Genomic DNA, 55,963 nt, shown 5'->3' with positions numbered 1-55,963 from the left:
TTTTTTAGACAAGGAATCGGTGAGAACGCCTTTTTGGTAGTCCGACAGAATAATGCCATCGAGGCCCGTCGCAAGCTGCTGATGCAGCCAGTTGAGAAGGATTTCTTCTTCCTTTTCGGCTAAAGGCGTCACTTCTTCAAAATCGAGGCGGACCATCTGCTGCCGGGAGCCAAGGATGCGCATCTTAGTCGTCGTCGCATGGTCTTTTCGCACGACCAGACCAGAGCCGTCGATATGAGACTCGGTCAATAAATCGTGGAGCAAATCGGCGTTTTCATCGTCGCCAATGAGACCGCCTAATAAGACATGGCAGTCCAAATTGGCCAGGTTGGAGGCGACATTGGCTGCCCCGCCTAAGACCGACGTCATGTGATCGACTTTATTGACCGGCACCGGTGCTTCCGGTGAAATGCGTTCGACCTTGCCAAAGATGTAGCGGTCGACCATGATATCTCCGATGACGGCAATTTTCAGGTTCGGCAAGACATGATAAAAAAAGTGGTCGATGTAATTTTCTGTCATAGCGTTCCTCGATTCAATCTCTTATTTTTTCTCTTTCGTACCCATGAGATACTGTAATTCAGCCATAAAACTTTCTAAGTCGGCAAACTCGCGGTATACGGAAGCAAAGCGGATATAGGCAACGGCATCGACAGAGCGCAGTTCGCGCAGAACCATTTCCCCTATTTTTTCACTGGATACTTCTTGAGCCAGTGTATTGCGGATATTGCGTTCAACCTTGGTGACAATTTCTTCCAGCTGTCGGCGCGTGACTTCCCGCTTGTTGCAGGCCCGAAGCAGGCCGTTGATCAATTTATTGCGGTCGAACAGTTCATGGCGTCCGTCTTTCTTGACGACGATGAGGGGCACTTCTTCGACCATCTCATACGTCGTAAACCGACGGCCGCAGTCCTGGCATTCGCGCCGGCGGCGGATGGCCTTGCCATCATCGGTTGCCCGTGAATCGGTTACTTTTGTATCTGCACATTGACAAAATGGGCATCTCATCCTTCTTCCCTACCTTCTTTCCGACGATATTTTTAAAAAAAGCGGGTCCGCCGGGATCCGCTTTTTTTCATGCTGATTATCTCATCCACGCAGGAATTTCTACGCCGCCGGCACTATCTTTTTTATCGCCGGATTTTGTCGTTCCGCCCGTTCCCTGTCCGAAAGAAGGAATCGAAGACGGTTCTTTACCGAAACCCGTAGCGACGACCGTAATGCGGATCGAATCTTCCATGTCCGGATCGATGACCGAACCGAAGATGATGTTGGCTTCCGGATCAACGGCTTCAGCCACTTTTTCAGCAGCTTCGTTGATTTCGTACAAGCTGACGTCCGGACCGCCGGTGACGTTGAGCAGGATGCTCTGAGCGCCGTCGATGCTCATTTCTAAGAGGGCGCTGTGGATAGCACCGTCGACAGCTTCGACAGCACGGTTTTCACCGGAGCCGATGCCGATACCCATAATGGCTTCGCCCTGGTCGGACATGATCGTCTTGACGTCGGCAAAGTCGAGGTTGATCAGACCGGTCGTCGTGATCAAGTCGGAAATGCCCTGGACGCCCTGGCGGAGTACGTCATCAGCGACGAGGAAAGCGTCTTTAAGGGGCGTCTTCTTGTCGATGATCTGGAGCAGTTTATCATTAGGAATGGTAATGATGGTATCGACTTTTTCTTTCAAGTAGTCGGCACCTTTTTCGGCAACTTCTCTGCGGCGCTTACCTTCGAATAAGAACGGTTTGGTAACGACAGCGACCGTGAGGGCGCCCATTTCCTTAGCACATTCAGCTACGATAGGTGCTGCACCGGTACCGGTACCGCCGCCCATGCCGGCCGTAACGAATACCATATCGGCACCTTGGAGAGCCTTGATGATTTCTTCTTTGCTTTCAAGGGCAGCCTGTTCACCAACCTGAGGATTGGCACCGGCGCCGAGGCCGCGTGTCAATTTTTCACCGATTTGAATTTTGACATCGGCTTGGGATACTTCCAGTACCTGGTCTTCCGTGTTGACCGAGATGAACTGGACACCCTGTAAACCGCTTTCTATCATACGGTTGACAGCGTTGTTACCGCCGCCGCCGACACCAATTACTTTTATATTCGCAAACTCTGCCATATCGCATTTTCCTCCTTCGGACTCTATACGCACACCTTGTGCAGTAGGATTCTTTATTATTTTACACTATCTTAGAAAAATTATCTAGCTGTTTTTAAAAATCAAGGCCACAAGCGCCTTTATTTTGCCTTAATGGCCGGCGCCCTCAGATCGGTATCGATATACTGGACGTTGATTCCGTTGCTTTTGGCTTCCGTAAGCAACGTTTCCGTCATCTTGGCCCGTTCGGCCGGGTCATCGCCCTTACCAAGGCGGATAGGAATGGAATCGGTCGTATAGGCGACGATGCTTTCGGGATTCCCGACGTTTACTTCGGCAATCGTTTTAAGCAGATCCGGCGGCAGGCTCTGGAGATATGCCATGGCTGCCTGAAGGGTCGGATCGCCCAGGAGCAGGTTGTCTACCTTCTTCCCGGTCATGATCGGCAGGGAAACACCTTTAATCTGCGGTTCTAAGTCGATGACCCTTCCTGTCTTATCGACGTAGGCAAAGCCGTAGAGCGTCGTAATGATGGCTGCCGGCTTGCGTTCGGTCAACTCGATGTGAATCGTCGCCGGAAATTCCCGGGTTACGGTGGCATCGGCAATGCGCAGGTCTTTTTTCAGCCGTTCTTCGATGCCGTCTGTCGACAACTGGACGACGTTGACGTAGGAATAGGCTCCGGCAGCGCGGTACACATCGTCAAAGGACATATTTTCATTGCCGTCAACGATGATCGTGCCAAAGGGAACCGGTGCCAACCGCAGGAACAGCCACAAGGCAAAGACACCGATGACGCCCAGGATGATGGTGCATCTGCGCCGGCGGGCACGCGCTTTTTTCTGCTGCTTTCTTTTTTTCTTCAGTCGGGCAGCCTGCCGCAGCTGCTGACGGCGACGTTCCTCTTCTTCAGCTTGTCTCATATCCTCATCGCTGCGCAAGGGATCCCTGTCAAGATGAGGAGGCACAAAGACATCATGAGGATCGTTCGGCACTACCGTTCGCGGCCGCCTTCCCGGATATGGATGCTGTTTCATTAGAATTTACCTACCGATGCTTCGAGCAAAATCTTTTCGCACAAATCTTCAAAAGAAAGGCCCATAGCCCGAGCTGCGTCAGGAACCAGGCTGGTCGCCGTCATCCCCGGTACAGTATTGATTTCAAGGACGAAGGGATGACCTTCTTTATCGGTCATCATATCGACGCGGGATACGCCGCTACAATGGCACAGGCGGAATACGTTTAAAGCCAGATCCTGCATTTCCTTAGTCAAAGCTGGTGAAATCGGAGCCGGGCAGATGTGCTTGGCAATCCCCGGTTCGTATTTCGAATAAAAGTCGTATTTCCCCGTGCTGGATACGATCTGAATGACCGGAAAGGCCAGTCCGTCCATGACGGCAACGGTAAATTCATCGCCGTCGATGAAAGCTTCGGCTACGATAGAGGTGCTGTACTTAAAAGCTTCTTCAAGGGCTGCTTCCAGTTCTTCCCGAGCCGTTACGATGACCGTCCCGATGCTCGAACCCTGGCCGGACGACTTGATGACGACGGGCAGGGAAAACTGCTTTTCAATATCGGCGATGATAGCCTTGCGATCTTGATTGGCAAAGTAATAGGAAAAGGGAGCGGTAGCAATGCCGGCGCCCTTGAAGGCGGCCTTGCTCATGACCTTATTCATGCCGACGGCACTGGCCATGACGCCCGGGCCGGTATAGGGAATGCCCATCATTTCGCACAGGCCCTGGAGGACGCCGTCTTCGCCGTAACGGCCGTGAAGGGCGTTGAATACGACGTCGATCTTCTTTTCTTTCAAGGTGGCTGCTAAGGTATGCGGCACGAGTTCAATCGTTTCGATGGCATAGCCTTTTTTCTTCAGTGCTTCGGCAATGGCAGCTCCCGTGCGGCGCGATACTTCCGCTTCTGTCGAAGGGCCGCCGACGACGACGGCAATATGTTTACCTTTCATGTCTTCCATGCGTTATTTCTCCATTTCTTTCGCTTCGGCAATATACTGTTCGCCGACTTTATAAATATCTCCGGCACCCATGGTGATGACTAAATCGAGGGGCTTCGAGGTTTCTTTCAAATAAGCAACCAAATCCTCTTTATGAGGAATGTAGGTGACGTCTTGTCCCGTCGTCTCCTTGACCTTTTTGGCAATGAGTTCGCCCGATACGCCGGGAATGGGATCTTCACCGGCACTGTATACATCGGTCACGATCAGTTTATCGGCCTTGGCAAAGGCACTGCCGTACTGTTCGAGAAGGAGCTGGGTCCGCGTATAGCGGTGCGGCTGGAAGAGACAGACGACGCGGTGTGTTCCCATGTCGCGGGCCGCCGTCAGGGTAGCGTTGATTTCCGTCGGATGGTGGGCATAGTCATCGACGACCCAAACGTCGCCGACAAAGCCCTTGGTCTGGAACCGGCGCTTAGCCCCATGGAAATGGCTCATGGCAGCGGCTACCTCTTCAAAAGGCAGGTCGCAGGCATCGGCAACGGCCGTCGTCGCCAAAGCGTTCAAGACGTTATGCCGGCCCGGTACATTTAAGACCATATCGCCCATCTTTTGGCCGCCCTTATAGACGCCAAAGTGGAGTTTTCCTTTCAGGTAGTGAAGATCTCTTGCCTGGTAATCCGCCGGCTGTTCGAGGCCGTAGGAAACGTAGCGCCGTCCGATGGCAGGCGCCATGGCGCGGATCTTGTCATTTTCAAAACACAAGACGGCCAAGCCTTCTTCGGGATCGAGTTTCTGGATAAATTCCTTAAAGGCGGCGATGACATTATCAAGAGAGTTGTAATGATCCATGTGGTCGGCGTCAATATTAGTGACGACGGCGATATACGGATGCTGTTTGAGAAAGGTGCCGTCGCTTTCATCGGCTTCGGCAATGACGTACTGCCCCTTCCCTAAAATCGAGTTGCTGTGCAGGTAGTCGACTTCCCCGCCAATGACGATGGTCGGGTCCTGCCGGCATTCTTCAAAGACCTGGCCCAGCATGGACGACGTCGTCGTCTTGCCGTGAGCACCGGCCACCGAGATGCCTTTGCCCCAGCTCATGATGTGAACCAGCGCATCGGAACGGTGGATGACCGGAATCTGCCGGCGCCGTGCTTCAACGAGTTCGACGTTGTTGTCGCGAATGGCCGACGAAATGACGACGACCTGGGCATCCTGCAAATTGTCAGGGCTTTGGCCAATGCAGATACGGGCTCCGCGCTTGGCAAACTGCTCCGTTACAGGCGAGGCTTTGAGGTCTGAGCCGGATACGCGATATCCTTTTTCAATAAAAACATTGGCAATTGCCCGCATTCCGGCTCCGGCAATTCCAATAAAATGAACGTTTGTCACATCGTTCAGATTAACCATAGGTTTATTCCACACCCTTCTTCTCTCCTGTTACGGACGACGGTTTCGGGCAATCGACAAGGCCAGTTCAGCAATATCCTGAGCGGCCTGAGGCTTGCCCATCGAACGGCTGGCTTTGCCCATGGCAGCCAGGGCCGACGGATCGTCTTTTAAGTGAATGATTTCTTCCAATAGTTCCCGCCCGGTCAGCATCTTATCGAGGATCATCTTGGCGGCTCCGCACATGACCAGGGCCTGTGCATTGTAGCGCTGATGATCTTCGGCTGCATAGGGATAGGGAATGAGAATCGACGGTACGCCGCGGACGGTCAGCTCAGCAAGGCCGACGGCACCGGCCCGGTATACGGCCAGGTCGCAGGCAGCCAGGGCTTCCGGCATGTGGTGAAGATACGGGATGATGCGGCTCCCCTTACCGTAGCGGCCGCGGCATTCGATGCCTGACAGCTGCTTTACGACGCGGTCGTATTCGTGATCGCCGGTAACGTGGAGGATCTGTATTGTATCGTCGTTGCGAAAATGTTTATGAACCTCGATCATCGCCGTGTTGATGCTGCGGGCACCGCGGCTGCCGCCGGCGACGAGGAGGGTGAATTTATGGGGATCCAATCCCAGTTTTTTCCGGCCCTCTTCGCGGGTAACCGTCAAAATATCCTTGCGGACGGGATTGCCTGTATAAACGAGAATGCTTTTTCTGCGAAAACGCTCGGCAGCTTCTTCATAACCGAGAGCAACGCGATTGACAAAGCGGCTCAAAATCGTATTGGTAACGCCGGGGATGACGTTTTGTTCCTGGATCAGTGACGGTACACCGCTGAGACTTGCGGCCAACAGGACCGGGCCGCAGACGAAACCACCTGTACCGATGACGACGTCCGGTTTAAATTTATGGATAATGCCTTCTGCCTTAATCAGACTGGCTGCTGTCTTCCCGAGTGTGACCAGGTTGCGGACGGAAATCTTCCGTTCGAGGCCCCGCACGTCGAGGGTAACGAAGGGCAACCCTTCTTTTGGAATCAAGGTATTTTCCAGGCCGATTTTGGAGCCGACGTAGAGAAATTCGGTGGGCTCAATGTCGGCAATCGCCCGGGCAATGGTAATAGCCGGGTAGATGTGGCCGCCTGTGCCGCCTCCGGAAATAATAACTCGACGCATGTTCCTGCCTCCTGTCGTCTGTTTTACTATAAGTATCAGATCGCGTTGACAATGCCTTTAAAGACACGGCCACGCTGTTCAAAATTATCATACATATCAAAGCTCGAGCAAGCCGGTGAAAGAAGGACGGATTGCGGAGCTTTTGCAATACTGCGAGCTAACATAATCGCACCTTCCATACTATAACCGGTACGACGGATATCTGCAATACCCGCTTTTTTAGCGGCAGCTTCAAAGCGGTCGGCGGCATCGCCGATGAGAATCAGGGTATCGACGCGTTTAGCCGCTAAGGCCATGAAGTCATCGAGAGCCGTCTTTTTATCGTAACCACCGGCGATGAGGATGAGGTGGCCTTGGGGAAAGGCATCCAAAGCCTTCATCGAGGCGTCGACATTGGTACCCTTGGAGTCATTATAATAAGTCACATCGTGGATGGTCCGGACTTTTTCAAGTCGGTGTTCCACACCTTTGAAGGATCGCAGGACCTGTCTAATGACGTCCAGGGAAGCCCCGGCAGCATAGGTCAAGAGAATGGCCGCTAAGCAATTCTGTATATTATGCTTGCCAAAGAGATGGAGCTCCGATTCAGCACAGACGACGGTATCCTGCCCATCATGGCGCAGAATAAGGTCGCCGTCCCGATAAAAGGCTCCTTCAGGGACTTCGCCGTTTGTCGAGAAGTAGCGGACGGTGCCGGTCATGGCATCGGCCATGGCCCGGACGCGGTCATCATCGTAATTGAGGATGGCATAATCGCCCTTGTCTTGATTGAGGAAAATTCGTTCTTTCGCTGCACTATAGGCTTCCATCGTATGATGACGGTCCAAATGATCCGGCGTGATATTGAGGATAACCGCCGCTTTGGCCTTCATCGTACGCGTAAATTCGAGCTGGAAACTGGAAAGTTCGGCTACGACAACGGCGTCTTTCGGAAGATCTTCTGCCTGTTCCGAAAGGCCGTAGCCGATGTTGCCGCCGACGACGGTCTGACGACCCGTAGCTTTCATGATTTCCCCCACCAGGGTCGTCGTCGTCGTCTTGCCGTTAGTACCGGTAATGCCGATGATGTCGGCATCGGTAACGCGGCAGGCGACTTCGACTTCGCTCCAAATGGGAAGCCCTTTGGCAGCAGCTGCTTTCATAATGGGAATTTCCGGAGAAATGACCGGCGACGGAACGACGACGTCCATGCCGTCGAGGAGGCTCGTTTCCTGACTTCCAAAGACGAATTTCACGCCATGAGACGCCAATTCCGGCCAGGGCTGTTCGTTCACATCGATGGCCTTCATGTCATTGAGGACGACGGTCCCCCCGTGATCTGCCAAGGCCAGTGAAGCGGCACGGCCGCTAATGCCCGCGCCGATGACTAAAAATTTTTTTCCAGAAAAATCCATGATGCTCATTACCTACACCTGCTTTATGTAAAATATGGTCTTAACAATGGGAAAAGGCGATCGTTACTTGCCTGCCATGACGACGATAATCGCCAAGATAGCCATCAACGCCGAAAAACTCCAAAAGACAGTAACGACTTTTACTTCGCTCCAACCGGACAGTTCAAAATGGTGATGAATCGGGCTCATCTTAAAGACCCGGACGCCCCGCGTCTTAAAGGAAATGACCTGGATGATAACCGACAAGGCTTCGAGAACGTAGAGGCCGCCGGCCAAGATGAGTAAGAGTTCGGTCTTGGTCAGAATAGCCATGGCTGCTAAGGCGCCGCCGAGAGCCAGGGACCCCGTATCGCCCATGAACATTTTAGCCGGATGCTGGTTATAGAACAAGAAGCCCAGGCAGGCACCGGTCAGGGCCGTGCTGAAAATGGCAAAATGCGTATAGCCCAGGGCAACGGCGATGACGACGTAGGCAACGGCCGTAATCGAGCACGAACCGGCTGCCAAGCCATCGAGTCCGTCGGTCAGGTTGACGGCATTGCTGGCACCGACGATCATGACGAAGACGAAGAGGTAGTAGAACCAGCCTAAGTCAACGGTAATCGACGTGAAAGGAATCCACAAGGTCGTGGGAAAATGAAGGAAGGCTTGGAGGATGTAGCAGAAAACGGCAGCCATGACGAACTGGCCGGCGAGTTTCTGTTTTGCCGTAAGGCCCAGGTTGCGGTGTTTGACGGCCTTGATGGAGTCATCTAAAAAGCCGATGACGCCGTGACCGAGGGTCAGGAATAAGGCCAGGGCCTTTCTGATTTCCATCGGATCAAAGAGCAGGCAGGCCACGGTCAGCGCCGTCAGGATGAGGATGCCCCCCATCGTCGGTGTGCCGGCTTTATACTTATGGCTTTCCGGCCCTTCCTCCCGTTCAGACTGGCGGGCGTGGAACTGTTTCAGTTTTTTGATGACGAAAGGTCCCAGGACAAGGCCGATGACCAGGCTGACGATGAAGCTGAAAATCAGCATTTTAAACATTCACATTACTTCCTTTCAAAATAGGGCAGTATTTTTTCCATAGCAAAGCTGCGCGAACCTTTTAACAGGACGGTATCGCCATGGCGGATCAAAGTTTTCAGTTGTCGTGCCGCTTCTTCATGGGTCGTCGTCGTATAGACGGCTTCCATGCCGGCTTCCCGGGCTGCCAGAGCAATATCGTCGGCCAGATCACCCATGGTAATGAGGGCGTCGAGCTTCATATCGGCCACTAAGCGGCCGATGGCCCGGTGCTCGTCTTTGGCCCAGTCGCCGAGTTCACCCATACCGCCGAGAACGGCAATCTTACGGCCCTTGGTCAAGAGGTCCAAGGTGCGGATGGCTTCAGCCATCGAAGCTGGATTGGCATTATAGGTGTCATTGATGAAAGTATAAGGCCCGAGGTGCAGGAGTTCCTGGCGCATGGCCATGCCTCGGTAAGCGGAAAGGCCTGCTTGCAGTTCCGAGTCGCTGAGACCAGTCACATAGCCGGCGGCAATCGCCGCTAAAGCGTTATAGACGTTGTGGCGGCCGATGACTGGAACGGAAACGTCAAAGGTGCGGTCAAAGCAGTGGCAAGTAAAGCGAACGCCTTTTTCATCACAGACGATGTTCTCGGCCCGGATATGAGCCGATTCTCCCGTTCCGTAGAGGATGGACCGGCCTTGGCAGAGATCCTGCATCGGGGCCACGAAAGGATCGTCCCCGTTTAAGATAGCCGTTCCATTGGCATCGAGGCCCTGGACCAATTCGGACTTGGCCTTGGCAATATTTTCCTGAGAACCTAAGAGCTCGATATGGCTCTTGCCGACATTGGTAACGACGCCGATGGTCGGCTCGCCGATATCGACCAATTCGGCAATCTGTCCGAGGCCGCGCATGCCCATTTCGACGACGCAGGCTTCGTGGTCTGCGGTCAGCTGGAACAAGGTCTTGGGCAGGCCGATTTCATTATTATAATTCTTTTCTGTCTGCAGTACCTTATATTTTTTACTCAAGACGGCGGCAATCATATTGCGCGTCGACGTCTTCCCTACCGAGCCGGTTACGGCGATGACGGGAATGGAAAAACGGCGGCGGTGAAAGCGAGCCAAATCCTGATAAGCTTTGAGCGTATCGGGAACGACGAAAATCGGTACGGCAGCTCCCTTATATTCCGGCCGCAGTTCCGAAACGACGGCGCCGGCTGCGCCCGACGAGAGGGCCTTTAAGACGAAATCATGGCCGTCAAAAGAGGTCCCCTTGAAGGCGACGAAAAGGGAGCCCTTTTCAACCGCCCGGGTATCGGTGCAAACGTCATGAAAAAGCACGCTCCCTACGGAAGAGAGCAGACGGGCTCCCGTCGCTTTCTGTACTTCTTCACTGGTAAAATCAGCCATTATTTATCTCCTCGATGCAGATCGCGAACGGCATTGCGCGCTTCTTCGCGATCGTCAAAGTGAATCGTGCCGTCATTTAAGATCTGATACGTTTCATGACCTTTGCCGGCAATGACGATGATATCGTTTTCTTGTGCCAGTTCGACGGCGCGATAAATGGCTTCACGGCGATTGACGATGACTTCATGGTGCTGTCCGGCCTTGAGTCCCTGTTTTACGCCTTCTTCGACTTCGGCGACGATGGCGTCAGGATTTTCCGACCGCGGATTATCCGAGGTGACGATAGGAATATCGGCAAGTTCTGCGCCGATGCGGCCCATGATGGGGCGTTTGGTCCGGTCGCGGTCACCACCGCAGCCAAAGACGGCAATGACGTGATTGGGGTTCATGGCCCGCGCCGTTTCCAAAGCCTTTTCGAGGCTGTCCGGCGTATGGGAATAGTCGACGACGATCGCAAAGGGCTGACCGGCTTCGACGAGTTCAAAACGGCCGGCTACGGAGTGGAAGGTCTGAATGGCCTTGTCGATGGTCGCTTCGTCGATGCCTTCGGCATGAGCAGCACCGATAGCAGCCAGGGTATTGTAAACGTTGAACAGGCCGGTAATATTCATATTGAGATGGACATTGACAAAGGGGCCGACGACGTCGAAGGACGAGCGTTTCAATTCGACATTTAAATTCGAGCCTTTGAGGTCGGCATCTTTTTCAACACCATAGGTCAAGACCTGGCAGTGGCAGGCCTGGAGAATCTGTTTGGACCACGGATCATCGACGTTTACGATGGCCGTTTTATTTTCCTTGACATGGTCGGCAGCGGTCAGGCTCTGGAAGAGCTTGGCTTTGGCAGCGACGTAATTTTCCATGGTCTTATGGAAATCGAGATGGTCCTGCGTGAGGTTGGTAAAGACCGCCGTATCATATTCGATGCCGGCGACGCGGTCTAAGGCCAAGGCGTGGCTGGACACTTCCATGACGACATGGGTCATGCCCTTTTCATACATCAGGGCCAAAAAGCGCTGGAGTTCGACGACGTCCGGCGTCGTATTGTGAATGGGCAGTTCTTCATCGTCGATGAGGGCGTGAATCGTGCCGATGACGCCGACGTGATGGCCGGCAGAACGGAGGATATGGGCGATGATGTGAGTCGTCGTCGTCTTGCCGTTGGTGCCGGTGACGCCGATCATGCGCATCTTTTTGCCGGGATAGTCATAAAAGAACGGGACCATGTCTTCTAAGGCATGGTGAATGTCGGGGACCTGGATCTGGACCGTGCTCGACGGCAGGTCGAGATGTTTCGTCGTCAAAACGGCGACGGCACCCTTTTCGACCGCCTGAGCTGCAAAAGCAGCCCCGTCGACGTGAGCGCCGGAAATGCAGACGAATAAGTAGCCCGCTTCGATTTCCCGGGAGTCCGACGAAATGCCGGTAACCACCGTATCCGCGCTACCGCTGAGATTATAAATACCTTTAAGTTGCTTACAAAGTTCACCTATTGTTTTTGTCATTATTATAGAACCTCCTTGACGGTTCATTTCATTGTACTGTTCTACATTGTACAGCTTTATTGGATAAATAACAATGAGGTCGTCGCACAAAAGTGCGTCGACCTCTCATTAAAGCAATTATCGACGGTTCCCCTTTGCGGCCTGATCGCTTTGATTCCCGTAGAGAATACGTGATGGTGCCACCATTCCCAATTGTTTCGTCGCCGTCGTATAAATCCGTTCCGGCGTTTCCAATTTGGAAATTTGGACTCGCAACTGTTCATTTTCCCGCTGTAACTGCTGTGCTTGAAGTTTTAATTCCATGAGTTCGCCGCTTTTCTGATACGTCCAAGACGTAATGAGAATAGTGGCGATGGCAATCGCTGCGATCATTCCAATGGGAATCAGAATATATACGGCTCCCTGCTGAATAACCTGTACTGCAGCCGACTGCCACAGGGGAACGCTTCTTTCTTCATGTAAATTTCCGACTTTCCTTGCCAGCATACGCAACACATCCATTTCAATAATCATTAGCTAGGCTCCTTCATTTACGGATACCGACGCGAAGTTTTGCACTGCGGGCCCGCGGATTCAAATCCAGTTCCTCCGGCGACGGTAAAATGGGTTGTCGCTTTACTTTTAGGATGGCCTGATGATGGCAGGTGCAAACCGGCATATCCGGCGGACAGATACAATCAGTCGCCAAAAGACGCAGCGTCTGTTTTGCAATACGATCCTCCAATGAATGGAAGGTAATGACACACAAACGTCCTCCTCGCTTTAAACGCTGAGCGGCATGTTCCAGGGAATCCTTTAAGATTCCCAATTCGTCATTGACTTCGATTCGGATGGCCTGAAACGTTCGCTTTGCCGGGTGCGGCCCGTCTTTGCGAGCGCCGGCCGGGATAGCCTTTTTAATGACCTGAACCAGCTCTTCCGTCCGTTCCAAGGGCTTTTCCTGACGCTCTTTCACGATGAATTCGGCAATGCGCTTAGCCCACCGCTCTTCCCCGTAATCCTTGATGATACGGTACAAGTCGGCCTCACTGTAGCCATTGACGATATCGTAAGCGCTGCGGCCTTGGCTGCGATCCATGCGCATGTCGAGCGGCCCGTCCTGCATATAAGAAAATCCCCGGTCCGGTGTATCCAGTTGGTAACTCGATACGCCGAGATCAAACATGATGCCGTCGACGGTATCGATTCCCAATTCGTCGAGGACTTCCGATATATACCTGAAATTTCGCTGCACGAAAATATGTCGGCACGAGGTATCAGCCAGGCGTTCCGTTGCCGCTGCAATGGCATCGCGGTCCTGGTCAAGACCAATGATCGTCGCCTGTCCTGTCAGCTGATCAGCCAAAGCTCTGGAATGACCGCCGCCGCCGAGGGTACAGTCGACGTAAACGCCGCTGGTATCAGTTATTAAATTGGCTATGGTTTCCTTACGAAGAACACTGACGTGGTGAAAATCCATAATTCCTCCTAAAAGTCCAGGTTCAGGAAATCGTCGAGGCTTTCGGCGATTTCTTCCATGGCCGGAACAGTCTTGGCAACATAGGCTTCATATGCGTCTTTACTCCAAATTTCGACCTTGTCTCCTGTCCCCAGAACGGTCACATCCTTAACCAGCTTCGCATAGGCCCGCAAAGTAGCCGGAATAAGGATACGGCCTTGCTTATCGAATTCGACTTCAGCAGCACTGCCAAAGACGAATCGCTGGAAAGCACGGACGTTTTCCTTGGATGCCTTCAACTGTTTTAAACTTCCGGCAAACCTCATCCATGCTTCCATCGTGTAAACGGAAAGGCAGCCTTCCAAACCTCGGGTAACGATGAAGGTTGGCCCGAGTTCATCCCGAAATTTGACAGGCAAAATGACGCGACCTTTAGCGTCGATTGTATGTTCGTATTCTCCCATAAACATTAGGCGCGTCACTCCTTTCACTCTCCACCACATTCTACCACATTTACACACCTTGTGACAATAATGTTGACAAGAAATGGTAAAAAAAATAAGCTGTCGCTCTGGCGACAGCCTACTTTTTTTAATATATCGTTTAGTAAACCGATTTACTTCATCGTTCCGGCAATCACAATCGGTTCTGTTCGCAGTTTTTTGAAGTCACAGATGTTGACCAAATCGGCCCGGCTGTAGCGGCGCCGTTCAGGGACCAAGCCGCCGGCGTAAGCCAGGTGGGACAATATCGTCTCGGCATCGACGCCGTCCTGCCTGAGGGCGCGGACGGTAATGCCTTGCTGCCGTTTTGACAGGCGGTTCCCATCGCCGTCGATGAGCATCGGCACGTGGGTATAGCAAGGGGCCTCATAGCCGAGGATCTTCATGAGCCAGATCTGCTGCGCCGTTGACGACAGCAAATCTTCGCCGCGCAGGACGTGGGTAATAGCCATGCTCCCGTCATCGACGGAAACGGCCAGTTGATAGGCATACATATCATCGGCCCGGCGAACGACGAAGTCACCGCAGGAGCTCGGCAGATCGTCCTGCTGCCGGCCGTAAACGGAGTCGGTAAAGGAAACCGTCTCCTTCGATACGTGGATGCGCCACGATGGTTTCTTGGTCATACGGCGGCGCTCATCTTCACTGAGGCCATAACAATGGCCGTCGTAGACGGTATGCTCGCCGGCATGGGGCGCACCGATGGCCTGAAGCCGCGTCCGACTGCAGTAACAGGGATAGAGCAGTCCCTTTTCCCGCAGCACCGCCAAGGCCTCATCATAACGATCGTAGCGTTCTTGCTGGATATAGGGCCCGTAAGGGCCTCCCACATCGGGACCTTCGTCCCAGGTAAGGCCCAGCCAGGAAAGGTCTTCCATAAGGGCCTTGGTGTAAACGGCCTTCGAACGCTGTTCATCGATATCTTCAATCCGAAGGACCAAGGTGCCTCCGGCCTGGCGCACTTGGAGCCAGGCCAAGAAGGCCGACCAGACGTTGCCGAGATGAATATAGCCCGTCGGGCTCGGAGCAAATCGGCCTCGCATGGAAGCCACGCCTTAGTCGGGAAGGGAAACGAGGTTCGTAAACAGGTCTTTTTCCTGGCGAATCGTCGCTTCACTACCCATGACGCAGAGATTGTTGTCTTCCATGACCGATCCGATGAGAGGGGCCAACGCCTTGATATCGGCGACCGTCGTCGCCAGGAGCTGATCGCGGCGAGCCTGGGCGACTTCATCCGTCGTTCCCGTAAAGTAGCGGGTCATAGCTTTTTCACCGCGCAGGGACGGCGTTAAGGGCACGTCGATGCGGCTCAGGGTACCGATGACGTATTTCGTCATTTCCCGATCCGATACGTCAAAGGTCTTTAAGTATTCCGCCAAGCCGTCATAGGCTTCGACGCTGGAGCGCAGGTTCGGGTCGCGGTAGGAGCAAAATACCATGTCGCCGTTGTCATAGAAGCGGGTAAAGGCGCCGTAGGCCCCGCCTTGGACGCGGACCTTGGTCCACAAGTAACCGTACTGGAGGATCGTGTCGAGGACCATCAGGGCACCGGTATAGTCGTAGCCGTGACCGCGGAAATTGCCGCCTTTAGCGACATACTGGACGGTACCGCTGGTCATGATGCCTTCGTTCTTGGCGCTGAGGCCAAAGTCGCAGAGACCGGTCCGTTTTTCTCCCTGCGGCAGGGCTTTTGTCCAGCTGGAAGCACTGGCTTTGGCCCCTTCCCAATCGCTGTCACTGGCCGTCATTTCTAAGGTCAGGGCCGAACGACTGAAGATTTTTTCCATGAGGGTTGCCAGTTTTTCGCCGATGTCATCGGCATCGGTCTTGATGCGTTTGGCAATGTCGGTGATGAATTCATAGTACGAGAATTCTCCGGCATCGCAGAAAGCTTCTACAGGCGAGACGTACGATAAGACGCGGTGCATGACGATCGTATGACCCCGGCGGAAGGTGTCCATATCCCAGCCAGCCTTGATTTCGTCGACGAGTTCGATCAGTCGTTCCTTATTGGTAAAGACCGTTTCCAAGGAGATTTCCCGCAAAAGGTCGATCAATTTGTCGAAATTGAGGGCTAATCCCTTGGCCTTGATCCGGAAGACCGGCATGTAATCGGTATTGTCCACGCGGTTGGAATAGGCCGAAACACTGTAGCCGATGCCGCCGGTGTAGAGGTCGATGAGGGACGCCAATTCGCCATACGTATGGGACTTGGTGTCAATATCGCCGAGGATATCGCTCAAGAGATAGGCATAGGAAATTTCTTCCCGCGTCAGGCCGTGAAGGTCGAAGTAGGCATTGATGTAGGTAATGCCATTCGTTTCGTCCGGCACGTGGCACAAGGTCACATCGCCGAGCTGTTCTTTATGCATGACTACCGTATCGATTTTCTTTTCGAGGTCGTCCCGGGATAAGGTCGGAATCGATTCCAAGGCTTCCGGCGTGTCCGGTGTAGCCTGGCGCTGTTTCAGGGCTGCCGATTCGGCGACGATGGCATCGATTTCTTCCTTCGTAAGCGACGCTTTATAAGCTGCCAACTTATCGGCTAAGGCTTTATCGCGTTTTTCCGTAAGGCCCGGTTCCGGTACCAAGGATACCAGGGCGTAGTAGGAATTGTCGAGGATATAGCGCTGAATCAAGTCTTCAAAATAACCGCTGTCGATGCCCTTACGCAGGACGTCGAGGGATTTTTCATAAGACAAGGCTTCTAAGGGATCGAGGTCATAGAGCCAAGTATCCATGCAGCGAATGGCATAGATGAGGCCCTTAGGACGACCGGCAAAGTCGGCTTCACGCAGGGTAAATTCCGTCCGGTTCAAAGCGCCGGTAAGCAGCGTCTTGTCGAGGCCGTCTTTGACCATGCGGCGCAACACATCGGTGACGATGGGCATGATCTTGTCCTGCTTATCCGGATCGGAGCCGTTGACGGAGATGCCCCACAAAGGCTGCAGGATGCCGTCCTGGAAGTCACCGGAAATATCTTTGCCAAGACCGGCATCGACGAGAGCCTTCTTAAGGGGCGCTGCCGGCGACTGGAGAAGGACGTAGGTCAGGACTTTAAAGGCCAAGGCGACCGTCGGATCGAGGGCCTGATCGATGACGTAGGTCAGGCTGTGGAGGGTCTTGTGTTCCGTTTTTTCCCCAGAGGCGATGCCGTAAGGATAGGTCTTTACGGTGCTGCCTGGGAAAGCCTGGCGGCCGATGGCCGAATCGACGGACTGGAGCTGGAACTTACTAAGGTATTCGCCATCGATGAAGGCCAAGGTCTGGTCGATGTCCATATCGCCGTAGAGGAAGATATAGCTGTTGGCCGGATGATAGTACGTGCCGTGGAATTTGACGAAGTCTTCCTGGGTCAGATTTGGAATGTCGTCGGGATCCCCGCCAGATTCGACGCCATAGGTCGTATCGGGGAAGAGATTTTCCATGACGTGCCGTTCAAGCTGGGAATCGGGCGACGAAAAGACGCCTTTCATTTCATTATAGACGACGCCGCGGTAAATGAGGTCGCTGTCGGCCGAATCGAGATGGTAATGCCAGCCTTCCTGCATCAAGACCTGTTTATCCTTTAACATATTCGGGAAGAAGACGGCGTCCATGTAAACGTCCATCAAATTCTTGAAGTCGGCGGCATTACGGCTGGCCACGGGATACATCGTCTTATCGGGGAAGGTCATGGCGTTGAGGAAGGTATTGAGCGAACCTTTGACCAATTCGACGAAGGGTTCTTTTAACGGGAATTTCCGGGAACCGCAAAGGGTCGAATGCTCGCAGATATGAGGCACACCGGTGCTGTCCGACGGCGTCGTCCGGAAGGAGATGGAAAAGACCTTATTGTCGTCGTCATTTTCAATATAAAGCAGACGGGCACCGGACTGGTCGTGATGCAGTTCATAAGCCTGGCTGTGGAGTTCCGGAACGTACTGCGAACGCTCAACAGTAAAGCCGTGAATCTTTTGTTTTTCTTGTAACTTCATAAAAACACTCCTTATCATGATATGTCGTATAATATAGCTTACATAAAATCAGTATATATTTATAGGTCACTGTGCCTTACGGCCATCGCAGTGAATGAGTCAGTCAGAAAGCAGCATCCGGCCGAGGTCTTCAACGGTCTCGGCGATATAATCGGGACGATACTCTTTTCGTTCCGCTCCATTGCCGTAGCCGTAGCCAGCGTAAATGACGGGAAGGCCCAGTTCGTGAGCGCCGATGATATCGAATTTACGGTCGCCGACCATGACTGCTTCCCCTTTTTGAATGGATCCGATGCCTTTTAAGATACGAGCCATGACGTCAGCCTTAGAATCGGTGCCACCAATGGCAGGACCGGCAATGGCTTCTAAATACGGTGCTAGACCGAATTTTTCACAAATCGCTTCGGCATGGACCTGAGGCTTCGAAGTGGCCACAAAAGAGCGAATGCCCTTTTCTTTTAAATTCTTTAATAAAGGAACGATGCCTTCAAAAGCACGGTTTTCAAACTTTCCAATCGTACTGTACCGTTCCTGGAAAAAGGAATAGGCTTGACGGGCTTTTTCCGGGGAAAAGCCATAATAGCCTTCAAAGGTATCTAAGAGCGGCGGTCCGACGATGACGTGCGGATCGAGGCGGCCTTCTGAAGAAATGCCCATCTTTTCTAAGGCATAGGCCACGGAATTAATAATACCCTCTTTAGAATCAGTTAAAGTTCCATCGAGGTCAAATAAGACGTATTTATACATTGGCTATACTCCTGAAATCTATACTTGTTGTGTACGCTATCTATTTTAGCGTGCTTTCCTGATATTTGCAAACCGGCACCTTTCGTAACCGATCGCAAGGCCCCACCGTTGCGGTAAGCAACCTTTCAGAACGTTAAGTCTGTCCATTCCGCCTTACAAGCCCCTAAGATGGTTGACCTGTACCGCGCCCTTTGCAGTATGGATTTATAAGACCCAGAAAAATCTCTTTATCTTCAAAATAATATATACGAATCCGAATCCCCCTTCGTTTGTCAAGGATTTTGCAGCATGAGCGAGTGACGTTACCTGATGTTTCCTCGTAAAAAAATAGGAGAAGTACTTTCTATTTGCGTACTATAATAAGGGAATCACATGGTTTTCTTCTATTTGTAAGCATGGCAAAAGGCGCCATATATCTCACTTTTTTTCATAAACCATTTTGTATTACGTTCTTTTTAGTACAATATTGACCATTTTCGTACACTTATGCTATAATGCATTTAGCAATAACAAAGAACAATTTTTACTTAAATTTTAAAATCATACAAAAAGGGAGTGTTAATTCATGGAAAATGCTATTCGCTCATCTTACGACCTCTATATTAACGGCAAATGGGTTCCCGCCAGCGACGGCTCAACCTTCAAAGCCTTCAATCCTTCTAACGGTGAACAGTTATCGGTCTGCGCCGAAGCGACGAAAGAAGACGTCGACGCTGCCGTCCGTGCCGCCGAAGCTGCTTTCCCGGCTTGGAAAAAGGTATCCCCCATCGACCGTCAGAACATCCTCTTAAAAATCGCTGATGTTATCGACCAGAACGCCGATAAACTAGCCCTCATCGAATCCCTCGACAACGGCAAGCCGATTCGTGAAACGAGAAACATCGACATCCCGTACAGTGCCGACCACTTCCGTTACTTTGCCGCCGTCCTTCGCGACGAAGAAGGCCGCGTCTCGAGCCTCGATGAAAACATGATGAGTATCGTCATCCATGAACCGATCGGTGTCGTCGGCCAGGTCATCCCCTGGAACTTCCCCTTCCTCATGGGTGCTTGGAAACTGGCTCCGGCCTTGGCTGCCGGCTGCACGATCGTCCTCAAACCGTCGAGCTCGACGTCCCTCAGCCTCCTCGAATTGATGCACCTCTTAGAAGGCGTCCTGCCTGCCGGTGTCGTCAATATCATTACCGGTAAGGGCTCCCGTTCCGGTCAGTATCTCCTCGACCATCCGGATATCCAGAAATTGGCCTTCACGGGTTCGACGGAAATCGGCCGCGACGTCTACAAAGCAGCTCAGGAAAAACTCATTCCGGCTACCCTTGAACTCGGCGGCAAATCGGCTAACATCTTCTTTGAAGACTGCAAATGGGACATGGCTATGGAAGGCGCCGAATTCGGCATCCTCTTCAACCAGGGCCAGGTCTGCAGCGCCGGTTCCCGTATCTTCGTACAGCGCAGCATTTACGACAAATTCGTAAACGAATTGGCTGAACGCTTCAACCGCGTCAAAGTCGGCCTGCCTTGGCTGAAAGAAACGCAGATGGGTGCTCAGGTCGACGAACGGCAGCTCGAAAAGATTTTGAGCTACATCGAACTCGGCAAAAAAGAAGGTGCCCGCCTGGTATGCGGCGGTGAAAAGATCACCACCGACGGCCTCGAAAAAGGTAACTTCATCCGTCCGACCATCTTCGCCGACGTCAAGAATGACATGCGCATCGCCCAGGAAGAAATCTTCGGGCCGGTCGTCGTCATCATCCCCTTCGATACGGAAGAAGAAGTCATCGATATGGCGAACGACAGCATTTACGGTCTCGGCGGCGCCGTATGGACCCGCGACATCAACCGTGCTCTGCGCGTAGCCAAAGGCGTGCAGACGGGTCGTATGTGGGTCAACACCTACAATGCCCTGCCGGCCGGCGCTCCTTTCGGCGGCTATAAACTCTCCGGTATCGGCCGTGAAACGGATAAGTCGACCATGTACCACTACATGCAGACCAAGAACATCCTTATCAACTTCTCGGAAAAACCGAATGGCTATTACGAATAATCACTTCGCCCGCCTATTTCCTGCTATAAATTGACAAAAACCTCCTTTCTTCCTATAATAATACCGTTATTGTGAAGAAAGGAGGTTTTTCCATGAAAAAGATGCTGTCCAAAAAGGAAAAGGCCCGTCGCCAAAGCATCCGCCTGTCGCCGGCTATCAAAGAAGCGATCCGCGGACTCGATCCGGCCCGCATCCTGACCCTCGACTTAGAGACGACGGGACTTACGGCAGATGCCGAAATCATTCAGCTTTCCATCATGAATGGTTTTGGCCAGGTTCTCTTGAACCGCTATTTCAAACCCATCCACACGGAACGATGGGACGAAGCGATGGAAGTCAATCATATCACGCCGGAACAAGTCGCCCATGAAGATCCCTTCATCCTCTGGGCCGATGAAGTCAGCCGTCTTTTCATGGACGCAGACCTCATCGTCGGCTACGGTACCTTCAACGATATCGAACGCCTCTATGAATCGGGCGTCGTCCTGCCCGACCGCGATATCTACCTGGACCTGGCCGAGGCTTTTTCTCTCATCCACTATAAGGAAACGAAGACCATCACCTATGCCAAACTGCGAAACTGCGCCGCCTATTATGGCTATGACAACCACCGCAGTTGGCATGACAGCCTGACCGATACGGACGCTACGTTATTCTGTTTCCACCACATGTTAGAAGATGACCGGGCCATCTTTAAAAAACGCCGTTACCCGCAGCTCTGCGGATAACGGCGTTTTGTCGTTTTTGGTTATACTCCTCGCAATTGAGGATCCCAGATGATTTTATGGAGCTGGACCTGAAGGTGCCAGTCCATCAGTTCATGTTCTTTCATAAAGTCGACGATCTGCGCCGGCTCAATCTGTCCAAAGATCGCCCCGACGTAGACAGCGCACTTCGGCTGATAGCGCCGGTAGACGGCTAAGGCCTGCTTGAGGTCGGCTTCGTCGCCGACGACGAACTTCAGGACATCCTGAGGCCGGAGTTTTTCAAAATTACTCTCCAGCATCCGGCCGGCCATATCCGACGACAGGCTCTTGTAGTCGACGGTGAACCAGACGTGATCGTACTTAAAATAGGGTTCGATGTCGACGCTGCCGTTGGTTTCAATATTGACGCTATGGCCTTTTAGGGCCGCCAGCAGGGCATGCACGTCCTGACAGAGGGGTTCGCCGCCGGTCAGGGTAACGTGGGGGTACGACACCTGTTTTACGATGTCGTCGACGTCCATGTCCTTCCCTTCCGTAAAGGCATAGGTCGTGTCACAGTAAGAACAACGCAGGTTACAGCCGCACAGGCGGATGAAGGAAGCCAGCTGGCCGGCCGTCTTCCCTTCGCCGTCGATGCTGTCGAAGATCTCATTGACACAGAGACTATACTTCATAAATAGCCACGTTCCCTTCGCTTTCCTGGACCTCGGCCCGGACGCAGTTCGGCACGGTGTCACAAATCCACTTGGCAATGTTTTCTGCCGTCGGATTGAAATCAAAGACGTCGTTTAAATTCTGATGATCCATCTTGGAATGGACCAGTTCTTTAATCTTTTTGAAGTCGACGACCATGCCGTTGTGATCGAGCGCTTCAGCCTGACAGGTCACGTGAATGATCCAGTTGTGGCCATGGAGATTTTGACATTTGCTGGCGTAGTCGAGGACTAAGTGGTGAGATGCGGATACTTCCAGCCGCTTGGTTACAGTGTACAAACAATTTCCTCCCTTACCGTGCATCACACCGGCTTATAAGCCGAGTTTGTAGATGCGGTTGGCATTATTAAAGAATACGTCATCCCAGTAAGCTTCGGGGATGAAACCTTTTACAAATGAAATGTAGTCGGCAATATTAGCCAAGGGCCAGTCCGTCCCGAACATGACCCGGTCATAGGCGCCGAGATACTTGAGCCAATCCCGGAGCATGGAAATGTAGCCCCGTTTATTGCGAAGGAAGGCAACCATATCGGGCACCTTGCCTTCAAGGAGTCCGGACAGATCGACGGCAACGTTGTGATTCTTTTCTAAGACGGCAATGGCATCCTGCAGAAAGGGATTGCCGATGTGGCACATGACCAACTGGACGTTAGGATGGCGCACAGCCGCTTCGTCGAGGGTCAGGGGATGGCTGTATTTCAAAAGGGCATTGGCCGTCGCCGTCAGCCCGGTGTGGATGGCGACGGGTTTATCATACTTTTCGGCCAATTCATAAATCGGATCGTACCACTCGTCGTAGACGTAGATATGGCTGTACCCCGGATAGAGCTTGATGCCGCAGCACTGACTTTTCTTTAAGTTTTCTTCGACATTGGCAGCGATACTGTCCATGTCGTCGTTGCCGGTCAGGCTGTCGATACCGATGCAGTAGCTCATATACTCCGGATAGTTATGTTTTTTGGCATCCAAGGTCTTATTGCTCATGACGACGCCGTGGACGACGTTGTTTTCGATAAAGGCCTGGTGCAGTGATTCTTCCGTATTGGTATAGCCGGCTGCCAGGGCTACCTGGTCGAAGCCGGGAAAGTCACAAAAGTGAAAGTGGCTGTCAATAACTTGTAATTCTTTTACTTTCATAAAAACCTCACTCCAAGATAGCCGTTTCTAAGGCAATCTGAATCATATCATCAAAGGACGTCTGCCGTTCTTCCGGCGTGCAGGCTTCTCCGGTCAATAAGTGGTCGCTGACCGTAAACAGTCCCAAGGCCTTGGCTCCGAATTTAGCCGCTGCCGTATAGAGGCCGGCCGTTTCCATTTCGACGGCCATGATGCCGTACTGGGTCAGTTTTTCGTTGTCGATTTCTTCATCGTAAAAGCGGTCGACAGAGACGACGTTGCCGACCCTTGCCGGGACGCCGAGGGCCGCTGCCTGACCATAAGCCTGGCACAAGAGGGTAAAGTCCGCTAAGGGCGCATAGTTGATCGAGCCGCCGAAAATATTGCGGATAATCGACGAATCGGTCGTCGCCCCCTGGGCCATGATGACGTCGCGGAGTTTGATATCCTGGCGCATGGCACCGCAGGTACCGACGCGAATCAGCTTTTTGACGCCGTAGTCGCGCATCAATTCCGTCGCGTAAATAGAAATGGAAGGAATCCCCATACCCGTCCCTTGAACGGACAGGCGGACGCCTTTATAGGTTCCGGTATAGCCGAGGATATTGCGGATCCGGGTATAGCAGAAGGTGTCATCCAAAAAATTTTCAGCAATATATTTCGCACGCAGCGGATCTCCGGGAAGTAGGATGCGATCGGCGATTTCGCCGTCGCGGGCAGCAATATGAATACTCATGTATAGTTCCTCCTTTACACATCATCTATCGAAAAACCTTCACAACGTACATGAAAGGGCAGTTATGGAATGAAAATCATGGAAGTCCATGCTTGATTTTAATCAATCCTCAACTCAATATCATACCACATTACTCTAGTTTTAGTCACACCGTTTTCGCGATTTTTCATATTTTTTTCAGACGAGACCGATTTGACAAGGCCCCTAGAATTGCCTATAATTAATGAAATTAAGGATGCCCCCACTTTGACTGCCCTTCTGCGGTGCCTGGCGGACATCCTTTTGTCGTATTGCAGTTTGAAATTGCCTCTCTCTATGCTACAATGTATAAGAAGCATCAAAAGGAGCGGTCGTATGTACGAAAATCCCTTATCCCACATTTTAGAATATAATCTGGACCTGGGCAAGACGAAGCCCGATACGGTCCATCGCGACGAAAGGTATTGCCCCTTCTGTGACGTCGCCCATTTGAAGAACGTCATGGAAAAACGGGGCCATATGATTTGGCTTGAAAATGCCTTTCCGGTCCTCAAGGACTCGTGGCAGACCCTCATCATCGAGACCGATGACTGTGACGGCGAGTTCTCCGACTATACACCGGAATACGCCCAAAAACTCATCGAATTCGGCCTCGAAAAATGGCAGCAAGTCAAGGATATGGGCAAATTTAAATCGGTTGTCTTCTATCGGAACCACGGCTACATGTCCGGTGGAACGATTCACCATCCCCATTCGCAGATCGTCGGCTTTAAAGACTATGACTACCATGAAGAGATAAAGCCCTTCCACTTCGTCGGTCCCACCATTTTCGAAGAAGAGGGCCTTACGGTCAACCTGTCGAAACGGCCCATCATCGGCTTTTACGAAGTCAACCTCATCTTGAAGGACCGGAAAAAGCTCGGCAAATTCGTCCGCTGCATGCAGACGACGGCCCATTATTTCATGCACTCCTTTATCCGCTTTAACGACAGTTACAACATCTTTTTCTATGACTTTCCCGATGATGATGCCTTATATGTCAAAATCATCCCGCGCTTTCTGACCAACCCGCTCTTTGTCGGCTACATGATTCCCCAGATTGCAAACGGAGGCCATTCAGCGCATTTCATCCATGAACTGCAGACGCGGCTTCATGAACTATAAGAAAGGACGGTCCTTATCCATTTATGCGTTTATTTGCAATAGGTGACTTACATTTATCGGGCAATCCGCCAAAAAAGCCGATGGAAGTCTTCGGCCCCCGCTGGAAAAATCATTGGCAGCGCATTGCCGAAGACTGGAAAAACAGAGTCACCGATGACGATACCGTCCTCATTGCCGGCGATACGTCGTGGGCCATGCGCCTCGACGAAGCCCAGGAGGACCTCGATCAAATCCGCGCCTTGCCGGGCAAAAAGCTCATCATCCGCGGCAATCACGATTACTGGTGGGCCAGTGCTGGAAAACTGAACCGCATGGATGCCGAAAATAACATGCACTATCTCTACGGTTCAACGGCCGTTCTCGACGACGGCACGATCATCTGCGGCACTCACGGCTGGATCTGCCCGGGCGACATCCATTACCAAGAAGAACGGGATGCCAAGCCGTACCGCCGCGAACTGCTGCGCGTCGAACGAACGCTGCAGGAGGCGGAAAAACTGGGCGGCGGTCCTACGATTCTCATGCTCCACTATCCACCAGTCTGCGACCTTACCAAGCCCAGCGGCTTTACAGAACTCTTAGAAAAATACAAGGTGCCACTCTGCATCTTCGGCCATCTCCACGGCATGCAGCCTGGGACGATGTTCCCCCGCCGCTATAACGGGACTCTGCTCCACCTCGTTTCGGCAGACTATCGGGACTGCAAGCTCCTTGAAATTAAATTCGACGGCGAGGAGGCCCTGCCATGAGTCAAATAGCCCAAAAACATCTCTTAGCCGGCATCATTTTCGGCGATGCCGAAACCGGCGAATACATCTACCTTCCCGGCGGCGAAGTCGGTACCGACCGGCCGCTCTGCGTCTTTGAACACGACGGTCAAAAAGAGGACATCGACCTCGAACAGGCGGGCTACCTCGTCGACCACCTGACGCTGAAAAAATGCAGCCACCCCACCCTCGGGAACCGTTCCTTTTAACGAACTGCATCCCAAAAGACAGCCGTTAGCCCAAAGTTTAGTACGATACATCATACCCCCTAGCGTTCGATTTTTAAGTTCTGCGTTAGGGGGTTATTCATCGCTATCACCAATATTCCAGGAGGAAAAAACCTTGATCCCACAGTTTAGACAATGCACCCTAGATGATTTAGACACCCTTCAGGCCTTTTCCCGGCAGTGCTTTTTTGAAACCTTTGCCGCCATGAACACGCCGGAAAATATGGAAGCTTACCTCGACAAAGCGTATGCCCCGGAAAAACTCCGAGCCGAATTATCCGACGCCCATGCCGCCATTTACTTTCTGTACTGGGGCGATAAGCTGGCCGGCTACCTGAAGCTGAACGAGTCGTCGGCACAGACCGATATTCACGACGGAGACTCTCTTGAAATTGAGCGTATCTATGTTACGAAAGCGTTCCAGGGCCAAGGCTTGGGACATTATCTGATAGATCAGGCCATCGACGCTGCCCTTCAGCAGAAAAAGAAATATATATGGCTCGGTGTCTGGGAGAAAAACGCCAAAGCCCTCCACTTTTACAAGCAGCACGGCTTTTACCAGATTGGGGCTCATTCCTTCGTCGTCGGTGATGACCAACAGACCGATCTTCTGATGCGAAAAGACTTAGAAGTACAACCATAAAGACAGCAAAGAACCTCTCTGGCCTCCTGACAGCCCCTTCGTTACATCATGCTAACGAAGGGACCGGTCAGGGTCAGGGAGGTTCTTTTAGGATGCCTCATCGGGCGTTGAGTCCCCTTCTTTTCGTAGGGTAAACCAGAAGGTGACGCCGCCGTTTTCATTCTTCACGCCATAAGATTCTCCGTGGAGTTTCACGAGGGCTGCCACCGTTCCCAGGCCTAAGCCGTGGCCGCCGAAGATGCGCTTCGGACTGCGGGCCCGCGACGAATCAATCTTATAGAAGGGTTCCCAAATGCGCTGCTGATGTTTTTCAGCAATATGGCTGCCTTCATTATAAATCGAGATGCGGTACCGTTCGCCAAGATCTTCAGCCCACAGGCGGATATGCTGATCGGCATCGGTATAGTCGATGGCATTGCTTAAGAAATTAGTCAAAATCGTATCGATTCGTTCCGGATCGCCGTAGACGGTCATAGTCTCGGGCAGATTAAATTCGGCAATGATGCCCTTGTCTTCCATGACCTTGGAGAACCGTTCCCGGCTTTCTTCTGCCAAGGCGCTAAAGTCGAAGACCGTCTGCTCTAAATGGAAGGAACCCGTTTCCAAACGGGACAAGTTCAATAGATCGCGAACCAGTTTATCCATCTTCTGGGTCTCACTGTGGATGACCGAGCAGTAGCGTCGCTGCGTTTCTTCATCGATATCGAGGGTATCGAGGCCTTCGGCGTACCCCTGGATAATGGCCAAGGGCGTCTTCAGTTCATGGGACACGGCCGACAGGAAGGCTTTTCGCATATGTTCGACTTCTTTGGCTACGTCGAGCTGCTTTTTCAGCTCTTCATTGGACTGGCGAAGGGCTGTCAAGGCGACATTGAGCTGATTAGACAAGATATTCAGGCTCTCACCGAGTTCGCCGATTTCATCGCTGAGGTTGCCTTTCCACTTACTGGAAAAATCGAGGTGGGCCATGGCGCCGGCAAGGTTCTTCAATTCGATGAGCGGTTTTGTCATACGCTGGGTCAGGTAGAGCGTACTGACACAGGCCACAATGAGCCAAACGATACCGCAGACGATGATGAAATGCTGGACGATGTAGATGTTTTCCTGCATCGGTGCGACGGACTGATTGATGATGATATACGTATCGTCCTGGATACGGTCGACGAGGTTAAAATATTCAAAATCAGGCATGTCCTTATAAAGGTGTACCGTTCCCAACAAACCTTCAGCGGGCTCCTTGCCCTCGAGGAGGTCCAGGAGTTCCTTGATGTGTACCGGCGGCTTGCCGTCAGGCCCGCCTTCTGGCGGTTCATCTTCTTTGCCGACGGCTACGATTTCGTGTTCATTGGGAAGTTTTTCCGGTGGTATATACACCCGTCGCCCGGGCCGCGACGAGTAGACCAGCTTACTGTGGTCGACGATGAGGATGTCGACGCCGTAACGCTGGCTCAAAGAATCCAGCGAATGTTCGTCAGGTCCATTCTTCTTCTGGTACGTAGCACTGATTTTCTGGCTGGCTTCGACCATGGCATCCTTTTTCATGGAATAGTAGTAGCGGTCAAAACCAAAGCCGACAGCCAGCATCAGGCCGATAATGAAAAAGATGGAAAAGCAGCCGACATAGACGCCGGTCTTAACCTTTAAGGATAATAGGCCTTTCCGTCTCATTTGGAATCGTAACGGTATCCATAGCCGCGGACAGTCCGGATATAGCGGCCTTTGTCGCCCAGTTTAATGCGCAGGCGGTTGATGTGGGTATCGACGGTGCGCAGATCACCGTAATAATCGTAATTCCATATCTGATTCAGGATCTGACGGCGGCTCAAGGCCTTGCCGGTATTGCTCATCAGGTAGTTCAGGAGCTTATATTCCGTCGGGCTGAGGTCGACATTCTTCCCGTCGAGGACGACCTGGCGAGCATCGCGGTCGATGGCCACGCCAGCTTCGGTTTCCTGCGTTTCCGAATCGTTCTGAGAACGGCGCAGGAGAGCCTTTATTTTGGCTACCAGGATCTTCGGGCTGAAGGGTTTAGTGATGTATTCATCCGCACCGAGATCATAGGCAAAGAGCTGGTCTATTTCTTCACCTTTCGCGGTCAGCATCATGATGGGGACCGTCGATTCCCGGCGGATTTCGCGGCATACGGTCCAGCCGTCGTAACCGGGCATCATGACGTCGAGAAGGACCAAATCCAGATGTTCCTTGTCGTAGATATCCAGGGCTTCTTTGCCGTCAACAGCTTCTAAAATTTCGTAGCCTTCAGGCTTTAAAAAATCAATGACCAATTGGCGCATAAGTTGTTCGTCATCTGCAATAAGTATCTTTTCCATAGTTAATCCTTCCTTCTGATAGCGTCTGTATCTGGCAGCTGAGCGAGCCAGTCATCAATCGGCCGGCCAAAGAGGATGAGGTCCGGCACCAGATCCCGCAGGGGGACCAATACGAAAGCCCGTTGTGTTAGATAAGGATGGGGCAAGGTCAGGGTCTGAGTCTGGCAGGCCTCGTCCGGGCTGTAAACGAGGTCGATATCGATGGTCCTGGCACCCCATTTTTCATGGCGTACCCGCCCCAGCTGCCGCTCAATGGCAAGACAGCGTTCGAGAAGATCCGGACCGGCAAGACTTGTCTCCACAGCGACAGCGCCGTTGATAAAAGGAGGTTGATCTTCCTTGCCCCACGGCGGCGTTTCGTAAAAAGGCGACACAGCTGTAACCGTCACGTCCGGATTCGCATCGAGGAGAGCCACGGCTCGTTTCAGCGTCCCTTCCCGATCCCCCAGATTGGCGCCGATGCTAAGGTAAAATCTAGCCATGCCGTCGCCTTTCGAGGACGACCGCCGCGTCGTCAAAGAGACCGCCAATCGGTGCCTGGGGCTTGTGAACGGTTACCGTCACGGCTTCGACGGGAGGAAAGGCGCTGAGAATGTCTTCGGCAATGACCGTCCCCAGCCGCTCGATGAGTTGATAGCGGCGGTTTTCGACGATGTCTTTGATTCGGGAATAGACGACACTGTAGTCGACGGTCTGGTGAAGGTCATCGGATGCCCCGGCCTGCGACAAGTCAGTTTCCAAGCATATATCGATGTGAAACGGCTGGCCAAGCTCTGCTTCAGATGCCAGGCAGCCGTGGTGCCCCCAAAAGTGAAGTCCTTTGAGCATGATTTTATCCATCTTGTTTTTCCTCCATGACCAGCTTCCAGGCTTCTTTATAGGCATCGGTTCCTGCTGTCAGGCACCCGGCCGTCGCCGTCGTCATAATATTCGAATCGATGGCCAGCTGATCGCGCATGGTAAGGCATAAGTGAGTCGCTTTGACGACGATCAGGACGCCTTCCGGATCGAGGCCGCGAACGATGGACTGGCACAATTCTTCCGTCATCCGTTCCTGAAGCTGCGGGCGGCGGGCCAGGATATCGACAGCCCGAACGAAATGACCGAAGCCGGCGATGCGGTTAGCTTTCGGGTAGTATACGATGTGAACGGTGCCAAAAAAAGGCAGTAAGTGATGTTCACAGAGCGAGTGAAAGCGAATGTTGCGAACACTGACCAGTCCCTTGGACTGGGTCACGATGGGGTTATTCCATTCGTCATCGGGGTTTTCCTGAAGACCTGAAAAAAATCGGGCAAAGGTCTCAGCCACGCGGTGCGGCGTCTTTTCCATTCCCAGCGCCGTCAAGTCGAGCCCCAGGGCTTCTAAAAATTGCCGCATAGCGGCGACAGCTTTTTCATTTTCTACCAATGTGGCGACTCCTCCTTTTCCGTATGATTATAAGATGAAGTAATAGGACGTCATAAAGATGATGCCCCCCAGGATGATGAATACCGGGCTGGCGTACTGCTGCCACAGGCTTTGGACCTGATGAAGATAAATCTCTTCCGGGTTTTCCGGATTATAGCGCAGGGGCAGTTCGTCACCAGCTACATAATTCCATTCAGCATTGCCAAAGGCGTAGCGTGCCCGATGAGTCTTTCCGTCTTGGGACGTAAAGCGGACGACAGGATAATAGAGGGTCCCACTTTTCATCTTCTTTTCTTCAAATCCCAGCAAGGTCCCCATTCCTTCCTGCGTGCAGCGCCGGGTGAGGCTGTAAAATTTGGAACCGTGATACAGGCCGACGGCAATAAACAAGGTACCGAGAATGGCCGGGATAAAATAAAAGATTTGCAGCAGCATATCAAAAATCCTTTCTATTCATGGCGGTGGCTCAGATAGCGACTGAGTTCCAAGCCCAGCAGCGCTCCGATGACACCGGTGATGATCTGGGGCCAGCTCATGGCCGTCAACAGCAGGTGGCGCATAGCCGGCGGAAATTCGATGCCGGCAAAGAGCAGATAAAATAAGGCGTAAAGGGTAGCGGCCTTGGCCAGGGCGCCGACTAAAAGTGCCGGAAGGCCGTGTTTCTGCCAACGCCAAGCACAATAGACGTACACCCCGTTTCCGATGGCGACGGGAAAGACGAAGAGAACGAAAGGCAGCATCCCTTCGAGCCAGGCAAAGATGGGCGTGCAGGCGGCGACGACAAAGCCGGCTCTGCGGTCGACGGCAAGGACGGCCGTGATCAGGCAGGCGTTGACCAGAGACCCGATGAGGAACAGACTGATCTGAGGCGGTATGGGAATGACCAGCCTGAGGCCTTGTAAAATCAAGGTCGCTGCCAGTATCAGTCCCGTTCGGGTTACCTTTTGTGTGTCGTCGGTCATACAGCCTCCCTGTCCATTTTGCAAAAATTTGTTATAATAGGATATATCTTTAGTATCTATATTGTATCTTCCGAGGTGTCAGATGTCAAAACGATTTATTCATTCTATCAATTATATGCGCGGACTTTGCATGCTCGGCGTCATTGCCATCCATGTCGGATCCGTGGCCATCGTCAATCCGTCTCCGAATTTGGCGCTGGTCGCCGTCTTAGAAATCTTATCCCGCTTTTCGGTCCCGGCCTTCTTTTTCCTGTCGGCCTTCGGCATGTTTTACAGCCAAGGACTCCACGAGCCCTTTGACTATAAAGACTATCTGCAGCGTCGACTGCGGACGGTTTTCGTCCCCTACCTGGCCTGGTCTTTTTTCTACATGGCCTACGTATCGGTTCTCAGCCATAATCTCAAACTCTTTCATCCCTATGCCATCTTTCGCACCTTATGGTACGGCCTGGCCATGTACCACATCTACTTTCTGGTCATCCTCTTGTGGTTCTACCTGCTCATGCCCTTATGGCGGCCTTTACTGCGCCTCATGGACCGCAAGCCGATTCTTTCCTTTACGGCCCTTTTTATCGTCAACATGATCTTCAATTTTTACTCGAGCTACAGTTGGAATCTCCATTCGGACAATCCCTTCCTCGAAGATGCCTCGAATCTGCGCCTGAACTACATGGTCCTGCACTATCTGTTCATCTTCATGTTCGGCGCCTTTACAGCAGAACACTTCTCATCGGTCACAGCCTGGCTCAAGCGGCACGGCACGGTGATCAACGGCCTTCAAATCGTGTCGACGGCAGGTATGCTGGCATCGTACTACGGCGTCATGCATTACCTCGGCTACGACCCTTTATCGGCCGTCTTTACCATTCACCAGCTCAGCCCGATTGGCATGGTCTATACCTTGTCGACGATGCTCTTTCTCCTCTACTGGTGGGAATGCCGGCCTGTGCCCCATGCCGTCCATCAAGTCTTCTCTAGGTTAGGCGATTATTCCTATCCCATCTACCTGGTACATCCTGTCTTTCTCAGCCTCTGCACGGGCCTTGCGGCTCACCTGCACATTTACCTACGGGCCATTCACATCATCGCCATTTATATCATCGTCGTCGCCTGCTCGTCAGCCTACTCCTGGGTCGTCGTCGAACACCGACTTCCCAAGTGGCTTAGCATCTGCGTCAAAGGAAAATAACAAAAGAGGGACTGCTTGCATGAAGAAAACCGCTCCATGCAGCAGTCCCTTTTCGTTTGAATCCGTAGCCTGTACCGGCAAGGCCTGTTTCGGAAAGTATCAGGAAAGCAAACGGAAGACGACGACCTTAGCAGTCACATTGCACTAAGGACTTATTTCTTCGAATTTTGCTTTTCCATGACCTTTTCTAATACGTCGGTGGCCATGCGGGCTCTGGCTTTGATGACAGCATTGCCGTCTTTAATCGATTCGGGATAGAAGCTGCTCTTATACTTATGCTTCTTAGTCTGAGTAATCATTTTTTTCAGCTGAATCGTCTGGTCATCGATGTTGTACACATAGGTACAGTAATCCGTCGAATCGCCGGATTTTTCCACTGTTTCGAAGGACAGGATCTGGCGGCCCATATCATAATAGAGTTTCGCCGAATTCATGTCAATCGATGTATATTGGTTATACTGCCACATATTGTCGGCCGCAAAAACAGAGGCCGACAAGGCCAGGGAAAAACCGAGGGCCAAAAGCACTTTTTTCAATTTCACAGATAACACTCCTCACTCCTATGATTGATACTTTATTATACCATGGATTATCTGGAAAAGGTAAGAAGTTTCACCGATTATCTACTTTTTCGGGATATAAGTCATGTTGTGACAGGCGCTGCCAGGCAACGTCGGCCCAAGGCGTGCCGGGACGGCCGTAATTGCAGTAGGGATCGATGCTGATGCCGCCGCGGGGCAGGAATTTTCCCCAGACTTCGATATACTTGGGATCCATGGCCTCGATGAGGTCGTCCATGATGATGTTGACGCAGTCTTCGTGGAAGTCACCGTGGTTGCGGAAGCTGAACAGATAGAGCTTCAAGGCCTTGCTTTCGACCATCCGTTCATCGGGTACGTACGAAATATAAATCGTCGCATAGTCCGGCTGGCCCGTCATCGGGCAGAGACTGGTAAATTCCGGGCAGTTGAACTTGACGAAATAGTCCCGGTCGGGATGCTTGTTGATGAAGGTTTCCAAAAGGTCGGGATTGTAGTCCGTCGGATAGGCCGTGTGCTGATTGCCAAGAAAGGTAATGCCTTGAAGGTCCTCTTGTTTTCGACTCATATCATAACTCCTTTTCTAAGACGTAGTGCTGACGAAGCGCCTGAATGAGCAGGACGCCGCAAATAGCCGGCGGCAGCTGACCGACAGCCAGGCTGCTGACCAGTACCAGGTAAGGCAGATTCAATAAATAGGACAGCCAAAGACTGACCACTAGGGCCGGCACCCACCAAATGGGAAGAGCTGCCAGCCAGGGGCTTCCCTGATGCTGCCGGATCTGGACGATGAGCCAAGTCGTCATCATGCCGACGGCACAGCCGCCGACCATGTCGATGAGGCCCAGCCCGCCAAAGAGAAAGTTGGCGATAAAATTAGCGATCCCCAAGGGAACGACTAAGAACGGATAGAGAAACGCCAGCCCGTAGAGAGCCGTTGCGATACGGATCTGGTAGGGTCCGAAAGAAATGCCCTGAGTGACATACAGGACAGCGATATAAATGGCGATGACCAGGGCAGAAAAGGTCATGCGCCGGGTATTCAGAATAAAGTTGTACATCGTATATTGCGCCTTTCTAACAAATAAAAAAGACGGGGCTGCCGAAGCAATCCCGTCTACACTGCACCCATTTTGGTTATGCGTCCTAGTTTTGTTTAGCGACAGGATGGATTGCGAACTGTCGTATGCAGTTGTCGTAAAGACCGCTTACCAAATGACGCGGCCCAACACGTGGTCGATAGGAACCGGACCGATAAAGCGGCTGTCACTGCTGTGGTTGCGGTTATCACCCATGCAGAATACGTAGCCTTCCGGGACTTTAACTTCTTCCCGACTGCTGTATTCCATCGGACCGTTGATATAGGGTTCATCCAACGGTTCCCCATTGCGCCAAACCTTTCCGTCGTGGAAAGCCAGCGTATCACCGGGGCGGCCGATAACTCGTTTGACCCAAACGTTTTTCGTCTGTAAGTCGTGGTCAAAGAACGCCAAGTAGTTGTTCATCGGTTCAGCGACATCATCTTTCCACGTGCGCGGATACTGGACGCGGCTGTCGATGATGACGATGTCTCCATAATTAGGAACTTCTCCCATGACGTGACTCCATTTCGAAACGATGAGGTATTCCCCATTTTTAAGGGTCGGCATCATGGACTCGCCGGAAACGCGGGTCGGCTGGAAGAAGAAAATATGGATGACCATGGCAATGGCCAAGGCGATGACAATAGAATAAAGCCATTCACAAACTTCATGCAAAAAAGTATTCACCCTGAAACCTCCTCACTTGCGTACTCGTATATTGTAGCAAACCGCCGTTATAAAAGCAAGTATTCTAAAGGGTCCCCTTCGCTGAAAACCTCAATGCCTTCCGCTTTTAAGAGGGCTGCCGTCACGCCGTCGCCCTCAGTAAGGGTCCGGGAAAAGGTCCCGTCGTAAATGAGGCCCGAGCCGCAGGACGGACTCTTGGCCTTTAAGATGGCCTTCGTGCAGTGAAAGAGACGGACTACGTAAAGCGCCGCCTCTGCCCCTCGTTCATATTGAGCCGTCACATCGCAGCCTTCTTTGGTCAGTACCTTTTCCCCGCAGCGCTCAGCTGCCGGTCGCGGCGTCGGAAGACCACCGGCCTGCTCCGGGCAGATGGGTATGAAATGAATGTCATGACGATTCAATAAAGGTTCAATCGCTTCATAAGTCTTGGTCTTCCCGTCATAGCGGCAATACTGTCCCAAGAGACAGCTGCTAATCAATATATTCATTATATTCTCCTATTCTCTTCCGATCTAATCCTCAGCAAACAGTGCTCATAAAGGCTTTATGATGCCCTTTTGCATACCCCTTTTGGCCTTGTCGATTCAGGTCAAATTAGATTGTACATCCTGATAATACAAGTAAGTCATTGAAAAAGGTCCTGTCCCATATTATAATACAGGTTACAACAGCAATTTTTAATTTATCCATTACCTTTAAAGGAGTGTTCTCGGAATGGTACAAAAAAAGATGCGCAACACGGCAGAGTTTCTCATCGAATGCCTTGAAGAAGAAGGCGTCCATTATATTTTCGGTATCCCCGGTGAAGAAAACTTAGCCATCATCAATGCCTTGGAGCATTCAAAGATTGAATTTATCACCGTCCGTCATGAACAGGGTGCTGCCTTCATGGCCGATGTCTACGGCAGACTGACAGGCAAGGCTGGCGTCTGCATGGCTACCCTCGGGCCCGGTGCGACGAACCTCATCACCGGCGTCGCCGATGCCGACTGTGACGGCGCCCCCGTCGTCGCCATCTCCGGTCAGGTCGGAACCGATAAGATGCACATCACGGCCCACCAGTACCTCGATCTCAGAGCCATGTTCGAACCCATCACCCGTCGGTCCTACACCGTCGTCCGTCCCGATACGATGGCTGAAATCACCCGCTTGGCCTTTAAGTACGCCGAACGTGAAAAACCGGGTGCTACCTTCATCGACCTTCCGGTCAACATCAGCGAAATGCCCGTCGGCGATGATGAAAAGCCGCTGCAGCACAAGACGATTCAGCCGGAAACGGCCTTAGAATCACAGATCAAAATGGCAGCCTCCATGATTTCTTACGCCAAGAATCCGGTTATCCTGGCCGGCAGCGGCGTCATTCGCAGCCAAGCTGCCAAACAGCTGACGGCCTTTGCGGAAAAACTCAAACTGCCTGTCGTCAATACCATGATGGCGAAAGGGGCCATCCCCTTCGACAACAAGTATTCCATGTGGACCGTCGGCATTCCCATGGACGACTATCAAACGAAAATTCTCGAAAAGGCCAGCCTGGTCATCGCCGTCGGCTACGACATCATCGAATACGCCCCGGCCAAATGGCATCTGACCAACGCCGACATCATCCACATCGACACCATGCCGGCTGATATCAATAAAAAATACCAGCCCCAGGTCGAAGTCGTCGGCAACATCCCCGATTCCTTGGAACGCATCATGGAAAAGGCCGCCCGCCTGCCGGAACCGCGCGCCTTCCTCAACATCCGTCAGAAAATGGTCGCTGAACATGAAAGCTATGCCGAAGACCTGTCCTTCCCGGTCAAGCCGCAGAAAGCCCTCATCGACTGCCGGAAAATCATGGATAAAGACGATATCGTCATCTCCGACGTCGGCGCCAACAAGGTTTGGATCGCCCGCCATTACAACTGCTACGAACCAAACACCTGCCTCATTTCCAACGGTTTTGCCACCATGGGCATCGCCGTTCCCGGCGCCATTTCAGCCAAACTCGTCCACCCCGATAAAAAGGTCCTGGCTATCACTGGTGATGCCGGCTTCTTGATGAACGTCCAAGAATTTGAAACGGCCTACCGCCTGGGCACGAACTTCGTCACCCTCATCTTCAACGACAGCAGCTACGGCCTCATCAAATGGAAACAGGATATGCAGTACGGCCATCACGAATGCGTCGACTTCACCAATCCGGACTTCGTAAAACTCGCCGAAAGCTTCCACGCCATCGGCTACCGCATCGAAAAGACGGAAGATCTCCTGCCGACCTTGAAAAAGGCCTTCCAGCAGGATAAACCGGTCATCATCGACTGCCCCATCGACTACGAAGAAAACATGAAGCTCACGGCCCACCTCGAACAACTGATGAAAACCTTATAAATCCAAAAGAGCCTTGCATGATGCAGTTTTTTCACTCATGCAAGGCTTTTTTTATTCCTTAAGCTACCCTTATTTTTTCGGCATCTTATTGGCATCTTTCAACATATCGGTCATCGTGCTGATGATGTCGTCGTCACCGGATTTTGCGACATTGCCTAAGATGACGGCAATTTCCATCGTATCACCATGCTGCCAGGCAAGGCCATGAATCGTTTCCGTAAAGGCGTTGCTGTTAATGACCAGCGATTTTTCAACAGTCCATTCATAAAAGACCCGTCCTTTATACTTTTTGGCCGTAACCGGTTCAGTCAAGCGAAAACCATCGGGCAGACGGTTGGCCATATTTTGATTGAGTCGATCCATTAACGTTTTCGGATCGGGACGACCGCCGATGTCGCGCAAGTACGCATTTTCCCGGTTTTCACCGTAAACGGCAGCTCTGACGTCCCAGAGGCTGGCCGTATAATGCATCAAATAGGCATACTGAAAATCGGCATCATCCTTCTTTACGACCTGGTACGTTTCCGGCTGGAGGGGAAAAATCTTTTCAAACAAGGCCGTCACATCATTTTGGGTATCCGCCGCCGTCAGCATGGGCTGCGTCCCCTTCTGCATGTATATATCGTTCGGCACGGTGATGACACCCCAATTGGGAAACTTGGTCAAGGTGCCCTTGTCTTTGGCCAGCGATGCCGTCCCGATGGAGAGGACTGCCGCTGCAATCAGACATATTCCTTTCAGTTTCATGATATCACTCCTCATTTTCTCTGAAAAATATAGTTTTATTGTATCCTATGGCGCTTTTTCTGTCAAAAAGGCCCGTCTTTATCGATGACAATCCTTATCCCGACCCCCGATAAGCAAACAGTTTGCTGTCAAAAAGAACCAAAATGTGATATGATATGGTTATGTAAAATGCCTTTATCGATACAGTTCAGGCATATTCTCACCTACATCAAGGAGGTTATACACCATGGAATTTGATATCAAAAAAAACTCAGCCGCTGAAGTTTCTGAAAAATGCACGGAAGATAATACGGCCATTAAATTGGGCAGCGGCAAATCGCCAGTCTACGCTACGCCGGCCTTGGTTGCCCTCATGGAAAACGCAGCCATCAACGCCTGCGATCCTCAGCTCCCGGAAGGCTATAACACCGTCGGCATCGCCATGAACGTCAAACACGTCGCTGCCACGCCGATTGGCCTTACCATCACGGCCAAAGCGACCCTCGTCGAACAGGACCGCAAAAAATTGACCTTTAAGATCGAAGCCCATGACGACGCCGGCCTCGTCGGTGAAGCTACCCACGAACGCTTCATCATCGAATCGGCCCCGTTCTTAGCCAAGGCAGAAGCCAAAAAAGCTGCTGCTAAATAAATCTATTTCTAACTATAAAGAAGAGGTTCGCCGACAGTTACAAGTCAGCGAACCTCTTTTTTGTATGCATATTTCTTTTATCGAGCCTATGTTACTTAGGGCATGATGACAGCCAAGACGTCACCGGTTTTGACATTGTCCCCGACTTTGACGCGCATTTCGTGGAGTTTGCCGTCAGCCGTTGCCGTGATGTCGTTCTGCATCTTCATGGCTTCCAATACGAGGAGGACGTCGCCTCGTTTGACAGCGGTTTCGGCTTCCACTTTGAGTGCCGAAATCTTGCCCGGCATCGGAGCCTTGACGGTGATGGCACCGTCCGGGATCGGGCCGCCTACGGCCGGAGCCGGAGATTGTACCGGTGCTGCCGGAGTCGGAGCCGGTGTCGGTGCCGGAGCTGCTGGTGCGGGTGCTGCCGGTGCCGGTGCAACCGGAGCTGCCGGAGTCGCGCCGCCTACTTCTTCTACTTCAACTTCGTATGACTTGCCATTGACTGTAATCTTAAACTTTTTCATATCCGTATCCTCCTGGATTCAAAGACTTTTTCCTTAACGTTTCATACCACCCAGGCGGGCTGCCATAGCCCAATTTTCCCGATGGCGTTTATATCCGCGATGCGAAAGCCGGATCGAGCGAATCGCTGCCGGCGAATACCCGTAAGCGGCTACGGCTGCCATGATGACAGCCACGACGTCGTCGGGGAGTTCGTCGGAATCAGAAGCCTCACGGCTTTCAGGCACCGTCGCCAACGGACGGGCTTCGACAACAGCCGGCTGACGCTGACCAACGGGAACGATCGGATTGGCCGTGTCTTTGGTTTCCGGGGCAGGCTGTGTCTTTGTTTCCTTCTTTTCAGCGGTCTTTAAATCATAGACCGCTTCCGAAAGGTCTTTTACACTCTGCTGAAAAGCAGTCATGTCTTCCATCTTTCGTTCTAAGGCGCGGAAGCGGGTATCGTAGTATCGGCTCAAAACCAAAATAATGATGATTAAGACGCCGATTGCCGCAAACAGTATTTCTAACATACGGCCACCTCCTTACAACGGCATATTGCCGTGTTTCTTGGCCGGCCGTTCTTCACGTTTGCTGTAAAGCATCGCCAGGGCGCTGATGATGCGCGGCCGCGTTTCTTTCGGTTCAATAATGCAGTCGATCTGGCCGTGTTCAGCAGCTTTATAAGGCGACAAGAATTCGTCGATATATTCCTGTTTTCTCTTTTCTTTATCCGGATCGTTTTTAAAGATAATGTTGACGGCGCCATCAGGACCCATGACGGCGATTTCAGCCGACGGCCAGGCCATGACCATGTCGGCACCGAGCTGACGGCAGCACATGGCAATATAGGCACCGCCATAAGCCTTACGGGTAACGACGGTAATCTTAGGCACCGTAGCTTCGCAGTAGGCATAGAGCATTTTAGCGCCGTGGCGGATAATGCCGCCGTATTCCTGATTGGTCCCCGGCAGGAATCCCGGTACGTCGACGAAGGTGACGACGGGAATATTGAAGCTGTCGCAGAAGCGAATGAAGCGGGCAGCCTTGTCCGAAGCGTTGATATCAAGGCAGCCTGCCAGGAATTTCGGCTGGTTGGCAATGATGCCGACCGTCTGGCCGTCGAAGCGGGCAAAGCAGGTAATGATATTCAAGGCGTAGTTTTCAAGGACCTGGAATACATTGCCGTCGTCGACGCAGGAGCGGATGATATCGAGCATATCATAGGGCACGTTGTTGTCGTCGGGGATGATCGAATTGAGGCTTTCGTCTTCGCGGTTCGGATCATCATTCGAGTCGACGACCGGTGCTTCTTCCATGTTGTTGCTAGGCAGGAAATCGAGGAGCGCCTTGATTTTTTCAAAGCAGTCGTCTTCGCTTTCGCAGGCAAAGTGAGCGACGCCGGAAATCGAGTTATGAGTCATGGCGCCGCCGAGTTCTTCTGCCGTGACTTCTTCCGCCGTGACCGATTTGATGACCGCCGGGCCGGTGAGGAACATGTTAGACGTATTTTTAACCATGAATACAAAGTCCATCAAGGCCGGGCTATAAACGGCACCACCGGCACAGGGCCCCATGATGACGGCCAACTGAGGAATGACGCCGGAAGCCGACGTATTGTTCATAAAGATGCGGCCGAAACCGGACAAGGCATCGATGCCTTCCTGAATGCGGGCGCCGCCGGAATCGTTGATGCCAATGACAGGGGCTCCCATCTTGAGGGCCATTTCCTGCATCTGGGCAATCTTATGGGCGTGCATTTCACCAAGGGATCCGCCTTCAACGGTAAAATCTTCGGCATAGGCAAAGACCAGTCGGCCCCGTACCGTACCGTAGCCGGTAACGACGCCGTCGCCGGGGATTTCTTTTTCCTGCAAACCGAAATGAGTACCGCGATGATGGATAAACTGCCCCATTTCCGTAAAGCTGCCTTCATCAAACAACTTGGCCAGCCGTTCGCGGGCTGTCAACTTTCCTTTTTTATGCTGCGAATCAATTCGCTTCTGACCGCCGCCGAGCTCGACTTTTGCGAGCTTTTCCCGGAGCTGATCAATCTTTTCCTGACCTGTAGCCATTCATATACCTCCCGTACATAAATTCATAGCATTTAATTATACCATGGAATAACCGATTATTACAAATCCTCCCCCTTTCAAGCGGCCAAAATTGGCCATTTCTTATCCAAAACATGGAATCAAAACACTTTTTTGATAGTCTCCAAAGCGTTATTTTTCCCAGCCCGGTTATCGCTGGGGGTAGCTGCAAAAACGAGGATATACCGCTCATCACCGTAGTAAATCGCCTTGTAGTGACCGCCGTCATGCTGAATTTCAAAGCCTAACTCTTCAAGTCCCCGCCTCACTTTTGAAGTCATGCCTTTATAGTTATTGAACAACTGCTTTACCTCAGCAGACTTTTTCTCACTGATATGCCGATAGTCATTAGCTTCAAGGATATCCTTCACCACATCGTATCGTCGTGTACCGGAAGCTAAATAGCCTTTTAAGCCGGATTCCAGTGTTGCCAAAAGCAAATCCTTTATCTCGCCGGCATAGAAGTCGTCTTCATTGCCCATGAACAGGACGGGGACACCTGTCTGAGAATCAAGTTTTGAACGCAGTCCCTGGTTTTCATATGCCAGTTGTACGTTCTGACAGCGCAGGCGTTCATTGTCCTCCCGTAGCTTTCGATTCTCCTCGTCAAAACTCTCTAAAAGCTGGTCGGCTTCCTGTTTAGACTGAGAAACATCTTCGTCATACCGCCCTTGTAAGTCAAGCAATTTATACAGGGCCTCATGTCGAGCCTTGTCGGCAGATGCATAGGCCTCCTGGGATTGGCGATATTGATCCTCATAAAGGGCACTGGTGACACCGGCCCAGACATAGAGGGGTGACACGCGCTTGGCATTCCCGTACTGAATGACCCTTTCAATTATATTTTCCGTCAACTGAATATCATAGCCCGGATTGCGGCGATACATGTATCGTTTGTGCCCGACGGCAGGATTGGGGAAATAAATGTCAATACTGCCATTACCTAATTTTTCATTGCCACTATCCTCCTGAAGAGTTGCTTCCATTTCATAATCTCCCTGGACTAGGACGTGGGCTGCCCCTTTTAGTCGGCCGGCCAACTTATTTACATCAATGGGATCTTCGTTATCCGACGTCTTAGACACGAAGACGACAGGCAGACGAGGGCGACGCTTCCCGGTCATGATCTCGACGGCAATATCTATATTGTCCTCATCGATAATGAGCGGTGTCCGTCGTACGTCGAGACCATTATCGGCCCTTAAATACCCGCCATCGATAAGCATGGAAATAAAGTGAGGCGTCGAAAATTCCGGATCTACCTTCAGCGCTTCTTCCAGATAACTGCGGTCTAAACGGATAGACATCTTCATGTCTTTAAAATTCATGATATAGTCCGAATCCCAAATAACACCTTCAGCGTCACGCTTTTCATAGCGAACAGCAACGATGTCTTCCTTCTGATATTCCTCTATATCAAGAAGCAGATGGTCCGTTTCATAGGAAGTAGTATACTTACCATCCCACACCAGATTGGGAATAATGTTTTCTGGATAGTTACTTTTTTGATTCCACTCGATAACCAGTCGAATAAACTTTTCCTTGGTCATCTTTTCATTGATTGGTAAAATGGTCGAAAATAAGAGCACGAACACACCTGCTTTCAAGAAAAAAATGGCGAATCTAACCTATAACGAATCGGAAATCGTCTCTGCTGCCACCGGCAGAAACAAGAACTTTATTTTATTATAACAAGGTTCTGCCAAAACCAAAAGAGATTGTCCACAACGGCATCGCCATGGACAATCTCTTCTTATCAAAAAATAATTTTCAGCCACCGTCACCGATGTCATATCTCTTTCAGCTGAACATTACAGACATATTTCCCCTGGCTTCGCAGCCACATCTCGACGCCCTTGCCGTAGACTTCGGCCTCGATCTGATACCTTCCATTTTCTTCACTCAGAATTTTAGCCGTCGGCAGGCGGTCCAAGATGGCATCGATATCGCCGCCAATGTAGGTAAAGTTCACGCGATTCAGGTGCCCGCCGTACATGAACTGGACGCGCTTTCGGAATTCGCCTTCCTGAAAACGTTGATTATAAGGAATGCGGAAACTTTCTGATTCCACCGACAAGGTCTTAATCCGGTCCAGGCGATAAATGGTCGGCGTGATATCGCGAGCGCTTTCATAGATTTTTTGGATATTGCTGTCGTCTATGAAGGCGATGAGATAAAAATAATACTCCGAAAAAAGGAGTGCTAAGGGTTTCAGCCGCCGTTCAACGACTTTTCGATCCTTCAGTCGGCCATAAGTAATATGGACGTAGCGATGCTGTTGGATAGCCTTTCCAAGCTGCCACATCGTGTCGAGAAAACTCGTCCGGTGCCGCGGTTCAACGTAATGAAAGGTCTCATTATTCACCAGCTTGGTAATCAAGGCCTGATTCGATTCGGGCACACAACAAGCGATGACCTTGTTTATCATTTCAACCATTTCGCTCTTAACGAAAGCTCGACTGTCGAGCAAGATTTTACATAAGGCCAGGACCTCGCTATTTGATAACTTCGCCACCTGCCCGCCTTCCAGTCGATAGCCTTTCTCCCTAGTGTCATAGACCACATCACAAATGCCGCCGTCACGAACCGCCGCATCATCCTGGAAAAACGAGCGGATATCCTCAATATCCCTCTGAATGCTGCGCTCATTGACACCATAGTACTGTGCCGTTTCTGCCTTCTGCACCGTCCGACCGGCCAATAACTGCGAATATAACGCTAATACACGTGAAACCTTATCTTTTTTCAATGCATCACGCCCAATCCGATCTGTTCATTCCCCACAACATCACACTGTAACGGTTCACAATCGCTTCCTAACAGGTACATTTCTTCAAGATCACCTGTCAAATTCCGTTTGTCAGCCTTCATCTTCTGAAGTTCTCAAGTAATGGGCAGCTTCAGATGCGGTAACCATGATACCAACGGGAGTACTCCGACTGCAGGAACCCGCACCATATCGTCATCCATTCCATTATGATGACCTACATACGGATCCTGCATCGCTATAAAAGCAGATCTCGTCATGCATATCGGCGATTTTAGGAAGGCTAATTTATATCATATATTATACCATATGTTACAAAAAAAGCGCGATTTATTGTATTTCATTTTATAAATTATTAATTCCATGGTGTATTTCAACGCGAAGATATCCGCTCTTGCTACTATGAAAGCTCCGATGTTATATTTCTTTTATCTGAACCTCGCTGACGTATTTTCCCTGACTGTCCAGCCACATCTCGACCCCGGTCCCATAAACTTCAGCTTCGATTTGATACGTTCCGTTTTCTTCACTCAGAATTTTGGCCGTCGGCAGCCGATCCAAGACGGCATCGATATCGTATCCGGTATAGGTGAAAGTCACGCGCTGCAAGGGACCACCGTACATGAACTGGACGCGTTTACGAAATTCCCCTTCCTGAAAGCGTCGGTTATAAGGAATGCGGAATAAGTTCTTTTCTACTGCCAGGGACTTAATACGATCCAGGCGGTAAATGGTCGGTGTCATATCACGAGCGCTTTCATAAATTCTTTGGATATTGCTGTCGTCTATGAAAGCGATGAGATAGAAATAGTACTCCGAAAAGAGCAGTGCTAAGGGCTTCAGTCGTCGTTCGACAACTTTTCGATCCTTCATCCGGCCATAGGTAATATTGACGTAGCGGTGCTGTTGGATAGCTTCGCCAAGCTGCCACATCGTGTCGAGAAAACTCGTCCGGTGCCGCGGTTCAACGTAATGAAAGGTCTCATTATTAACCAGTTTTGTAATCAAAGCTTGATTCGATTCAGGCACGCAACAAGCAATAACCTTGTGTAGCATGTCCGCCATCTCAGTCTTGACAAAGGCCCGACTGTCGAGCAGAATCTTGCACAAAGCCAGGACCTCGCTATTGGATAACTTCGGCGCCTGCCGCCGTTCCAAACGATAACCTTTTTCGGTATAATCGTATATCAAGTCACCGGGCATGCTGTCGCCAAGTGCGATGCAGTTGCGGCAAAAAGCCCGGATATCTTCAATATCCCGTTGAATGCTGCGCTCATTAACGCCATATTTCTGGGCCGCTACGGATTTCTTAATGATCCGGCCCTCCATTAATTGCGAATACAGTGATAATACTCGTGAAACTTTATCTTCCTTCATACCTCTCATCTCTTTCGTTATGACAGAAAATAGCTCGTTATATCATCAGATAAGATATTTTCCACCTTAATATCATTCAGTCTCTCAGACAGATAACCTCCTCATCGGAAACGATGAGCTAATAGAGATTACGCATCCGGTCAGGATCCACAAAAGACAGCCTGCCAGTCAAAAACGGCACCTCCTGAGGACTGAACCGCTGAATTTCACTCCAAAGAAACATGAGTTGAATTTTCATACATGACGACTCCTTACCCTTCTATATTTTTACTTGTCTTTATCTTATCATTTGACAAGGACAGGTCCTGTCATGATGAAAAAATAATCGACAAAAAAAAGTCATGAATCTTATATTTCCTAAGATTCATGACTTTTTCTATGCGAAACAATGTAATTATAATCAGGCAAAAACATCGCCCTCGCTATCGCATCGACAAGGAGGGAGATCCTTTTTATCTTATGAAACAGGTAGAAAAGTCAAAAACTGCCACCGGAAACCGGTGGCAGAAATAAGATGACGCGCTTATTCGTCTTTTTCAACAAGAATACTTTCCTTACGATCACCCCAGTAATAAGGCTGTAAGCCTTTCCTGTAACTGAAGATACTGTGTTAGGAAATCATAACACTGATCGGCAAATTCGCGGGATAGTCCAAAAATTTCGCGGATCGTATCCATTACCTTTTTTTCTTCTTCGCTGTATTTACCGTCAACCACGGCTAAGCCTAACAATTCAAAATAGACGACTTTTCTATTATTTTCAAAAATATCCCTTTTTAAAGATTCCAGTAATTCGTTCAAACTGACTGCAGTCTCAGGACGATCAAAGGTCGTCCCCATTTCATTGCAGTAAGCGTCCAAAAGCAATTTTTCTTCGTCGCCAAATTCACCATCGCTATAGGCCAAGGTATAAGCCAGGTTTAGAAACAGTTGTTTTTCTTTTTCCGTCAATATGGATAAATACATGTGTACCTCCTTATATGCTTCAGATAAAACCTATTGAATTTTTAAAAGCCCTTTATTCCATTAAAAAATCCAGCCCAAAATTTTTCCTGCAATTTGTGCAACCAAAATTATAAAAGGAATAAACATGACTGTCTTTGTATACGTCTCATTATCATCTTTATCTGAAATCAAGCCACAGACTCCCAAAAAAAGCCCAAACAGGAACCATCCTAAACTAGCCAGATATCGGCTTTGAGTCCAAAATACGGCAACTCCGCGACCCATGAGATAAAGGCCGGCTAATCCCAGAAAAATTCTCCCTATGAGATGTACCTTTTTCTTATGCCAAAAGGAATATTTTTCATCAATTGAAGATAAGTAACAAAGAATGGCCAACAATCCCCCCTGCAATAAAATCGAGTACGTCCCAAAATACAAAGAAATACACATCAAAACGGTAGCCAAAAGTCTAATAGAAAAAACAAAGGCCTTATTACGCCATCCATCGGCAAATGGGCCAGTCGGTCTTTCTCTTCCCGCGCATTTCGGATTTTCTTCCATAATGGCATCAGCCACTGGTTCCAACAAAAGTTGTTTCTCTTTCTTAACATTGACTTTCAAACCTTTAGCAACAGTCTGGATTTCTTTGACATTATTCTCATAAGAAGGAAGGCTATTCAGCACGGTCTGATATTTTTGCTCTGCTTCTTGGGAAATCTCTCCGTCATCCAGTATGGGCACATCGATTAAGGCCTTCAGAGCCCCTGCCAATGAGCGTGACACGGCAAATACCTTCAATTCTTCATCAGTAAAAGCATCCCGACTGAGCCTCTGTTTCTTTTTATCCTTTTTCCGTATAATAGCATTTTGCAGTACAAGACATTGAGAAAATAATTCCGTCAAGTTCAGCATAAGCTTCTCAAACATATCCGCTTTTTTTACAATCCCTTCGCAGAGGACAGCTATATTCTCCATTTCTTCGCAAGCACGTTCAGCCTGAGCTAAGCTAGATTTTGCCTTACTTAAGTTCTCATTGGCATTCGACAAGGCTGATAAGCCCGTAAAAACAGCGACCGGTGCAACAAACAGTGCCAGGGGAGCTGCTGCCACGGCTCCGATGGCCGTTCCGGCTATATCTACAGCGGCACCGGCAACTCCGACGGCACTAAAAGTTCCGGCCGTTCCCGCTGCCGTGAGAAGTCCTCCAGTACCGGTAGCGGCTAATCCCGCCAGTGCTCCTGCAGCCGCTCCTTCTGCTGCACTCGATTTAACCGATTGGTAGATATCGGTCAGTTTTTCAAGCTGCAGTGCATCTTGATCCCCAAAATTAAACTGAGGCAAATTCTCCAACTCTTCAATGCCCTGAGACTTGATAAGTCCTACCTTTTTAAGTCTGCCATAGGTTTCCAAAAACGACTTCATGGGGTACAGTAAAATCATTTGTTTTTGCCGGCCGACTTTCTCAAGCTCATGCAGGACATTCTTTTTAGCTTTTTCGGTTCTCCACTTTTGGCTACTATAAATAGAATCTGCATGACTTGCAATATTCTTCGCTTCTTCATTGACATCACTGGCTTTACTATGTGCCGCAACGCCGGCAACAATAACTGCTCCGGCAATCAACAAAGGGATTGGCATAAAAATCAACTCCTCACTTTAAAACAAGTCTTCTTCCTCATCATCGATGAATGTTTTAAATTCTTCTACTGATTCATATTTAACCGTACCACCTACCTTGCGAGTAATTTGATTAGCGCCTCGAATGACACCATCAGCATCACCAACTGCAAAGGAAAAACGAATGCCTGCCAAGGCTTCATCAAAACACTGGCCGTAATCGGCAAAATAAGCATCCATATGAGCCTGCAATTCCCTTCGATATTGGCGAGCTTGTTCTGCCGCTTCCTGGCATTGGCATATGAGTTTTTCTCGGTAGCGGATGTCTTCCGTATCACCCAAACTCCCAAGAAGCATATTGTAAAGGGAGCCGGTCATGACAGCCCCTACGGCAGCTCCGATAGCGGCACCCACAATAGGAACGGGGATAAGAGCCTGCCCCACCCCCATCGAATAGCCAACGCTTCCCATCCGAAGGCCGTCGGCGCCTAATTCGGTCAAACATACTTGTGTAGAAATTTTCCCATCTGCATAACGATCTAGTGTATTCCCAAAAGCCATGCACGAGTTGATAACGAGACCGGGAACATTTGATTTCATCAACCCTTGAATAAAGCCGGAAGAGGATCGAGACAACGTGTGGGATAAAATAGTTAATCCTCCACCGGTCACATAGCCGGTAACGGCGGCTTGTCCACCTGTGACAGCAATATCTTTTATAGCATCTCCCGGCTTTTTCTCACCTTTAATAACCTGTACAATGTTTTGTATCGTTGCGACGGAAACGGCCGTAACACCGGCAGAAGTGCCGGTCTGCGTACCCGCCTGGTGCCCCGTGGAAATGATATTTTCCATTGATTTTTGACGGAGTTGACTATTAATGATGGCTGCAGCATTTTCTTCATCGCGAATGGCTCGCTGGCCCCCACCCCTAGTTAATTTAACGCCTGTCTTCTTTCGGTACGCTTTATCGTCAACAAACTCCTTATTTGTGCGACTCCGCTTGGCATTATTATATTGCCGGGAAGTGACGCGAATATTGTTTTCCGAATTGGCAATATTCCTTCGGTCTTCATTGGTCAGCCAAGGATTGTCCTTCGTTTCACGATAAATCTCTTCCAAAGCCTTTATATGGTCACTTTCTGCTAAATGCTTGGTCCAATCTTTGCCATAGAGGAGTTTTGCTTCTTTCTTCGTCAATACGAGCCGTTCACCGGTGTATGGATCTTTTACCACTGTACCCTCTTTAAAAAGAGCCTTTTTGGCAGCAATTTTTGCATTAGGATCATCATACAGATTTCGATTGCCCGTATACGTATCCGGAACCGCAAATTTCTGGGCTACAGTGGCTTGAACCTGCCGGGCCGTTTCCACACCGGCGATCGTACTTCCTATCTGGGAATCCTCATTCTGACGCTTCTGCTCATCCTGAGAGTCCTTACCAGATGTTCCCTCTTGCCGTTCCAAATTTCTTTTTTGAAAAATGCGATTCCATAGTCCCATAATTGTTTTCATCTCCATTGGTATATCGATCAACAACCAACCTCACCTTTATGATTCTTATTGCTTCCTTGTTGAGTTCAAAGTTTCTCTCGTTCAAAACATTTCATTTACACAAAATATTGAGCAGAATTTACAATATTTATATTTTTATTGTCATATTAAATAAAGTAAGATAGTTCTTCTATATGCTGATATATTTTTATATTTGACAACTTCACTGCTCATTACCTGTTTCATTACCATAAATCGAGATTTTACAGTATGTATTATACCATGTATTATAAAACAAACACATTTTATTGTGTATATTTTATAAATTATTAATCATATTATACAAATAAGAGTAGACAAAAATTGTCTACGTAAAATGTATTCATTTTAACGTTTTTTGACGAAACTTTCCTAACTTGCAGCTTTGATTATTTTAGACTCTGTTCGAGGTCCGCCCCATAGACCTTATTTTAAATCGGACAGCCCCGTTTTTCACTCAGTATCTTAGTCATCGATAAACAATCCGAGATGCAGTCGATATCACAACCGATTCAATAAAAAAATCATGAATCTTATATAAGCTAAGATTCATGACCTTTACGATACAGCGTATGTAGTTGGAATCAGGAAAAACCAATCCTAAACGATTGGCCGGTTTTCAGACATCATCCTCCCCCTTATCTTTCGCCGTTTCGCCTTGTACAGTCTGCCAGACTTGGGCGATGAATTTGCTCGTTGCCGGCGACAGTTCTTGGATGTCGGGAACGGCGATGCCTAAGGAGATGTGTTGGGCTGGTTCGAAAGGCCGAAGGACGACGCGGCCATTCCAGCGCTTAGTCGTCAGGCGGTTATTCAGGCTGATGCCCAGTCCTTCTTCAACCATGCAGTAAGCCGTATAGGGGTCGCTTGTTGTGAAGCGGATATCCGGTTCGAGGAAGTTGGCTGCCAAAAAGCGATCGATATCGGTATCGCGATTCGGAAGTGGAATAACGAAGGGAGCGTCGTCGAGGTGGGCCAAGGTAATGGCATCTTCTGTCGTCCAAGGATGATCGGGCGGCAACCATACGACGAGTTCGTCTTCGTATAAGGGAATCCAATCATAGGTCACTTCGCTTCCAAACTTGGCCGACAGGCAGCAATCGATGGTCTTTTCATCAAGCCACTGAGCCAATTCCTTATTGGACCCCTCCATGAGATGAACCGATACGTTGGGGTAGAGTTCCTGAAACTTACTGAGTATTTTCGGCATCCAGGCGGCGGCAATGCTGTAGTAGCAGCCGACGTTGAGGACACCGGCCAAGACGCCTTGAATGGCAGCGCCAAGGTCGACAGCCTTTTGAGAAGCCCGAACTACTTCTTGAAAGACGGGCATCATCTGGCGGCCGTTGGCGGACGGCTGGACGCCTTGATTATTCCGCACTAAGAGGGGAAAACCGATTTCTTCTTCTAAGGATCGAATCATGCGGGTTATGCCCGACTGCGTATAACCGAGTTCTTTAGCAGCTGCCGTTAAGCTGCCGTGTTGAATGGCCAGGAGCAGAGCCTGGCATTTGATACTGTCCATGTTTGTTCACCCATTTCGTCATGACGAATATGATAAATTACAACTTGTGTCATACCTTATTCTACCGTATAATGAGGCCATCCGTAAAGAACAATTATCCACAGGAGGATTATTATGAAGACCTTATTACCCTTTGCTTCTGACTATATGGAAGGCGCCTACCCGGCCATTTTAGAAAGACTTTCTGCTATCAATACGATTCCCCAAGACGGCTACGGCACTGACGGCATCAGTGAAACAGCCCGTCAAAAGATTCTCGAAGCCTGCCACTGCCCAGACGGAGAAGTTCACTTTTTAAGTGGCGGTACTCAGACCAACGCCGTCGTCATCGATGCCATCCTGCGCCGCTATGAAGGCGTCATCGCCGTCTCCACAGGCCACGTCAGCATTCACGAAGCCGGTGCCATCGAATACACGGGGCACAAGGTCATTGAACTCCCCCAGCATCAAGGGAAGCTTGCCGCTTCCGACGTAACCCGCTTCATGGAAAACTTCGAAGCCGACGCCTCTAAGGATCACCTGGTACAGCCCGGCATGGTCTATATTTCCCAGCCCACGGAATACGGCACATTATACAGCAAAAAAGAATTAGCAGAACTTTCTGAAGTCTGCAAAAAATATAATCTCGCTCTCTATGCCGACGGCGCCCGTCTTGCCTACGCGCTGGCAACACCGGAAAACGACGTCACCTTAGCCGATTTAGCGACGTACTGCACAGCCTTTTATATCGGCGGAACGAAATGCGGCGCCCTCATCGGCGAAGCCGTCGTCCTTCCTAAAAAGGGACTCATCCCCCATTTCTTCACCATCATCAAACAGCACGGAGCTCTCTTAGCCAAAGGCTGGCTCCTGGGCACCCAGTTCGACGTTTTATTCAGTGACAACTGCTATGAAAAAATCGGAAAGACAGCTATCGAATACGCAGACGCCATCCGAAAAGGCCTGAAAGACGCCGGTTTCGACCTCTATTTCCCAACGGCAACCAACCAGATTTTCATTATCATGGCCAATCAGAAATTAGCTGCTCTCAGCCAAAAGGTCGCCTTCAGCACTTGGGAAGCCTACGATGCCGATCACACCGTCATCCGCCTGGCAACCAGCTGGGCCACAACAAAAGAAGATACAGACAGCCTCATCGCCTGCCTGAAAAAACTTTAAAGCTCGGATGAAAGCAACAAGCCGCTCGCCATATATGCTATATGGCGAGCGGCTTTTCTCATATCGTTTTTACTTACGCAACAATATGATATTTCTTTTCTAAGCGGTCTAAGAGAGCCAGGTAACCTTGTACGAAGGCCGGGTCTTCTTCTTTTTCAAAATCTTTGACCGTCTTGTCGATTTTTTCTTTGATATTTTCAGGCAGGCTGCGGTCAGCCAAGGGATAGACGACGTTGTTTTCTTTTTCAACATGCATCTGCAAGCGATTGGCATAAGCCATAGCTTCCGCCAAAATCTGGAGTTTGTGTTCCGTTTTCGGTTCTTCGGCGTAAAGCTTCAGGGCTTCTTCGAGGGCACGCACGTGAGCGCGGACGAGGTCGTGTTCGACGAGCATGCCATGTTTGATGATGATCGATGCGACTTCTTCCAGGTTATCGACCATTTCGGGGAAAAGGACTTCTTCTTCCCGGCGATGATGGTGATTGTCGGCATAGTTGCGGATAAAGTCGATGATATCGGCAAATTCTTTCTGATCGACTTCGCCGCCTTCTAAGATAGCGCAGCAAGCGGCCTGAATGATTTTAAGCATACGGGAAATATTGGCGTGCTGTTCGACCATGACTTCCGTGCAGTACATCATAATGCATTCCCTCTCTTTCGTGTTAAGCAGATTTCTTTACGATTTCATATTGGCCTTCAGCTGGACTTTCTAAGGCATAGTCCGTAGCCGACAGGAGTCCGTCGACCAAGGCCTGACGCAGAGCGTAATAGCGGTCGCCGTGGCCCTGCCAAAATTCACTGTGAAGATCCATCGTCCGATCCCAGGCAATACGGGCATCGTCGCTTTCGCGAACGCGGTTGACCTGATCGCAGGGCATGCCGTCGAGGAGAAGATCGTCTAAACGGTGGAAGGCTTCCGGTGCCGTTGCGGCCTGAAGGCCCTGTTTAGCTCCAAAGTCACGGGCAGCTTCTTTCAAAGCATCGAATTTTTCAGCGTCGTCACCGGCTGCATCAAGAACCAAGGCAGCATAACGGCCTTCGGCATCGTGGATGCGCGACTGGAGCCAGCCGTGGATATTGGCTTCATCGATGACTTCATCGAGCTTGCGGCGGTCAGTGCTGACGTACTGATCAACCTTATCGCTCCAGCCCTTGGCCGTAACGTAGGCGACGAGTTCGTCAATCAAATTTTCCTGAAACTGGATTTTATTATATAACCAAAAGTGAATCGGTCCTAAGAATGCGCTCATCGTCCATCCCTCCTATTATTCAGCTTCCAAAGCAGCGTTAACAGCACCGGCAACGGCTTCCGGATCGAGGCCGTGCACGAAGCAGGCATTAGCCAGGCTTTCCTGCTGGGACGACGGGCAGCCTAAGCAGTGCATGCCCTGAGCAACAAGAGTGTCAACAACCTGCGGGTACTGGCGAATGATGTCGCCCATAATCATATCTGTCGTAATCTTTGTCATAGTAATTACCTCCTAATATATCGCAACCTATCTCTATGTCAGAGAAACTTATCTCAACTTCTGAACGTAGTATATCATGGAGGGGCAAGGTAATCCGTTGTTATTACAACACACTGAAAAAATTTTTAATCATCGACTGACGTGAATTTTAATCAACAGCTTCGCCTGTTTCAACGTGATTTGTTGCTTTTTAAGTAACATCATAGTAAAGTTGTATATAAGAGTATGAGACTATCAGGCTGTTCCGCGATCTATCTGACCTCCCTGCATCCCCCGGACATCAAAAAAAAGACGCCATGCCGGCCAAAACAACTTGAAAGGAGTTCGCTATGAATCCCCTCTTTACGAAAATTGATTCCTTGAAAAATACACTTCACCGACTGCGTCCTTTAAGCAATGCAGAATTGCAGCGGCTGCGAGAAGAATTTATCATCGAAACGACGTACAACTCCAATGCCATCGAAGGGAATACGTTGACACTCCGCGAAACGGCCTTAATTTTACAGGAAGGCATTACCATCACCGAAAAGCCACTGCGCGAACATCTCGACATCATTGGTTTTAAAGATGCCTTTTACTATATCATCGAAGCTGCCTCCCAAAATACGCCGCTCACCGAAGACACGATCAAGGCGATTCATTCTTTGGTCTTAATGAACGACAGAGAAAACCGCGGCAAGTATCGAAGCGTCCCAGTCCGCATCTTAGGAGCACTCCATACCCCACTTCAGCCTTATCAAATAGAACCGGCCATCAATCAACTGCTTCAACAGTATGCCCTCTGGAAAGAAGAAAAACATATACTGGAAGCCATCGCATTGCTCCACCTCGAATTCGAGTCTATTCATCCTTTTATTGACGGAAACGGTCGAACGGGGCGGCTGTTGCTCAACCTTGAGCTCATAAAAGCAGGCCTCCTGCCCGTCGATATTAAGTTTACGGACCGCCGCAAATACTACGACTGCTTCGACGCCTATCATAGTGGACACAACAATCCGGAACAAATGACGTCCCTCATCGCAACTTATGAACAAGAAGAACTAGAGCGATACATTGCCATCGTCAGCCCCTGACTCCGTCCAGCAACCCGCCATGGAAGATTTATTCAGCAACATCCGAAGGCCATATTCATTTTGCAGCGAAGCGATTCCTTACAGTTATCATTTTATGATATAATAGTCATACATTATTCAAATATCTATTTATTTTGAAAGGAACGTGATGTAATGAACTACTTGTCAAAACTGATGATGGCCTTGTTCTTTGCTGTCAGCCTCTTTTTCATTCCCCTTGGCAGCCAGGCGCAGTCGGTCTATTTTCCACCTACTCTTTTCGACAACGACCAAATCGTTCTCGTATACGGTCATATGGGACAGGGGGTATATGTTGACAAGACTTCCGTCGTCGTCGAATACTACAATCCCCCGTACTATAAGTTGGCAGCCAATATTTTGACCTATAATGCCATGAAAGGATACTACTCCGGCACAAGGACTCAGCATTTCAGTTACAACATCGAAACCGGTGCCATCTACAGCGGCGACTATGGCCCCTTATACGACCGTTCCAGCAATCCCATGGCCGAACAACGGCCGGTAAACGTAGCCAAAACCGTGTGGGAAGCCGCTTATCACATGCCTTGGAGATGGTGATCTCTTCTTAAAAACGGCTCGACTCAAAAATGTATCCTAGATACTTAGGTCTTGTGGACATCCGATTCACAAGACCATCTTTATATACAGTTATATCGACACTGCAAGAAAGCCCACTACTCCTTTATAATATGATACAATGAGTATATATTATTCGGATGATACTTATTTTGAAAGGATGTGCTGTCATGAAACACTTGTCAAAAATGATGATGATTTTGTTTTTCGCAGTCAGTCTCTTCTTAATTCCTACCACCAATTATGCAGAAGATTATCCGCAGCATCTTTACGGAAACAGCCAAATCGTCCTGGTATATGGCCGCATGGGATATGGCACCTATGTCGATAAAACCTCAGTCGTAAGCGAATACTATAATCCACCCTATTATAGATTGGCTGCCAATGTGCTAACCTATAATATCGATAAAGGCACGCTCTACAAAACCAAAACTGTACATTACAGCTACGATACATCAACTGGTGCCATCTCCAGTGGTGGCGGTGCCCCCTTATACGACCGCCCAAACTCTAATATTGCCGCTAACCAACGGCCTGTCGAAGTCGCCAAAGTGATTTGGGAAGCAGCTTATAACATGCCTTGGAGATGGTAAACGATCAACCTTCCAGCGATTCGGTTGAAAAGTAACCTAAAAAAGATTTCCCCTCCATATCGGTTTTTGATATGCTCCCCTTTAGGTAGACATGAGA

The 55,963-nt window shown here is 50.4% G+C and carries 60 protein-coding genes (1 of these 60 cut by a window edge); 13 read left to right on the top strand and 47 right to left on the bottom strand.

Annotation, left to right across the window (positions count from 1 at the left end):
- The 17 genes from rfaE1 to HMPREF3201_RS10340 form a co-directional block, all read right to left on the bottom strand.
- Positions 1–522 carry the beginning of a D-glycero-beta-D-manno-heptose-7-phosphate kinase gene (rfaE1, locus tag HMPREF3201_RS10420; protein ID WP_062413003.1) on the bottom strand. 960 nt of this gene lie to the left of the window's left edge, so the window shows 522 of its 1,482 coding nt (coding positions 1–522); its start codon is at positions 520–522; its stop codon lies off the left edge, out of view.
- Positions 523–543: 21 nt separating this feature from the next.
- Positions 544–1,008, bottom strand: coding sequence for a transcriptional regulator NrdR (nrdR, locus tag HMPREF3201_RS10415; RefSeq protein ID WP_062413002.1), 465 nt, complete (start codon positions 1,006–1,008; stop codon positions 544–546).
- A 76-nt stretch (positions 1,009–1,084) separates the two neighbouring features.
- Entirely contained in the window at positions 1,085–2,122 is a 1,038-nt protein-coding gene (ftsZ, locus tag HMPREF3201_RS10410) for a cell division protein FtsZ (RefSeq protein WP_044504219.1), read from the bottom strand.
- A gap of 119 nt (positions 2,123–2,241) precedes the next feature.
- Positions 2,242–3,138, bottom strand: a complete 897-nt coding sequence (locus HMPREF3201_RS10405) for a cell division protein FtsQ/DivIB (protein ID WP_062413001.1) — start codon at positions 3,136–3,138, stop codon at positions 2,242–2,244.
- The gene (locus tag HMPREF3201_RS10400) at positions 3,138–4,076 is read right to left on the bottom strand and encodes a D-alanine--D-alanine ligase (protein ID WP_082709435.1); all 939 of its coding nucleotides are present in this window, start codon (positions 4,074–4,076) and stop codon (positions 3,138–3,140) included. The genes HMPREF3201_RS10405 and HMPREF3201_RS10400 overlap by 1 nt, the downstream gene beginning before the upstream one ends.
- A 3-nt stretch (positions 4,077–4,079) precedes the next feature.
- Entirely contained in the window at positions 4,080–5,468 is a 1,389-nt protein-coding gene (murC, locus tag HMPREF3201_RS10395) for a UDP-N-acetylmuramate--L-alanine ligase (RefSeq protein WP_062413027.1), read from the bottom strand.
- 30 nt (positions 5,469–5,498) lie between these two features.
- Positions 5,499–6,620 carry an undecaprenyldiphospho-muramoylpentapeptide beta-N-acetylglucosaminyltransferase gene (gene murG, locus HMPREF3201_RS10390; protein ID WP_062413000.1) on the bottom strand — a complete coding sequence of 374 codons (1,122 nt, stop codon included), beginning with the start codon at positions 6,618–6,620 and terminating at the stop codon, positions 5,499–5,501.
- Positions 6,621–6,655: 35 nt separating this feature from the next.
- Positions 6,656–8,023: a UDP-N-acetylmuramoyl-L-alanine--D-glutamate ligase gene (murD, locus tag HMPREF3201_RS10385; RefSeq protein ID WP_062412999.1), complete on the bottom strand. Its 1,368-nt coding sequence runs from the start codon at positions 8,021–8,023 to the stop codon at positions 6,656–6,658.
- 54 nt (positions 8,024–8,077) lie between these two features.
- Positions 8,078–9,043, bottom strand: a complete 966-nt coding sequence (gene mraY, locus HMPREF3201_RS10380) for a phospho-N-acetylmuramoyl-pentapeptide-transferase (RefSeq protein WP_062412998.1) — start codon at positions 9,041–9,043, stop codon at positions 8,078–8,080.
- A 5-nt stretch (positions 9,044–9,048) separates the two neighbouring features.
- Positions 9,049–10,419 (bottom strand): UDP-N-acetylmuramoyl-tripeptide--D-alanyl-D-alanine ligase, encoded by a 1,371-nt coding sequence (gene murF / locus HMPREF3201_RS10375; RefSeq protein WP_062412997.1) that lies wholly within the window; start codon positions 10,417–10,419, stop codon positions 9,049–9,051.
- On the bottom strand, positions 10,419–11,924 hold the full coding sequence (locus HMPREF3201_RS10370; protein ID WP_062412996.1) for a UDP-N-acetylmuramoyl-L-alanyl-D-glutamate--2,6-diaminopimelate ligase: 1,506 nt from the start codon (positions 11,922–11,924) through the stop codon (positions 10,419–10,421). The genes murF and HMPREF3201_RS10370 overlap by 1 nt, the downstream gene beginning before the upstream one ends.
- 117 nt (positions 11,925–12,041) lie before the next feature.
- Positions 12,042–12,437 (bottom strand): cell division protein FtsL, encoded by a 396-nt coding sequence (gene ftsL, locus HMPREF3201_RS10365; RefSeq protein ID WP_062412995.1) that lies wholly within the window; start codon positions 12,435–12,437, stop codon positions 12,042–12,044.
- A 13-nt stretch (positions 12,438–12,450) separates the two neighbouring features.
- Positions 12,451–13,383: a 16S rRNA (cytosine(1402)-N(4))-methyltransferase RsmH gene (rsmH, locus tag HMPREF3201_RS10360; protein WP_062412994.1), complete on the bottom strand. Its 933-nt coding sequence runs from the start codon at positions 13,381–13,383 to the stop codon at positions 12,451–12,453.
- An 8-nt stretch (positions 13,384–13,391) separates the two neighbouring features.
- Positions 13,392–13,832 (bottom strand): division/cell wall cluster transcriptional repressor MraZ, encoded by a 441-nt coding sequence (gene mraZ / locus HMPREF3201_RS10355; RefSeq protein WP_044504228.1) that lies wholly within the window; start codon positions 13,830–13,832, stop codon positions 13,392–13,394.
- A gap of 146 nt (positions 13,833–13,978) precedes the next feature.
- Positions 13,979–14,908 (bottom strand): tRNA glutamyl-Q(34) synthetase GluQRS, encoded by a 930-nt coding sequence (gene gluQRS / locus HMPREF3201_RS10350; protein WP_062412993.1) that lies wholly within the window; start codon positions 14,906–14,908, stop codon positions 13,979–13,981.
- 12 nt (positions 14,909–14,920) lie between these two features.
- Positions 14,921–17,842, bottom strand: a complete 2,922-nt coding sequence (locus HMPREF3201_RS10345) for an insulinase family protein (protein ID WP_062412992.1) — start codon at positions 17,840–17,842, stop codon at positions 14,921–14,923.
- 99 nt (positions 17,843–17,941) lie between these two features.
- Positions 17,942–18,589, bottom strand: a complete 648-nt coding sequence (locus HMPREF3201_RS10340) for an HAD hydrolase-like protein (protein ID WP_062412991.1) — start codon at positions 18,587–18,589, stop codon at positions 17,942–17,944.
- Between the two features lie 565 nt (positions 18,590–19,154).
- On the opposite strand from HMPREF3201_RS10340, the gene HMPREF3201_RS10335 reads away from it, so the two are divergent.
- Positions 19,155–20,633, top strand: coding sequence for an aldehyde dehydrogenase family protein (locus HMPREF3201_RS10335; protein ID WP_062412990.1), 1,479 nt, complete (start codon positions 19,155–19,157; stop codon positions 20,631–20,633).
- 92 nt (positions 20,634–20,725) lie between these two features.
- Positions 20,726–21,361, top strand: coding sequence for a 3'-5' exonuclease (locus HMPREF3201_RS10330; RefSeq protein ID WP_062412989.1), 636 nt, complete (start codon positions 20,726–20,728; stop codon positions 21,359–21,361).
- 20 nt (positions 21,362–21,381) lie between these two features.
- Here HMPREF3201_RS10330 and HMPREF3201_RS10325 read toward each other — a convergent pair whose 3' ends face one another.
- Genes HMPREF3201_RS10325 through deoD form a run of 4 tightly spaced genes read right to left on the bottom strand, consistent with a single transcriptional unit; the run spans position 21,382 to position 23,906 of the window.
- A complete protein-coding gene (locus HMPREF3201_RS10325; RefSeq protein WP_062412988.1) occupies positions 21,382–22,014 on the bottom strand; it encodes a radical SAM protein in 633 nt (210 codons plus the stop codon).
- Positions 22,004–22,333 (bottom strand): 6-carboxytetrahydropterin synthase QueD, encoded by a 330-nt coding sequence (gene queD, locus HMPREF3201_RS10320; RefSeq protein ID WP_062412987.1) that lies wholly within the window; start codon positions 22,331–22,333, stop codon positions 22,004–22,006. The genes HMPREF3201_RS10325 and queD overlap by 11 nt, the downstream gene beginning before the upstream one ends.
- A 33-nt stretch (positions 22,334–22,366) precedes the next feature.
- A complete protein-coding gene (locus HMPREF3201_RS10315; protein ID WP_062412986.1) occupies positions 22,367–23,191 on the bottom strand; it encodes an amidohydrolase family protein in 825 nt (274 codons plus the stop codon).
- Positions 23,192–23,198: 7 nt separating this feature from the next.
- Positions 23,199–23,906 (bottom strand): purine-nucleoside phosphorylase, encoded by a 708-nt coding sequence (gene deoD / locus HMPREF3201_RS10310; protein ID WP_062412985.1) that lies wholly within the window; start codon positions 23,904–23,906, stop codon positions 23,199–23,201.
- 354 nt (positions 23,907–24,260) lie between these two features.
- On the opposite strand from deoD, the gene HMPREF3201_RS10305 reads away from it, so the two are divergent.
- The 4 genes from HMPREF3201_RS10305 (at position 24,261) to HMPREF3201_RS10290 (ending at position 26,686) form a co-directional block, all read left to right on the top strand.
- Positions 24,261–25,049, top strand: coding sequence for a DUF4931 domain-containing protein (locus HMPREF3201_RS10305; protein WP_062412984.1), 789 nt, complete (start codon positions 24,261–24,263; stop codon positions 25,047–25,049).
- Positions 25,050–25,072: 23 nt separating this feature from the next.
- A complete protein-coding gene (locus HMPREF3201_RS10300) occupies positions 25,073–25,798 on the top strand; it encodes a metallophosphoesterase (protein ID WP_062412983.1) in 726 nt (241 codons plus the stop codon).
- Positions 25,795–26,025, top strand: coding sequence for a hypothetical protein (locus HMPREF3201_RS10295; RefSeq protein WP_062412982.1), 231 nt, complete (start codon positions 25,795–25,797; stop codon positions 26,023–26,025). The genes HMPREF3201_RS10300 and HMPREF3201_RS10295 overlap by 4 nt, the downstream gene beginning before the upstream one ends.
- A 133-nt stretch (positions 26,026–26,158) precedes the next feature.
- The gene (locus HMPREF3201_RS10290) at positions 26,159–26,686 is read left to right on the top strand and encodes a GNAT family N-acetyltransferase (RefSeq protein ID WP_062412981.1); all 528 of its coding nucleotides are present in this window, start codon (positions 26,159–26,161) and stop codon (positions 26,684–26,686) included.
- An 87-nt stretch (positions 26,687–26,773) separates the two neighbouring features.
- Here HMPREF3201_RS10290 and HMPREF3201_RS10285 read toward each other — a convergent pair whose 3' ends face one another.
- From HMPREF3201_RS10285 to HMPREF3201_RS10255, 7 genes are read right to left on the bottom strand one after another with little or no spacing between them, the layout of a single operon-like run.
- Positions 26,774–28,354, bottom strand: coding sequence for a sensor histidine kinase (locus tag HMPREF3201_RS10285; protein WP_062412980.1), 1,581 nt, complete (start codon positions 28,352–28,354; stop codon positions 26,774–26,776).
- Positions 28,351–29,016 carry a response regulator transcription factor gene (locus HMPREF3201_RS10280; RefSeq protein WP_062412979.1) on the bottom strand — a complete coding sequence of 222 codons (666 nt, stop codon included), beginning with the start codon at positions 29,014–29,016 and terminating at the stop codon, positions 28,351–28,353. The genes HMPREF3201_RS10285 and HMPREF3201_RS10280 overlap by 4 nt, the downstream gene beginning before the upstream one ends.
- A gap of 2 nt (positions 29,017–29,018) precedes the next feature.
- Positions 29,019–29,498, bottom strand: coding sequence for a 2-amino-4-hydroxy-6-hydroxymethyldihydropteridine diphosphokinase (folK, locus tag HMPREF3201_RS10275; RefSeq protein WP_062412978.1), 480 nt, complete (start codon positions 29,496–29,498; stop codon positions 29,019–29,021).
- Positions 29,491–29,856, bottom strand: a complete 366-nt coding sequence (gene folB / locus HMPREF3201_RS10270; RefSeq protein ID WP_062412977.1) for a dihydroneopterin aldolase — start codon at positions 29,854–29,856, stop codon at positions 29,491–29,493. Before folB ends, folK begins: the two co-directional genes overlap by 8 nt.
- On the bottom strand, positions 29,849–30,424 hold the full coding sequence (gene folE, locus HMPREF3201_RS10265) for a GTP cyclohydrolase I (RefSeq protein ID WP_072272086.1): 576 nt from the start codon (positions 30,422–30,424) through the stop codon (positions 29,849–29,851). Before folE ends, folB begins: the two co-directional genes overlap by 8 nt.
- A gap of 27 nt (positions 30,425–30,451) precedes the next feature.
- Positions 30,452–30,859 carry a DUF3592 domain-containing protein gene (locus HMPREF3201_RS10260; protein WP_062412976.1) on the bottom strand — a complete coding sequence of 136 codons (408 nt, stop codon included), beginning with the start codon at positions 30,857–30,859 and terminating at the stop codon, positions 30,452–30,454.
- A gap of 14 nt (positions 30,860–30,873) precedes the next feature.
- Positions 30,874–31,386 (bottom strand): hypothetical protein, encoded by a 513-nt coding sequence (locus tag HMPREF3201_RS10255; protein ID WP_062412975.1) that lies wholly within the window; start codon positions 31,384–31,386, stop codon positions 30,874–30,876.
- A gap of 82 nt (positions 31,387–31,468) precedes the next feature.
- Between HMPREF3201_RS10255 and HMPREF3201_RS10250 the strand changes: the two genes are divergently transcribed.
- Positions 31,469–32,575 carry an acyltransferase gene (locus tag HMPREF3201_RS10250; protein ID WP_062412974.1) on the top strand — a complete coding sequence of 369 codons (1,107 nt, stop codon included), beginning with the start codon at positions 31,469–31,471 and terminating at the stop codon, positions 32,573–32,575.
- Positions 32,576–32,727: 152 nt separating this feature from the next.
- Here HMPREF3201_RS10250 and HMPREF3201_RS10245 read toward each other — a convergent pair whose 3' ends face one another.
- The 5 genes from HMPREF3201_RS10245 to HMPREF3201_RS10225 form a co-directional block, all read right to left on the bottom strand.
- Positions 32,728–33,117 carry a hypothetical protein gene (locus HMPREF3201_RS10245; protein WP_062412973.1) on the bottom strand — a complete coding sequence of 130 codons (390 nt, stop codon included), beginning with the start codon at positions 33,115–33,117 and terminating at the stop codon, positions 32,728–32,730.
- A 70-nt stretch (positions 33,118–33,187) separates the two neighbouring features.
- On the bottom strand, positions 33,188–33,682 hold the full coding sequence (gene queF / locus HMPREF3201_RS10240) for a preQ(1) synthase (protein ID WP_062412972.1): 495 nt from the start codon (positions 33,680–33,682) through the stop codon (positions 33,188–33,190).
- Between the two features lies 1 nt (position 33,683).
- The gene (locus HMPREF3201_RS10235) at positions 33,684–34,175 is read right to left on the bottom strand and encodes a QueT transporter family protein (protein ID WP_062412971.1); all 492 of its coding nucleotides are present in this window, start codon (positions 34,173–34,175) and stop codon (positions 33,684–33,686) included.
- A gap of 147 nt (positions 34,176–34,322) precedes the next feature.
- On the bottom strand, positions 34,323–34,883 hold the full coding sequence (gene lepB, locus HMPREF3201_RS10230; protein WP_044504261.1) for a signal peptidase I: 561 nt from the start codon (positions 34,881–34,883) through the stop codon (positions 34,323–34,325).
- 47 nt (positions 34,884–34,930) lie between these two features.
- Positions 34,931–35,371, bottom strand: a complete 441-nt coding sequence (locus HMPREF3201_RS10225; protein WP_062412970.1) for a 2-thiouracil desulfurase family protein — start codon at positions 35,369–35,371, stop codon at positions 34,931–34,933.
- A gap of 226 nt (positions 35,372–35,597) precedes the next feature.
- On the opposite strand from HMPREF3201_RS10225, the gene HMPREF3201_RS10220 reads away from it, so the two are divergent.
- The gene (locus HMPREF3201_RS10220; RefSeq protein WP_062412969.1) at positions 35,598–37,253 is read left to right on the top strand and encodes an acetolactate synthase large subunit; all 1,656 of its coding nucleotides are present in this window, start codon (positions 35,598–35,600) and stop codon (positions 37,251–37,253) included.
- 69 nt (positions 37,254–37,322) lie between these two features.
- On the opposite strand, the gene HMPREF3201_RS10215 is transcribed toward HMPREF3201_RS10220, so the two are convergent.
- Positions 37,323–38,000 (bottom strand): hypothetical protein, encoded by a 678-nt coding sequence (locus HMPREF3201_RS10215; RefSeq protein WP_062412968.1) that lies wholly within the window; start codon positions 37,998–38,000, stop codon positions 37,323–37,325.
- Between the two features lie 226 nt (positions 38,001–38,226).
- Between HMPREF3201_RS10215 and HMPREF3201_RS10210 the strand changes: the two genes are divergently transcribed.
- The gene (locus HMPREF3201_RS10210) at positions 38,227–38,631 is read left to right on the top strand and encodes a thioesterase family protein (RefSeq protein ID WP_062412967.1); all 405 of its coding nucleotides are present in this window, start codon (positions 38,227–38,229) and stop codon (positions 38,629–38,631) included.
- Between the two features lie 95 nt (positions 38,632–38,726).
- Here the strand turns inward: HMPREF3201_RS10210 and HMPREF3201_RS10205 are convergent, their stop codons facing one another.
- From HMPREF3201_RS10205 to HMPREF3201_RS10160, 10 genes are all read right to left on the bottom strand, one after another.
- Positions 38,727–39,143 (bottom strand): biotin/lipoyl-containing protein, encoded by a 417-nt coding sequence (locus tag HMPREF3201_RS10205; RefSeq protein ID WP_062412966.1) that lies wholly within the window; start codon positions 39,141–39,143, stop codon positions 38,727–38,729.
- Positions 39,144–39,176: 33 nt separating this feature from the next.
- Entirely contained in the window at positions 39,177–39,653 is a 477-nt protein-coding gene (locus tag HMPREF3201_RS10200) for a hypothetical protein (RefSeq protein WP_062412965.1), read from the bottom strand.
- 12 nt (positions 39,654–39,665) lie between these two features.
- Positions 39,666–41,195 (bottom strand): methylmalonyl-CoA decarboxylase subunit alpha, encoded by a 1,530-nt coding sequence (locus tag HMPREF3201_RS10195; RefSeq protein ID WP_062412964.1) that lies wholly within the window; start codon positions 41,193–41,195, stop codon positions 39,666–39,668.
- A 119-nt stretch (positions 41,196–41,314) separates the two neighbouring features.
- Complete coding sequence (locus tag HMPREF3201_RS10190) at positions 41,315–42,802, bottom strand: hypothetical protein (RefSeq protein WP_062412963.1); 1,488 nt, start codon at positions 42,800–42,802, stop codon at positions 41,315–41,317.
- Between the two features lie 200 nt (positions 42,803–43,002).
- Complete coding sequence (locus HMPREF3201_RS10185; protein ID WP_062412962.1) at positions 43,003–43,962, bottom strand: helix-turn-helix transcriptional regulator; 960 nt, start codon at positions 43,960–43,962, stop codon at positions 43,003–43,005.
- A gap of 435 nt (positions 43,963–44,397) precedes the next feature.
- A complete protein-coding gene (locus HMPREF3201_RS10180) occupies positions 44,398–45,357 on the bottom strand; it encodes a helix-turn-helix transcriptional regulator (RefSeq protein ID WP_082709434.1) in 960 nt (319 codons plus the stop codon).
- 560 nt (positions 45,358–45,917) lie between these two features.
- On the bottom strand, positions 45,918–46,322 hold the full coding sequence (locus HMPREF3201_RS10175; RefSeq protein WP_062412960.1) for a tellurite resistance TerB family protein: 405 nt from the start codon (positions 46,320–46,322) through the stop codon (positions 45,918–45,920).
- A gap of 60 nt (positions 46,323–46,382) precedes the next feature.
- Positions 46,383–47,939 (bottom strand): hypothetical protein, encoded by a 1,557-nt coding sequence (locus HMPREF3201_RS10170; RefSeq protein ID WP_062412959.1) that lies wholly within the window; start codon positions 47,937–47,939, stop codon positions 46,383–46,385.
- An 18-nt stretch (positions 47,940–47,957) separates the two neighbouring features.
- Positions 47,958–49,439 carry a hypothetical protein gene (locus tag HMPREF3201_RS10165; RefSeq protein WP_154253965.1) on the bottom strand — a complete coding sequence of 494 codons (1,482 nt, stop codon included), beginning with the start codon at positions 49,437–49,439 and terminating at the stop codon, positions 47,958–47,960.
- 631 nt (positions 49,440–50,070) lie between these two features.
- Positions 50,071–50,976: a LysR family transcriptional regulator gene (locus HMPREF3201_RS10160; RefSeq protein ID WP_062412957.1), complete on the bottom strand. Its 906-nt coding sequence runs from the start codon at positions 50,974–50,976 to the stop codon at positions 50,071–50,073.
- A gap of 114 nt (positions 50,977–51,090) precedes the next feature.
- Between HMPREF3201_RS10160 and HMPREF3201_RS10155 the strand changes: the two genes are divergently transcribed.
- Positions 51,091–52,134, top strand: a complete 1,044-nt coding sequence (locus HMPREF3201_RS10155; RefSeq protein WP_062412956.1) for a threonine aldolase family protein — start codon at positions 51,091–51,093, stop codon at positions 52,132–52,134.
- Positions 52,135–52,207: 73 nt separating this feature from the next.
- Here HMPREF3201_RS10155 and HMPREF3201_RS10150 read toward each other — a convergent pair whose 3' ends face one another.
- Genes HMPREF3201_RS10150 through HMPREF3201_RS10140 form a run of 3 tightly spaced genes read right to left on the bottom strand, consistent with a single transcriptional unit; the run spans position 52,208 to position 53,603 of the window.
- Positions 52,208–52,774, bottom strand: coding sequence for a hemerythrin domain-containing protein (locus HMPREF3201_RS10150; RefSeq protein ID WP_227163101.1), 567 nt, complete (start codon positions 52,772–52,774; stop codon positions 52,208–52,210).
- Between the two features lie 22 nt (positions 52,775–52,796).
- Positions 52,797–53,384 (bottom strand): hypothetical protein, encoded by a 588-nt coding sequence (locus HMPREF3201_RS10145; protein ID WP_062412955.1) that lies wholly within the window; start codon positions 53,382–53,384, stop codon positions 52,797–52,799.
- A 15-nt stretch (positions 53,385–53,399) separates the two neighbouring features.
- On the bottom strand, positions 53,400–53,603 hold the full coding sequence (locus tag HMPREF3201_RS10140) for a DUF1858 domain-containing protein (RefSeq protein WP_062412954.1): 204 nt from the start codon (positions 53,601–53,603) through the stop codon (positions 53,400–53,402).
- 329 nt (positions 53,604–53,932) lie between these two features.
- On the opposite strand from HMPREF3201_RS10140, the gene HMPREF3201_RS12075 reads away from it, so the two are divergent.
- The 3 genes from HMPREF3201_RS12075 to HMPREF3201_RS10125 all read left to right on the top strand — a co-directional run bounded on the left by HMPREF3201_RS12075 (position 53,933) and on the right by HMPREF3201_RS10125 (position 55,866).
- Positions 53,933–54,676 (top strand): Fic family protein, encoded by a 744-nt coding sequence (locus HMPREF3201_RS12075; RefSeq protein WP_062412953.1) that lies wholly within the window; start codon positions 53,933–53,935, stop codon positions 54,674–54,676.
- 153 nt (positions 54,677–54,829) lie between these two features.
- Positions 54,830–55,255: a hypothetical protein gene (locus HMPREF3201_RS10130; RefSeq protein ID WP_062412952.1), complete on the top strand. Its 426-nt coding sequence runs from the start codon at positions 54,830–54,832 to the stop codon at positions 55,253–55,255.
- A gap of 188 nt (positions 55,256–55,443) precedes the next feature.
- Entirely contained in the window at positions 55,444–55,866 is a 423-nt protein-coding gene (locus HMPREF3201_RS10125) for a hypothetical protein (protein ID WP_062412951.1), read from the top strand.
- Positions 55,867–55,963 lie beyond the last annotated feature (97 nt).

Origin of the sequence: Megasphaera sp. MJR8396C, from assembly GCF_001546855.1 — a bacterium.
Lineage (GTDB): Bacteria > Bacillota > Negativicutes > Veillonellales > Megasphaeraceae > Megasphaera.
Note: the sequence above shows the minus strand (reverse complement) of the source record. Positions and strands in the feature narration are given on the sequence as shown.

What these genes read in the sequence shown, in the direction of transcription:
- HMPREF3201_RS10145 (WP_062412955.1), bottom strand. Translation starts at nt 53,384, where the DNA reads ATGAGCGCATTCTTAGGACCGATTCACTTTTGGTTATATAATAAAATC.
- HMPREF3201_RS10215 (WP_062412968.1), bottom strand. Translation starts at nt 38,000, where the DNA reads ATGAAACTGAAAGGAATATGTCTGATTGCAGCGGCAGTCCTCTCCATC.
- HMPREF3201_RS10255 (WP_062412975.1), bottom strand. Translation starts at nt 31,386, where the DNA reads ATGACCGACGACACACAAAAGGTAACCCGAACGGGACTGATACTGGCA.
- HMPREF3201_RS10370 (WP_062412996.1), bottom strand. Translation starts at nt 11,924, where the DNA reads ATGACAAAAACAATAGGTGAACTTTGTAAGCAACTTAAAGGTATTTAT.
- mraY (WP_062412998.1), bottom strand. Translation starts at nt 9,043, where the DNA reads ATGTTTAAAATGCTGATTTTCAGCTTCATCGTCAGCCTGGTCATCGGC.
- deoD (WP_062412985.1), bottom strand. Translation starts at nt 23,906, where the DNA reads ATGAGTATTCATATTGCTGCCCGCGACGGCGAAATCGCCGATCGCATC.
- HMPREF3201_RS10250 (WP_062412974.1), top strand. Translation starts at nt 31,469, where the DNA reads ATGTCAAAACGATTTATTCATTCTATCAATTATATGCGCGGACTTTGC.
- HMPREF3201_RS10170 (WP_062412959.1), bottom strand. Translation starts at nt 47,939, where the DNA reads ATGCCAATCCCTTTGTTGATTGCCGGAGCAGTTATTGTTGCCGGCGTT.
- HMPREF3201_RS10140 (WP_062412954.1), bottom strand. Translation starts at nt 53,603, where the DNA reads ATGACAAAGATTACGACAGATATGATTATGGGCGACATCATTCGCCAG.
- ftsZ (WP_044504219.1), bottom strand. Translation starts at nt 2,122, where the DNA reads ATGGCAGAGTTTGCGAATATAAAAGTAATTGGTGTCGGCGGCGGCGGT.
- HMPREF3201_RS10305 (WP_062412984.1), top strand. Translation starts at nt 24,261, where the DNA reads ATGTACGAAAATCCCTTATCCCACATTTTAGAATATAATCTGGACCTG.
- HMPREF3201_RS10150 (WP_227163101.1), bottom strand. Translation starts at nt 52,774, where the DNA reads ATGATGTACTGCACGGAAGTCATGGTCGAACAGCACGCCAATATTTCC.
- HMPREF3201_RS10325 (WP_062412988.1), bottom strand. Translation starts at nt 22,014, where the DNA reads ATGAAGTATAGTCTCTGTGTCAATGAGATCTTCGACAGCATCGACGGC.
- HMPREF3201_RS10235 (WP_062412971.1), bottom strand. Translation starts at nt 34,175, where the DNA reads ATGTACAACTTTATTCTGAATACCCGGCGCATGACCTTTTCTGCCCTG.
- HMPREF3201_RS10210 (WP_062412967.1), top strand. Translation starts at nt 38,227, where the DNA reads ATGGAATTTGATATCAAAAAAAACTCAGCCGCTGAAGTTTCTGAAAAA.
- HMPREF3201_RS10155 (WP_062412956.1), top strand. Translation starts at nt 51,091, where the DNA reads ATGAAGACCTTATTACCCTTTGCTTCTGACTATATGGAAGGCGCCTAC.
- HMPREF3201_RS10220 (WP_062412969.1), top strand. Translation starts at nt 35,598, where the DNA reads ATGGTACAAAAAAAGATGCGCAACACGGCAGAGTTTCTCATCGAATGC.
- murF (WP_062412997.1), bottom strand. Translation starts at nt 10,419, where the DNA reads ATGGCTGATTTTACCAGTGAAGAAGTACAGAAAGCGACGGGAGCCCGT.
- HMPREF3201_RS10315 (WP_062412986.1), bottom strand. Translation starts at nt 23,191, where the DNA reads ATGAAAGTAAAAGAATTACAAGTTATTGACAGCCACTTTCACTTTTGT.
- rsmH (WP_062412994.1), bottom strand. Translation starts at nt 13,383, where the DNA reads ATGGATTTTCACCACGTCAGTGTTCTTCGTAAGGAAACCATAGCCAAT.
- HMPREF3201_RS10130 (WP_062412952.1), top strand. Translation starts at nt 54,830, where the DNA reads ATGAACTACTTGTCAAAACTGATGATGGCCTTGTTCTTTGCTGTCAGC.
- HMPREF3201_RS10285 (WP_062412980.1), bottom strand. Translation starts at nt 28,354, where the DNA reads ATGAGACGGAAAGGCCTATTATCCTTAAAGGTTAAGACCGGCGTCTAT.
- HMPREF3201_RS10175 (WP_062412960.1), bottom strand. Translation starts at nt 46,322, where the DNA reads ATGTATTTATCCATATTGACGGAAAAAGAAAAACAACTGTTTCTAAAC.
- HMPREF3201_RS10160 (WP_062412957.1), bottom strand. Translation starts at nt 50,976, where the DNA reads ATGGACAGTATCAAATGCCAGGCTCTGCTCCTGGCCATTCAACACGGC.
- gluQRS (WP_062412993.1), bottom strand. Translation starts at nt 14,908, where the DNA reads ATGCGAGGCCGATTTGCTCCGAGCCCGACGGGCTATATTCATCTCGGC.
- nrdR (WP_062413002.1), bottom strand. Translation starts at nt 1,008, where the DNA reads ATGAGATGCCCATTTTGTCAATGTGCAGATACAAAAGTAACCGATTCA.
- HMPREF3201_RS10205 (WP_062412966.1), bottom strand. Translation starts at nt 39,143, where the DNA reads ATGAAAAAGTTTAAGATTACAGTCAATGGCAAGTCATACGAAGTTGAA.
- mraZ (WP_044504228.1), bottom strand. Translation starts at nt 13,832, where the DNA reads ATGTTTATGGGAGAATACGAACATACAATCGACGCTAAAGGTCGCGTC.
- HMPREF3201_RS10200 (WP_062412965.1), bottom strand. Translation starts at nt 39,653, where the DNA reads ATGTTAGAAATACTGTTTGCGGCAATCGGCGTCTTAATCATCATTATT.
- HMPREF3201_RS10225 (WP_062412970.1), bottom strand. Translation starts at nt 35,371, where the DNA reads ATGAATATATTGATTAGCAGCTGTCTCTTGGGACAGTATTGCCGCTAT.
- HMPREF3201_RS10260 (WP_062412976.1), bottom strand. Translation starts at nt 30,859, where the DNA reads ATGCTGCTGCAAATCTTTTATTTTATCCCGGCCATTCTCGGTACCTTG.
- HMPREF3201_RS10195 (WP_062412964.1), bottom strand. Translation starts at nt 41,195, where the DNA reads ATGGCTACAGGTCAGGAAAAGATTGATCAGCTCCGGGAAAAGCTCGCA.
- HMPREF3201_RS10335 (WP_062412990.1), top strand. Translation starts at nt 19,155, where the DNA reads ATGGAAAATGCTATTCGCTCATCTTACGACCTCTATATTAACGGCAAA.
- HMPREF3201_RS10340 (WP_062412991.1), bottom strand. Translation starts at nt 18,589, where the DNA reads ATGTATAAATACGTCTTATTTGACCTCGATGGAACTTTAACTGATTCT.
- murG (WP_062413000.1), bottom strand. Translation starts at nt 6,620, where the DNA reads ATGCGTCGAGTTATTATTTCCGGAGGCGGCACAGGCGGCCACATCTAC.
- HMPREF3201_RS10125 (WP_062412951.1), top strand. Translation starts at nt 55,444, where the DNA reads ATGAAACACTTGTCAAAAATGATGATGATTTTGTTTTTCGCAGTCAGT.
- murD (WP_062412999.1), bottom strand. Translation starts at nt 8,023, where the DNA reads ATGAGCATCATGGATTTTTCTGGAAAAAAATTTTTAGTCATCGGCGCG.
- HMPREF3201_RS10400 (WP_082709435.1), bottom strand. Translation starts at nt 4,076, where the DNA reads ATGGAAGACATGAAAGGTAAACATATTGCCGTCGTCGTCGGCGGCCCT.
- HMPREF3201_RS10165 (WP_154253965.1), bottom strand. Translation starts at nt 49,439, where the DNA reads ATGGAGATGAAAACAATTATGGGACTATGGAATCGCATTTTTCAAAAA.
- HMPREF3201_RS12075 (WP_062412953.1), top strand. Translation starts at nt 53,933, where the DNA reads ATGAATCCCCTCTTTACGAAAATTGATTCCTTGAAAAATACACTTCAC.
- HMPREF3201_RS10345 (WP_062412992.1), bottom strand. Translation starts at nt 17,842, where the DNA reads ATGAAGTTACAAGAAAAACAAAAGATTCACGGCTTTACTGTTGAGCGT.
- HMPREF3201_RS10330 (WP_062412989.1), top strand. Translation starts at nt 20,726, where the DNA reads ATGAAAAAGATGCTGTCCAAAAAGGAAAAGGCCCGTCGCCAAAGCATC.
- HMPREF3201_RS10300 (WP_062412983.1), top strand. Translation starts at nt 25,073, where the DNA reads ATGCGTTTATTTGCAATAGGTGACTTACATTTATCGGGCAATCCGCCA.
- HMPREF3201_RS10405 (WP_062413001.1), bottom strand. Translation starts at nt 3,138, where the DNA reads ATGAAACAGCATCCATATCCGGGAAGGCGGCCGCGAACGGTAGTGCCG.
- HMPREF3201_RS10280 (WP_062412979.1), bottom strand. Translation starts at nt 29,016, where the DNA reads ATGGAAAAGATACTTATTGCAGATGACGAACAACTTATGCGCCAATTG.
- queF (WP_062412972.1), bottom strand. Translation starts at nt 33,682, where the DNA reads ATGAGTCGAAAACAAGAGGACCTTCAAGGCATTACCTTTCTTGGCAAT.
- folB (WP_062412977.1), bottom strand. Translation starts at nt 29,856, where the DNA reads ATGGATAAAATCATGCTCAAAGGACTTCACTTTTGGGGGCACCACGGC.
- folK (WP_062412978.1), bottom strand. Translation starts at nt 29,498, where the DNA reads ATGGCTAGATTTTACCTTAGCATCGGCGCCAATCTGGGGGATCGGGAA.
- ftsL (WP_062412995.1), bottom strand. Translation starts at nt 12,437, where the DNA reads ATGATTATTGAAATGGATGTGTTGCGTATGCTGGCAAGGAAAGTCGGA.
- HMPREF3201_RS10295 (WP_062412982.1), top strand. Translation starts at nt 25,795, where the DNA reads ATGAGTCAAATAGCCCAAAAACATCTCTTAGCCGGCATCATTTTCGGC.
- murC (WP_062413027.1), bottom strand. Translation starts at nt 5,468, where the DNA reads ATGGTTAATCTGAACGATGTGACAAACGTTCATTTTATTGGAATTGCC.
- HMPREF3201_RS10180 (WP_082709434.1), bottom strand. Translation starts at nt 45,357, where the DNA reads ATGAAGGAAGATAAAGTTTCACGAGTATTATCACTGTATTCGCAATTA.